This window comes from Methylophilus sp., from assembly GCF_052437885.1.
Taxonomy (GTDB): domain Bacteria; phylum Pseudomonadota; class Gammaproteobacteria; order Burkholderiales; family Methylophilaceae; genus Methylophilus.
On the sequence record NZ_JBQVPB010000015.1, the window covers coordinates 1 to 57671 of the forward strand.

Below are 57671 nucleotides of genomic sequence, written 5' to 3' on the forward strand. Positions count from 1 at the left end.
CCCTAGCGGCTTGCACACTGCGCAAGCCACCGCGGAACTCGAACAGACGCTGGCCGACCCCTCCCACGCTGACTGCGCTACTCGGCGCGTCAGATAGGGGCCCGTTAAAACCACACGCGCTCAGTTAAGGTGAGACTCGCCACATTTGTTCCCGCGCAAACATTGAAAGAAAACAAAGCAAAAAACCATAACGAAACAAAACCCACCAACAAACCAAATGAATTGGTTGGTTGGTGGGTTTTAGTCTTGGAAGTTAAATAAGGCACTAAGCGCCCTCAACGCAAAACCCTTAAACCAACGTTTCAACGTGGTGGTTTTAAACGGGCCCCTATCTGACGCGCCGAGTAGCGGAGTCAAAATAAGGAGGAAGGGAGCGACTGTTCGAGTTCCGCGGTGGCTTGCGTAGTGTGCAAGCCGCTAGGGCGAGTTTCGTGACCGCTTATTTTGATGAGCAACGCAGGAAGAAAGCGGAAGCTAGGGTGCCCTTTCCTTTGGTTACTTATCCTTTGGGCAAGCAAAGGAAAGTAACTCGCCTAGAGGCGAAATAAACTGCTGAATAGACCACTGAACCAGCCAAAGAATTACCTATTAAAACCTCACAGCAATTACCCTTTATTGCAACCGATACACCCTACCGCAAACCCATCACCCCAACTAGGCATGCCTCCTAGCCAATCTCCCCACCCCCCGCAACCACCCCAGCAAATCATCCACATAGGTATACAACACCGGGATCACCAACAGGCTCAACACCGTTGAAGTAATCAAACCACCTATCACCGTGATCGCCATCGGCGCCCTAAAGCTTGGGTCTGCACTCCAGCCTAAGGCGATAGGCATCATGCCTGCCGCCATCGCGATGGTGGTCATCACGATAGGTCGCGCCCGTTTATGGCAGCCATCAATAATGGCGTCAAAGCGGCTGATCCTGGATTGCTTGCGCGCCATGATGGTGTATTCCACCAGCAGGATAGAGTTTTTGGTCACCACCCCCATCAGCATCAGCAAGCCGATCACGCTAGGCATGGAGAAACTGTTGTGTGTCACCAGCAGCGCAAAAAACGCACCGCCCAGCGATAACGGCAAGGCCCCAAGGATAGTCACGGGTTGCAGGAAGTCGCCGAACAACAGCACCAGCACCACATAAATGCACATGATGCCTATGACCATGGCGCCGCCAAAACTGCTGAACAGCTCATTCATGCGTTTGGCATCGCCTGCTTCCAGTTGCTTGACGCTGGGTGGCAGGTTCTGCATGGCGGATAGCTGCTGCACTTCGCGCATGACTTCGCCTATCTGGCGCTTATTCAGCTCTATATCAAAGGTGACGTTGCGCATGCGGTCCATGCGGTCTATCTGCTGCGGCCCGCTACCCATGCGCACGGTGGCGACGGTTTCCAGGCTGACACTGCCGTTGCGGGCAGGCACGCGCAACTGCGCGATCTCCTGCAGGCTGCTGCGCACGCTAGGCCCCAGGCGCACTCGTATCGGCACCTGGCGTTGCGGCAGATTGAGCTTGGGCATGCTGTTGGAGAAATCACCTGAGGTGGCGACGCGGATCACCTGCGCGATCGCTTCTACGGTGACGCCTAGCTCGGCCGCTTTATCCATGTCGGGGATGATCTGCACTTCTGGCCGTTGCAGGCTGGCGCTGGAGGTGATATTGCCCAGACCGTTGATACTACGCAACTGGTGCGCCACCTGTTGGCTGGCGCTTAGCAATGCCACCGGGTCATCACTGGCCAGCGTGACTTGCAAGCGTTCACCAGACTCGCCGGAACCGACCGAGATACGTGCACCAGGCAGGTTTTTCAGGCGTTCGCGCAAATCTGCCTCTATCTCCGATTGCTTGAGTTTGCGCTCACTACGCTCGGTCAGGCTGATGATCAGGCTGCCTTTACGCACATCGGTAGTGCTTTCGGCAGCGTGCGGGCCGCCACCGCCAGTGCTGGCCGCACCCGCTGCGCTAAACACGGCTTTCACTTCAGGGTGTTGCCTGACGATACGTTCAGCCTCATCGACCAGTCTGCGCGTTTGCGCCAACGGAGTGCCTGGCTGCAATTCGATGTTGATCTTGGTCTGGCTACTGTCGGAAGAAGGCACAAAGCCTTTGGGCAGCAAGGGCATCAGACTCATGGAACCGACGATAAACAGCACAAAGCCCAGCACCACGGTTTTACGGTGACCTAAACACCAGCTCACCCAGCGCAGATAAATGCGCATGGTGCTTGAATCCTGCTCTTCTTTGATCGGGTGCGGTTTGAGCAGGTAAGCGGACATCATGGGCGTCAGCAGGCGCGCCACTATCAGTGAGCAGGTGATGGCGATGGCGGCCGTGATACCGAACTGTTTGAAAAACTTGCCGGGAATGCCGCTCATAAACGCAGTCGGCAGGAAGATAGCCACCAGCGTGAATGTGGTGGCTATCACGGCGAAACCGATCTCGTCGGCGGCTTCCATCGCCGCCTGGTACGGTGTTTTGCCCATGCGCAAATGGCGCACGATATTCTCTATCTCGACGATGGCGTCATCGACCAGGATGCCGACCACCAGTGCCAGCGCCAGCAGGGTCAGCAGGTTGAGCGAAAAGCCGAAGTACTGCATAAAGGCAAACGTAGGGATCATGGAGAGCGGCAAGGCCACCGAAGCGATGATGGTGGCGCGCCAGTCGCGCAAGAACCACCACACGACCAGCACCGCCAGTAAGGCGCCTTCGTACAACAACTGCATGGAGCCGTTGTAGTTATCCTCCACCGGCTTGACCATATTAAAAGCTTCGACGATCTTGACCTGCGGGTGCAGTTGTTCAAATTTGGCCAGTGCCTCGCGCACATGCTGGGCGACCGTGACTTCACTGGTGCCTTTGCTGCGCGTAATCTCAAAGCGGATGACTTCTTTGCCATCATAGCTGGCATAGGTGCTGCGCTCGGCATAAGTATCCAGCACCTTGGCCACTTGTGACAGTTTAATATGGCGGCCATCACTGATAGGAATATCCAGGTTGCGGACTTCATCTGCACTATGCAGCGCGCCCAGCGTGCGTACCGACTGGATATTGTCACCGATATCGCCACGGCCACCTGAGGCATCCTGTTGTACGCGCTTGAGCTGGGCCGACACATCACTGACATTCACCCCCAGCCCAGACATCAGGGTGGGGTCAAGATTGACCTGCACTTCGCGGTCTACACCGCCGGTACGGCTGATCTTGCCGACGCCGGTCACCGACAGCATGGCCTTGCTGATCTCGTTATCGACAAACCATGACAACTCGCCCTCGTCCATATTATCGGCCGAGACCACATAGGTAAGGATGGCGCTGCCAGTGGTGGTCAACTTGGAGACGGTAGGCGTGGTGACTGCCGCCGGCAGCTCCGAGCGGGCGCTGTCTACCGCATTGCGCACCAGGTTGAGCGCTTCTTCACTATTGGTATCTATGGTGAATTGCACGCTGATGCTGACGCCACCATCGGTAATGACGCTGGACATATGTTCAATGCCGCCTATGGTGGCGATCTTGTCTTCAAGTTTGCGGGCCACCTCGGTTTCAAGCTGTGGTGGCGCCGCGCCTTCCAGTGTGGCGCTGACCATGATCACCGGCAGTTCGATATCGGGAAAGTTCTGCTTGCCTAACTGGTTCAGCGACCTGAGACCCAGAAAGGTCAGCACCACAAACAGCAGGATAGCCGGAACCGGATTACGGATAGACCAGGCCGAAAAATTCATTACTTAAGCTCCGCTCTTGCCAGTGGTGACGACTTTCACAGTATCGCCGTCATTCAGGAAAGCGCCACCGCTGAGCACCAGCCTGGTGCCTGCTTCTATGCCACTCAATAGTTCGATCTGCTCTTCAAACGTGCGGCCGGTCTGCACTTTGCGCTGGGTGATCTGGCTCATGCCGTCAGCGTTGCTGGCGCCCAGCACAAACACATAGGCAAAACCATCGCGGTAAGTGACGGCACTGAGCGGGACAGACAGGCCACGCTGCTGACCAATATCTATTTTCCCCTGCACATACATGCCGGGTTTGGCGCTGTTTTTAGGGATATCGACATATACCAGGGCATTACGCGTGTTGTTATCCACCACCGGCGAGATCAGGCGCACTTTTCCGGCAACGCTTTTACCGCCCGGCAGATTCAGACTGACGGTTTGCCCGGTGTGCAAGGCTGCCTGCTGGTCAGCATTCACTTCGCCTCGCCATTCAATACGGCCCTGGCGTATCAGTTTGAACAATTCGGTGCCTGAGGACACCACATTGCCCAGGTTGGCTGAACGCTCAGAAACGACGCCATCATCCGGCGCCACCACTTTGGTCTGGCGGATGCGGATCTTCTGGTTCTCCAGCTCGGCCTCGGACAGCGCCAGATTGGCCCTGGCAGTTTGCAGGGCGATCACGTATTCATTGATCTTCTGCGCGGATAATGCGCCACTATCCTTGATCTCATTGGCACGGTCGGCATTGCTCTTGGCTTCAGCCAGGCCGGCTTTGTCTTTCTCTACGGTCGCCAGCTGCTTTTGCAAGTCGGCTTTTACCGTTTCATCCGCCAGCAGCACTAAAGGCTGGCCTTTGCTGACCTGTGCACCCACCTCCACCAGCACCTGCTGGATACGCAGGCCGGAGATCTCGGCGCTGACCTGCGCCTCCTGCCAGGGGTAGATACTGCCATTCAGCACCAGTGTCATCGGCCATTGCACAGCGGCCGGGCTGGTCGCTTCTACAGTCAAGGTGGCTTTAGCAGCCTCGGCTTTGACATTGGCACCGGCACGATCGCCGCGTTTTTCAGCCAGCTCGGCCTGGTGCAACGGGTGTTGAATAAACCATAAGCTCACCCCGACCAGGACGGCGGCAATGATCAGGAACTTTGCTTTTTTTGAGAGTCTTCTCGCCATGTTTATTTACCCTTTACTGTCGTTTTATTGCCTGGCGCGGTCTGTTGGCCCTGCTTAGCCTGCTGCTGCGATTCATACCAGTCACCACCAAAAGCCTTGTACAATGCGATCCACTGTAAAACCCGATTCTTTTGCTGGGTGACTACATTCAGTTCGGCATTGATCTTCTGGCGGCGCGCGTCTTCCAGTGACAGCAGATCGATACCGCCGGATTTCCAGTTCAGTTCAGCCGCCTGAAAATAGCGCGCATACTGTTGTGCGCTGGCCTGTTCGGATTGTGCTCGCCGGTTGGCACTGTCCAGATTGACCAGTGCCTGCTCTACCTCTTTCAATGCCTTGCGCACGTCTTGTTTGTACGTTGCCATCAGGCTGTCAAAATTGGCGCGCGATTCAGCCAGATCAGCGCGCAAGGTTCCACCATCAAAGATCGGCAATTTGAGCGAAGGCCCGTAAGACCAGGAGTCGGTACGTGTCACCGCGCCACCAAAACTGGTGCGGCGGTAACCTATAGACCCGCTCAATGTCAGGCTGGGGTAAAGCTGTGCCTTGGCTACGCCAACATTGGCGCTGGCTTCAGCCAGGTTGCGCTCATCTATCGCCAGGTCTGGCCTGCGCGTAAGCAGGTTGGCCGGTAGCGCATTCACCTCGAACACCGCCGGTTGCGGCATGCCTTTACTCTTGGCCAGCAAACTGCGCAACTCGGTTTCCGGCAGGTTGGTCAGCTCGACCATGGCTTTCACCAAACCATCACACTCGGCCTGCTGACCATCCAGTGTAGATTCGCTGGCGTGGGTGGCTGCCTCTGCCAGCGCCAGATCAGACGGGGCGGTGAAGCCAGCCCTGGCTGAAATGCCTGTCAAACGCGCGGTCTCCTTGCGCGAGTTGAAGGCGCCCTGCAAGGCTTGCACCGAAGCCTGGCAGGCACGGTAATTCACATAGTTATTGGCTACTTCTGCCGCGACCGTCAGGCGGGCATCGTGCCAGGCGATCTTTTTCGCTTCCAGCTGGGCTTTGGCCGCCTGCTTGGTGGCCTTGATCTTGCCGAACAGATCGACTTCCCAGCTGGCATCCAGCGAGATGGAATCGATTTCTATGGTGGTCGCCGGGAAAGCACCACCGCCCCCGCCACCTTTGCTGCGGTTCATGCTGCCGGTGCTGCTTAAATCAGGGATGCCTTGCGCCCTTGCCGACAGCACATTGGCTCGCGCGGTGCGAATATTGGCCAGAGCGATCTCCAGCGAGGGGCTTTCTTTTTGCGCCTGCGCCAGCAACTGGTCCAGCACCGGGTCCTTGAATTGTGCCCACCAGTTGGTCAATGTGGCCACATTGCCGTTGTGTGGCAATGGTGCCTGCCATTGCTCTACCGTCACCGGGTTGGGACGTATATATTCATCTATCACCGAGCAACCTGCCAGTGGCAAGATCAGCAGTAGCCAGTGACTATATTTACTTAACTGCATAGCCTGGCTCCATTCCCTGCAATCCATGCAAAAATAAATTCACTACAAATGCCAGGTGCGCTTCCGCATCCCAGTCTGGCTCCAGCACACCGAATAACGCTTTCTGCCGTGGCGAGGCGATCAGCAACTCGCAATACGACTCCGCCGCACGTTTGTAATCCTGGGTAGCCAATGGGTTTTTTGCGGCATAAAAACTGAAAATATCCGCCAGCATCTGGTGTATGCGCTCCGGCCCTACCGCTTTCATGGCGCGGGATAGCTCAGGCAAATGCGAGGCTTCGGCCACGCCTATTTTAAAGAACGACAACATGCGAGGCTCCAGCACGCGCTTGAGCATAAAGCGGCCTACATCGGTGAGCACCTGCTGTAGCGTCTGCTGAGAGAGGTTATCGATCTGCACCATGGCAGAGACATCTTTTTCGACCATGTGTTTGATAGCGGCGATCAGCAACGCATATTTATTTTCAAAGCGTTCATAAATCGTGCGTGTAGACACGCCGCAGGCCGCGGCGATGCGCCCTATGCTGGTCTGCGACACGCCTTCCAGCATGAAGATCTCCAGCGCCTGCTCCAGCAGCAGCGCATGGCGCTCTTGCTCAGTGCCGGCTTTGGGGCGACCGGCTTTCACTCTATGGGGTGAAATTTCCATATCGGGTAAAGAAATCAATGTCTGCCTGAAATAAAAATAAAACGTTTCTTTTTTATTTTATGACAATCCATAAAAGACGCAAGTGATTTCTTGTATCTAACAGGTTACGAATGCACCTGTTCAGTTGCGCCAGCATGCATGGCCTAACAGCCTGCTCTGCATGTTTGCTATACTCGCCACACTTTCATAGTTAAGACATATGCACGCATGGCGCTGAAATCCACCATTTATAAGATAGACCTCAATATCGCGGATATGGACAGGCATTATTACCAGCAGCATAACCTGACGCTGGCTAAACATCCTTCCGAAACCGACGAGCGTTTAATGGTCCGTTTGCTGGCATTCGTGCTCTACGCTGATGAGCACCTGCTGTTTGGCAATGGCTTGAGCGATGACGACGAGCCTGACCTGTGGCAAAAAGACCTGACCGGCGCGATTCAGCGCTGGATCTGTGTGGGCCTGCCGGAAGAACGCGAGATACGCAAAGCCTGTGGCAGAGCGAAACACGTGGTGCAGGTGCTGTATGGCGGCCGCACGGCTGATATGTGGTGGGCACAAAACAGCAAAGCCATGCTCAAGCTGGACAACGTGACTGTGCTCAATCTGCCGGACACCGAGCAGCTGGCCGCTGCCGCTGCACGCGGGCTTTCCATCAGCTTTAGCATACAGGATGAACAGATACTGGTGAGTTACGAGGGTGACAGTTTCGAGATCGCCGCCGTACGCCTGAAAGACATAGGCTAGCCTGCAGAATGATGCGCGTAAAAAAGCCGGCCACCGCCGGCTTTTTGTTTAAGGAAACAGGGTATGTTCGGCCGGCCAGACGCCGCGATAGCTTGCCTCCGGGTGTTTGCTGACCAGACTGAGTCGAATCTCGTTAAGCCTACGCAATGGCACCGAGACTATCATCAGGATATTGCCCTGTGCTATGGTGTTTTTATACGGTTTAATGCGGAAACTGGGTGCCGCGCTCGCCACAGCCGCGGCCCAGGCCGCACTGGCAAACGCGCCCAGCACCATGCAGTAGGGGATCACGCTCAGCGAGACTTCGCCGAACCACCACGGCACCATATAAGCCAGTATGCCGCCGAACAAGCCGAATATGGCACCGAATAAAAAACCGCCCATTGCGCTGTAAACCACATCAGACCTTTCCATGGCATCCGCCTTGGGCAGGTTGCCTAAATACTGTGGCTGGTCGGCAAGAAAGTGGATGTGATTCTCGTCTATTCTTTGCAGCAGCAACTCATTCATCAGTGTATGCGCGCTTTTGATATCAGGTAAAACAAAATAGAGCCTGCGTCTCATGGCATTCTCCTCGTCTAGTAGTGTTGAGCTACGTAATACTTGGAAAGAATATATTGATTTAAATTCAATTCTTTACATCTTGCATGCCTGCGCGTGCGACCTGCCATAAAAAAGCCAGCATGACTGCTGGCTCAGGTTGACGGCTACTGCGGTTTAACTACACCTTCTGGTAAACCTCACTGCCTTTTTTCACGAATTCGATCGCTTTTTCCTGCATGCCTTTGTGCAGCGCTTCTTTTTCATCTACGCCCATTTTGTCGGCGTAATCACGTACATCCTGCGTGATCTTCATGGAACAGAAGTGCGGGCCGCACATGGAACAGAAATGCGCCTGCTTGGCGCCTTCCTGCGGCAGGGTCTCGTCGTGGAATTCCTTGGCTTTTTCCGGGTCCAGGCCAAGGTTGAACTGGTCTTCCCAGCGGAACTCGAACCGTGCCTTGGATAAAGCGTTGTCGCGGATCTGCGCCCCCGGGTGGCCTTTGGCCAGGTCAGCGGCATGGGCGGCGATCTTGTAGGTGATGATGCCTACGCGCACGTCTTCCTTGTCCGGCAGGCCCAGATGTTCTTTAGGAGTCACGTAGCACAACATGGCACAGCCGTACCAGCCTATCATGGCGGCACCTATGCCCGAGGTGATGTGGTCATAGCCAGGCGCGATATCGGTGGTTAACGGGCCCAGGGTGTAGAACGGGGCTTCACCACAGTGCTCCAGTTGCAGGTCCATATTTTCCTTGATCAGGTGCATGGGCACATGGCCTGGGCCTTCTATCATGCATTGCACATCGTGCTTCCAGGCGATCTGCGTCAGTTCGCCCAGCGTTTTCAGCTCGGCAAATTGCGCCTGGTCGTTAGCATCATAAATAGAACCAGGGCGCAGGCCATCACCGAGTGAGAAACTCACATCGTATTGCTTCATGATCTGGCAGATGTCTTCAAAATGCTCATACAGAAAAGACTCTTTATGGTGCGCCAGACACCACTTGGCCATGATGGAACCACCGCGCGAGACGATACCTGTCATGCGTTTGGCCGTCATCGGGATATACGCCAAACGTACACCGGCGTGTATGGTGAAGTAATCCACGCCCTGCTCAGCCTGCTCTATCAGGGTGTCCCTGAAGATCTCCCAGGTCAGGTCTTCGGCCTTGCCATTGACCTTTTCCAGTGCCTGGTAGATAGGCACGGTACCGATAGGCACTGGTGAGTTACGTATGATCCACTCGCGGGTCTCGTGTATGTTTTTGCCGGTAGACAGATCCATCACGGTATCGCCGCCCCAGCGCGTGCCCCACACCATTTTTTCCACTTCTTCAGAAATAGAAGAGCCGAGTGCCGAGTTACCGATGTTGGCGTTGATCTTGACCAGGAAATTACGGCCTATGATCATGGGCTCGATTTCCGGGTGGTTGATGTTGGCCGGGATGATGGCACGGCCACGCGCCACTTCATCCCGCACGAATTCAGGCGTGATGACTTGGGGGATGCTGGCGCCATGATGCTGGCCAGGATGCTGGGTCTGCAACAATTCGCTCATGTTCTCACGGCGCTGGTTCTCGCGGATGGCGATGAACTCCATCTCCGGCGTGATGATGCCCTGGCGCGCATAGTGCATCTGGCTGACATTATGGCCGGCTTTCGCGCGCAGAGGGTTGCGGTGCAGGTTGAAACGCATGTCGGCCAATTCCGGGTCGACCAGGCGCTGGTGGCCAAAATCAGAGCTGGGGCCGTCCAGCTGCTCTACATCACCACGTTCCATGATCCATTGCGCACGCAAGGCTGGCAAACCGTTACGGATATCGATATCCACCGCCGGGTCGGTATACGGGCCAGAAGTGTCATACACCACCACTGGCGGGTTGCTGTCACCGCCAAAGCTCGAAGGCGTGTCACTGAGCGAGATCTCACGAAAAGGCACCTGTATATCGGCGCGTGAGCCTTGAACATAGATCTTGCGCGACTTGGCAAACGGTTTGCTGGTGGCTTCGTCCACTTTGGCATCAGCATTGACGAATCTGATGTTTTTAGACGGGGAATTCGGCGACTGGAGGTTTTTGTCTATGGCGTTCATTGGCATCCTTAAAAGAAAAGACGTAAGGATGCGGGACTTTGCATTCCCTACGGCGGTATCAACCGCATCAGGTTCGAAGGGTAATTCTCACTGCAAACCTTTAAAACGAAGGCATACAGACCCCTAGCAAGGAACGGATTGTGCGCGAAAACCACAGATAACGCAAGTTACGCTGCAATTGAGCTGCCGTATATTGACAGGTAGACAGGTCTGTCTATAATCACATTACCCGACAGCATAAAAAGACGGGACACCCTTAAACCAGAGCTCAGGAGAGAAACATGGAAGTCTTATTGATAGGCGCAGTCGCCTGTACTACCGCTTTAATCTTATCGGCATGGCTGATGACATTTGCCCGCTGGTTTCCCATACCCGGGATAGATGGCGGATTTCTGATCGATTACAAAACCATGATACGCGCTCATGTAGACTACGCCTTGATGGCGCTGTTTCAGCTGGGGTTCTTTGCCGCGTCTAAAACCGCCGGCATAGAGCTGCATCATTTTGCCTGTGTCTGTGTCGCGATCGGCGGCTTTACCAACCCGACCATTTTCACCATTGCCGCATTTGATCCCGACTTCTGGAGCAAAATGAAGTGGAAAGTGTTTTCTGCCATTAGTTTTGTGCTGACCACTATCGGCTTTATGACTATCTGCTACCAGCTGATCTGTCACGTGCTGTGTCACTGACCAGCCAGGTGCCAGCGCGTGAAAAACCCTGCCTGCGCAGGGTTTTTTTGTGATTGCCTGGCTGCTTAAATACCAATCAAGTCAATCAGTTAAACTCCGAATTAGGCTTTTAAAACCGCATTGTTCTCAATATAATCTGCCGCGGTCAGGCGCTAGAATATCGGTTGCAAATCAACTGTTTATATTGAAGGCATTCAGCGCATGGATTGGTACAGTATTTTCTTTTTCAGGGAAGGTTCGCCCACCACCCTGCTGTTTGGTACTTATAATCCATGGCTGGTGATCCTTTCAGCGCTGGTCGCTATCGGCAGCTCGGTGCTGGCCTTGCAGCTCACCCGCCTGTCACAAAAACAGACTTCACTGGTTTCGCAGAAATTTTCTATCCTTGCCAGCTCGGCGTCGCTGGGCGCAGGCATCTGGGCCATGCATTTTATCGGCATGCTGGCTTACGAAATCTGTACCAAGGTCACCTATAACCCTGAAGTCACCCTGATCTCCATGATGCCCGGCATCCTGGCGTCGTACTACGCGCTCAACCTGATGACGGAGAACCAGCTTGATTACGGCAAACTGATCAAAGGCGGGCTCTCGGTAGGCACCGGCATAGGTGCCATGCACTATACCGGCATGCTGGCCATGAAAATGGAGCCGGTGCTCAAATTCGACCTGGTCTGGGTACTGATCTCGGTGATCGTCGTCGTCAGCCTGGCGACCCTGGCATTATGGACTGGTATCTTTCTCAACCAGAAAGGCAAGCTACCGGCCAAAGTCAGCATAGTGCTGGGCGGCGTGCTGATGGGCAGTGCCATCACCGCCATGCATTACACCGGCATGGCTTCTGCGCGCTTTATCGGCCAGGCGCAACCCGGCTTCAACCCCGAAGACAACCAGTCCATCTCGCTGGCACTGGGCATCACGCTGGTCACCATACTGATAGGCATCATCGCGGCGGCGATCAATGTGCTGATCAGCTACCGTCAGGCGCTGACAACCATCCAGGTCAGTGAAACGCGCTTATCGACCATTTTGAACACTGCAGTGGACGGCATAGTCACCATCAACACCACCGGCCAGATCATCTCCTGCAATGAGGCGGTAGAACGGCTGTTCGGCTGGCGCAAAGCCGAGATGGAAGGCAAGAACATCTCCATGCTGATGCCGGAACCAGACCGTTCCAATCATTTGTATTACCTGAAGAATTACCAGTCCGGTAGCAAGGCGCAGATACTGGGCGAAGGCCGCGATCTGGAAGCGATTAAAAAGGATGGCACCCAGTTCCCCATCCGCCTGGCGATAGGCGAGGTGAAACTGCCGGGGGAAAAACTGTTTGTCGGCTTTATCACCGACCTCACCCAGCGCAAGGCGATCGAGCAGGCCATACGCGAAAAAGACCAGCAGATCCGCTCCATGATGAATAACATTCCGGGCGTGACTTTCCGCTGCAACCTGGACGACAACTGGAGCATGCGGCTGATCAGCGATGCGGTGCAGGAAATGACAGGCTGGAAAGCCGAAGATTACCTCAACGGCCAGGTGCATTTCTCGCAGCTGATCTTCCCCGACGATGCGCACCGTATACAGCCTATCGTAGAAGCTGCGGTCGCCAACCGCACCAACTACGCGATCGAATACCGTATCACCGACCGCAAAGGCAATGAAAAGTGGATCTCGGAATTCGCTTCTGCCATTTATAGCAACGACGGCGCGGCTGAAGCGCTGGATGGGGTCATGCTGGACGTGACGGAATCTAAACAGAAAAATGCCGAGTTTGAGGGGATTGCCAATGCCATCAATAACTCGACCAGCATGGCTGAATTCACCATAGACGGCTTTGTGCTGACGGCGAACCAGAGCTTTCTCGACCTGCTGGGTTACGAACTGCCGGATATCCTGGGGCGCCATCATTCCATTCTTTGCCCGCCTGAGTTCGTGACCACTGATCGCTACCGGCAAAAGTGGGTGTCACTCAAAAGTGGCGAGTTTGTGCATGGCGAGTTTTTGCGTTATGGCAAAAATGGCAAAAAGATCTGGATACATGCTTCTTACAGCCCGATACGCAATATGGATGGCAAGGTCATCAAAGTGCTGATGTTCATGATAGATATCAGCGAACGCAAGCAGATGGAACAGGATATGCTGCTGGCCAGAGACAAAGCCGAACAGGCGGCCAATGCCAAAAGCACCTTCCTCGCCAATATGAGCCATGAGATACGCACGCCCATGAACTCCATCATAGGCTTTAGCGAATTGCTGCTGGACACCGCCATGCAGCAGGAACAGCGCAATTATTTATCCACCATCAGCCAGTCGGCCAAGTCACTGCTGCATCTGCTGAATGATATTCTCGACAGCGCCAAGCTTGAAAAAGGCATGCTGGAACTGGAGATACTGGATTTCTCCATGCGCGAACTGGTCGACAGCGTGATCTCTTCACTGTGGCTGCAGGCGCGCAAAAAACAGCTGGAATTAAAACTCACCCTGGCGCCAGATGCAGCCGGTTATTTCAAAGGTGCCGAGCACCGCATACGCCAGGTGCTGACCAACCTGCTGGGCAACGCGGTCAAATTCACCGAAAGCGGTCATGTAGAATTAAAGGTATACCCCACCCAGCATGGCGAGATCCAGTTTGACATGATAGATACCGGCATAGGCATTGATGCCGACCGGCTGGGCAGCATATTCGCACCGTTCACCCAGGCCGATGCCACCATGAGCCGCCGCTTTGGCGGCACCGGCCTGGGCACCACCATCAGCAAACAGCTGGTCGAGCTGATGGGTGGCCGTATCACGGCTGCCAGCACCCTGGGCCAGGGCAGCTGCTTCAGTGTCATCCTGCCATTAGAGCAAGGCTCACAGAGCGAAAGCTTGGTTGACGTCAACCTGATACAGACTTTCCTGCCTTCGCTAAATATTCTGGCGGCAGATGATATAGAGCAGAACCGCAAACTGCTGACTATCATGCTGGAGAAACAGGGGCACCGGGTCACCCTTGCCACCAATGGCGAGGAAGTCGTCGCCGCGCTGAACACCCAGGCATTCGATATTATCCTTATGGATGTGCAGATGCCGGTGATGGATGGTCTGACCGCCAGTTTGCGCATACGTGAGATGGAGCGTGAAGCGGGCTGGGACAGGACGCCCATCATCGCCCTTACTGCCAGCGTGCTTGAACAGGACAGGCTGGCCGCCAAACAGGCCGATATGGATGGTTTCAGCTCGAAACCGATAGAAATGCCGCTGCTGCTGGCAGAAATGGCGCGCGTGCTGCATGGCGTCACGCCTGCACAGATGGCAGCAGTCGAGAAAGACAGCGTCGAGCCACAGGCTTTCAACCTGGATAAAGGCATTATTTTATGGGGTGACCAGCAGATCTACCTGGCCGAGGTCAGCCAATACCTGCTTGAAGTGCCGCAACATATAGGCGCTTTCAATACGGCGATAGAGTCGCATGACTATGCCGCATTCAATATGCTCGCGCATGCCAATAAAGGCGTGAGCGCCAATCTGGCCTTGCCCGGCCTGCAGTCAGTGTATGCCGAACTCGAACTGGTTAGCCAGGAGAACTGGCACACAGCCGCAGCGATCGTCGCCCAACTACAGATCGTCCTGGAAACAGCATCACAGGCGCTGCACCCTCTGCTCTATGCACAGCCAGGTGCCGCCATCACAGACACCGCCGTGGCTGAAGCGGCTTCAGGCACGGCAGTGACACAACTGCTGGAATGGTTGCAGGCACTGCGCACACTGACTGCCATGGCAGAACTGGATGACGCCCTGCTCAAGCAGCTGTTGCAGCATGCCCCTGCCGGATGGAAGGCCGCCTTGAACGACATCGCCATGTGCCTGAATGAATTTGACTTTGAACAAGCGGTGATTCATATTGACCAACTACTGGAGACCCAGACACAAGGGACCACTTCATGACGGATTACATCACCCAGCAAGCCAAGATCCTGATCGTCGACGATGAGCCGCTCAATCTGAAAGTACTCAAGCAAGTGCTGCAGGATGACTATCGTCTGAGCTTTGCCAAAAATGGCATGGATGCACTGGAGCTGGTCAAAAAAGAACGTCCGGGCCTGATCCTGCTGGACGTCATGATGCCAGGCATGACCGGCTTTGAGGTCTGTAGCCAGTTGAAGAGCGACCCTGACACCCATACTATCCCGGTCATTTTCGTCACTGCGCTGGCAGACGAGGCAGATGAATCACAAGGCTTCAAAGCCGGTGGTGTCGATTACATCAACAAGCCTATCTCGCCGGCGCTGGTGCGCGCCCGCGTCAAAACACATCTTTCACTGGTGCATATAGACGAATTAAAACGCACCCATTTGGAACTGATACAACGCCTGGGGCGCGCTGCCGAATTCAAAGACAATGAAACCGGCATGCATGTGATACGCATGAGCCATGTTTCGGGCAGGATAGCGCTGGAAATGGGCATGGATGCAGGCTTTGCCGAGCAACTGGTGCACGCTGCACCCATGCATGATATAGGCAAGATCGGCATCCCCGACCATGTATTACTCAAACCCGGCAAACTGGATGACGAAGAACTGTCTATCATGCGTTCCCATCCGCAGCTGGGCGCCGAGATCCTGGATAAATCCAGCTCCCCGCTGATAAAGCTGGCGTATACCGTGGCACTCTATCACCATGAAAAATGGGATGGCAGCGGTTATCCGTTCGGCATGAAAGGTGAGGAGATCCCGGTAGAGGCGCGCATAGTCGCGGTTGCCGATGTATTTGATGCGCTGTTGAGCAAACGCCCTTACAAGGAAGCCTGGCCAGTGGAAAAAGCGGTGGAAGAGATCAAATCCCAGGCCAACCGCCATTTTGACCCGCAAGTGGTTGCCGCCATGCTCAGCTGTCTGCCCGATCTGATCGCCATTAATGCAAAATGGCGCGAAGAATGATCTTCACGCCATTTTAAACTCTAAGCTTTAGCCTGTTAGCGGGCTGCCGGCAGCGACTAAGCCAATTTGTAACTTAAGTTAGTTTGTTTTTTAGCAGCTCGTTCACCTGGGCCGGGTTGGCCTTGCCTTTGGAAGCCTTCATACACTGACCCACCAGCGCATTAAACGCTTTCTCTTTGCCAGCTTTGTATTCCTCGACCATGGCCTGGTTGGCGGCCAGTACTTCATCGATAATCGCTTCTATCGCACCGCTGTCGGATACCTGCTTGAGGCCTTTGGCTGCGATGATCGCATCGACCTCACCCTCACCCGCCCACAAGCCTTCAAACACCTGTTTGGCAGCGTTGTTAGAGATAGTGTTATCGGCGATACGCTGCAACAGAGCCGCCAGTTGCGCTGCAGACACCGGGCTCTGCTCTATGGTTTTTTCATCGGCATTCAGCTTGGCTGACAATGCGCCCATCACCCAGTTGGCAGCCTGTTTGGCGTCGCCACCGGCCTGGACCACGGCCACAAAGTAATCGGCCACTGCCCGTGCGCTGGTCAGGTTGCTGGCGTCGTAGCTGGAGAGTTGGTACTCACTGGTAAAACGCGCCTGCAAGGCTTGCGGCAACTCCGGCATCTGCGCACGAACTCTGGCCTTGTCCGCCTCGGTCACTTCCAGCGGCAGCAGGTCAGGGTCGGGGAAATAGCGGTAATCGTTGGCTTCTTCCTTGGAGCGCATGGCGCGGGTCTCGCCGGTATCCGGGTTAAACAGGATAGTCGCCTGCTGGATAGTGCCGCCATCTTCCAGGGTCTCAATCTGCCAGCGGGTCTCGTACTCTATCGCCTGCAACATGAACTTGAAAGAATTGAGGTTTTTGATCTCGCGGCGGGTGCCTAATTTCTCAGTGCCTTTAGGGCGTACCGAGACGTTGACATCGCAACGGAAAGAACCTTCCTGCATATTGCCATCGCAGATGCCTATCCATTGCACCAGCTCATGCAGTTTTTTGGCATAAGCGACCGCTTCTGCCGCACTGCGCATATCCGGCTCAGTCACGATCTCCAGCAATGGCGTACCGGCACGGTTCAAATCGATGCCAGACATGCCTTGCACCGCATCATGCACGGATTTACCGGCATCTTCTTCCAGATGGGCGCGGGTGATGTTGATGACTTTTTCGTAAGCCTCGCTGTTTTTGCCTGCGGGCACCTGTATGGTGACCTTGCCTTTGCCTACTACCGGCAATTCAAACTGGCTGATCTGGTAGCCTTTGGGCAGGTCAGGGTAAAAGTAATTCTTGCGCGCGAAGATGCTGCGCGGGGCGATCTCGGCATCTATCGCCAGGCCGAATTTGATCGCGCATTCCACCGCCTGTTTATTCAGCACCGGCAACACGCCAGGCAAAGCGATGCTTACCTCGCAGGCCTGTGTGTTTGGCGCTGCGCCATAGGTGGTTGAAGCGCCACTGAACTGTTTGGAGTTTGTCTGTAACTGTACATGGGTTTCCAACCCGATCACGACTTCCCACTGCATTTAGATGTTCTCCAATGCGGCTGGCATTTGTGTATGCCAGTCTGTCACTTGTTGATAGGCATGGCCGACATCCAGCATGCGCGCCTCATCAAAATAATTACCTATGATCTGCAGACCCACCGGCAACGGTTTGCCGTCAGCACTCGGGGTAAAGCCTGCCGGCACACTCATGCCTGGCAAACCGGCCAGGTTGACGGCAATGGTATACAGGTCTTCCAGGTACATGGCGACCGGGTCACTGGTCTTCTCCCCGGCCTTAAAGGCTGTCGAAGGGGCAGCCGGGCCCATGATCACATCACACTGCTTGAATGCTTCAACGAAATCCTGCGCGATCAGGCGGCGTATCTGTTGCGCTTTCAGGTAATAGGCATCGTAATAACCGGCGCTCAGCACATAGGTGCCGATCAGGATACGGCGTTTGACCTCGGCGCCGAAACCTTCAGCGCGTGATTTCATATACATTTCCTGCAGGTCATTGTATTCGGCAGCGCGATGACCGTAGCGCACACCATCGTAGCGCGACAGGTTACTCGAGGCTTCGGCCGGAGCCAGCACATAGTAGACCGGGATAGACAGGTTGTTATTCGGCAGGCTGATATCAACAATGACCGCGCCCAGTTTTTTGTATTCGGCGATCGCGGTTTCAATCACCCTGGCGACTTCGGCACTCAGGCCTTCGGCAAAGTATTCTTTAGGCAGGCCTATGCGCAGCCCTTTGAGCGGCTGCTCGCCTGTCATGGCGGCCAGGCCACGGGTGTAATCTTCTTTCTCGCGGTTGACGCTGGTGGAGTCGCGCTCGTCGAAACCGGCCATCACGTTGAGCATCAGCGCACAGTCTTCTGCAGACTTGGCCATAGGGCCGGCCTGGTCCAGAGACGAGGCGAACGCGATCATGCCGTAGCGTGAGACCAGTCCATAAGTCGGTTTCAGGCCGGTAAAGCCACACAGTGAAGCCGGCTGGCGTATGGAACCGCCGGTATCGGTGCCGGTGGCTGCCGCACATAAGCGCGCTGCCACTGCCGCTGCCGAACCACCCGAGCTGCCGCCTGGCACGCGGTCGAAATCCCACGGGTTTTTCACGCCGCCAAAATAGCTGGTCTCGTTGGAAGAACCCATGGCGAATTCGTCCATATTGGTCTTGCCCAGGTTGACCGCACCGGCCGCATCGAACTGGCTGATGACATGTGCGTCATACGGCGCAATGAATTTTTCCAGCATTTTCGAGCTGCAAGTGGTGCGCCAGCCCTTGGCGCAAAAAATGTCTTTCTGCGCCAGCGGGATACCGGTCAGCGGCCCAAAGTCACCGGCGGCGATGCGCGCATCAGCGGCTTTGGCCTGGGCCAGGGTTTTTTCTTCATCCAGGGTGATAAAGGCATTGATGGCTGGGTTGAGCTGCGTCACGCGCTGCAGATAGGCTTGCGTGAGCTCGACACTGGAAACTTGCTTGCGGGCCAATTGTTGACCCAGCTGTTTGAGGCTACTGTTAATCATCATTAAAACCGTATGAGAGGGAGCGACTGGTTATTCGATCAGTGCTGACCGATGTTTTACTCAATGACCTTGGGCACAAGATATAAACCATCTTGCGTGGCCGGGGCGATAGACTGGAATAACTCACGCTGATTGGTTTGCGTGACCACGTCATCGCGCAGGCGCTGCGTCACATCCTGCGAGTGCGACATGGGGGCGATGCCGCTGGTATCCACCGCCTGCATTTGCTCGATCAGACCTAAAATGCCGGAAAGTTTGTTTAAAGTTTCTTGCGCTTCACTGTCACTGACTTCGATGCGAGCCAGATGAGCTATACGTTTGATGTCTTCAAGATTGAGTGCCATAGAGGTTAAGTCTTCAAGAATTCGAAATCACATCTTAATTTCATGTGCGTTTTGCGCTATTATACCTTGATTTTAAGCCACACTCGGCTGACAGTTCAAAAGTCGGAATTTTACAGGATAAAACATGTTCGGTGCACTCAACAGCTACTTCTCCAATGATCTCGCCATTGACCTTGGCACAGCCAACACGCTGATTTATGTGCGCGGCAAGGGTGTCGTGCTGGACGAACCGTCTGTAGTGGCGATTCGAACCGAAGGCGGACCAAACGGAAAAAAGGTGTTGCTGGCGGTAGGTTCTGATGCGAAAAGCATGCTGGGCCGTGCGCCAGCGAATATCCAGGCGATACGCCCGATGAAGGACGGCGTGATCGCCGACTTCACCATCACCGAGCAGATGCTCAAGTTTTTTATCCGTAAAGTTCACGAATCCCGCTGGTTCTCCCCTAGCCCACGCATCATCATCTGTGTGCCGGTAGGCTCTACCCAGGTTGAGCGCCGCGCCATCAAGGAATCAGCCGAGCGCGCCGGTGCCAAGCAGGTGTTTCTGATTGAAGAGCCTATGGCAGCGGCCATAGGCGCCGACATGCCAGTCGCAGAAGCCACCGGCTCTATGGTGGTGGATATCGGTGGTGGTACTACCGAAGTAGGCGTGATCTCGCTGGGCGGTATCGTTTATGCCAAATCCGAACGCGTAGGTGGCGACAAGTTCGACCAGGCCATCATAGACTACATACGCCGCAACTACGGCATGCAGATCTCCGAGCCGACAGCGGAAGCGATCAAGAAAAGAATAGGTTCCGCTTTCCCGGGTTCTGAAGTGCTGGAGATGGAAGTCACCGGCCGCAACCTGGCCGAAGGCCTGCCACGTAAATTCACGATTTCCAGCAACGAGATCCTGGAAGCACTGACTGAACCACTGAATTCCATCGTCGGTGCAGTAAAGTCTGCACTGGAACAGACCCCGCCGGAACTGGGTGCCGATATTGCTGAAAAAGGCATGGTATTGACCGGCGGCGGCGCATTGCTGCGCGACCTCGACCGCCTGCTGGTCGAAGAGACCGGCTTGCCTGTGATTGTGGCTGAAGACCCGCTCACTTGCGTGGCCCGTGGTTGTGGCCGCGCGCTGGAAGAAATGGACAAATTGGGCAATGTGTTTGCCAGTGAATAAGAAAAGGTCCGGCTGGCGCTACCCTCATTATGCTCAAAGGCATACACCAACAGCTTGATCCGCACGAATCCCCGGCCTTTTTTATCCAGGGGCCGCGGCCTTTTTCACGCCTGATGTTTTTTTGCGCCCTGTCGCTGGTCATGATGGCCATAGATGCGCGCTTCGAGTACCTGAGCCAGGTGCGCCAATGGTTCAGCGCCGCGCTGCACCCGCTGGAGATCGTCGCCAGCGCCCCGAATGAGTGGGGGCGCAATATCAACACCTACTTCACCTCGCATAACCAGCTGATCCAGGAAAACTTCAAGCTGAAACAGCAAGGCCTGATCGACAGTGCCGCGCTGCAACGGCTGGCCACGGTGGATGCCGAGAATGTGCATCTGCGCACCCTGCTGGCCGGTGATGCGCCTATCATCCCCAAAGCCACCCTGGGTGAAGTCATGCATATGGGGCGCGACCCGTTCAGCAATATCATCACCCTTAACCGCGGCAGCCGCCACGACATCACGCCCGGGCAGGCGGTGGTCGATGAACAGGGCGTAGTCGGCCAGATCACCCGCGTTTACCCGTTCACCAGTGAAGTCACGCTGATCACCGACAAAAAGTTGTCTATCCCTATCCAGATCGAACGCAACCAGTTGCGCGCGATCGCCTTTGGCGAGGGCAAACGCAACACGCTGGACATCCCCTACCTGCCGACCAGCGTCGATATCAAGGTCGGCGATAAACTGGTGACTTCAGGCATAGACGGCGTCTACCCTGCCGGTCTGGCGGTCGCCATCGTGACGCAGATCAAGCAAAGCCAGGATTCGCCATTTGCCAAGATCGTCAGCCGCCCTATCGCCGGGGTCAACAACCATAAACACGTATTGATCTTGAAGATCCCGGAATCGCCGGCCATCAACCCGGTGACTGACAACAAGCCGGTATTGCCGCGCAATAACGCCCAGCACCTGGATCAATCAGTGGTCGATGTGCTGCAAAAAAACAATGCCGCTGTGGACCCGCATCCCGTGACTGAGATCCCCAGCCTGGAAACCTCAGACAGCGAAGCAGCAGCCACGCCACTGGCAGCACCGCCAGCAGGCACCTCACCGGCCGGCACGCCTGGCAACCCGACCACGACCACACCGGAGCGTCCATGAAGCCGGTTAAATTCAGTACTTTCTTTTTTACGCTGCTGGTCGGGCTGGTGTTCCAGCTCTATCCGTGGTCTAACTCCGGCGTCATTATCCGTCCTGATTTCCTGCTGGTGATCGCGCTTTACTGGCTGTTGCAGGCGCCTTACCACTGCAATATCGGCTGGGTCTGGTTTGCCGGGCTACTGGTAGACCTGGCCACCGGCAGCCTGCTGGGGCAGCACGCGCTGACGTTTTCGATCACCGCTTTTCTCGGCCTGATCTACCAGCGCCGCCTGGTGCTGTTCAATCGCTGGCAGCTCTATCTTTACCTGATCTTCCTGTTTGGCATGCAACGCCTGCTGATCATGTTGCTCAAGCTGTTTGCCGGCGGCGAATTGCCGGACTGGACGTATGGCCTGCCTATCATCTCCGACCTTATCCTTTGGCAAATCATGATCATGTGGTTTGGCGAACTGTCGCGCCCGAAAAAGCTGTAAGCGCATGGGGTACAGCACCGAACTCAAGAACCATCAGAACGAACAGCACAAGTTCAGGGTACGCCTGGTTTTTCTGGTATTAGTGGTGATCGCCGCGTTTTCGGCGCTGGCCGGGCGTTTCTATTTCTTGCAGATCTACCGCTACGACTACTACCAGACGCTGGCTGAGAACAACCGCATCTCTATCGTGCCCATCACGCCCAACCGCGGACTGATCTCTGACCGCAACGGCATCATCCTGGCGCATAACTTTTTTGTCTACACGCTGGAGATCACGCCGTCTAAAACCGATGACCTGCAGGATACGATAGAAGAACTGGGTCAGCTGGTCGAGATCTCACCCACCGATTTAAAGCGCTTTAAAAAGCTGCGCGGGCAAAGCCACACTTTTGAGAGCATCCCTATCCGCACCCATCTCAATGAGTACGAAGCAGCCAAGTTCGCGGTCAACCGCTTCCGCTTTCCCGGTGTAGAACTGAAGTCACGCCTGTTCCGCCACTATCCTTATGGCACGCTGGGTACGCATGCCATCGGCTATATCAGCCGCATCAACGAGAACGACCTCAGGCAACTGAAAGAGAATAACCAGCTGTCGAACTACAAAGGCACCGAGCACATCGGTAAAGCCGGGGTAGAACAGGCTTATGAAGAGCAGCTGCATGGCATCACCGGTTTCCAGCAGGTGGAGATCGATGCCGATGGCCGTGCCGTGCGTGTGCTTTCCAGTGCGTCACCGACCTCGGGCAATAACATCGTGCTGTCTATGGACGCCAAGCTGCAGGAGATCGCCGAACACGAATTCGCCGGCAGACGCGGTGCCCTGGTCGCCATCCAGCCTAAAACCGGCGAGGTGCTGGCCATGGCCAGCATGCCTTCATTTGACGCCAACCTGTTTGTCGATGGCATTGATTACGATAACTGGAACCTGCTGAATAATTCGCTGGATAAACCACTGATCAACCGCAGCCTGAAAGGCATTTACCCGCCAGGCTCTACTTTCAAACCGTTCGTCGCCCTGGCCGGCCTGGAGTCAGGCAAACGCCAGCCGCCTTTTGCCATCAGCGACCCCGGCTATTTCATGCTGCCTAACAGCCGTCACCGCTACCGTGACTGGAAGCCTTCCGGCCACGGCGCGGTAGATATGCGCAGAGCGATCACCGTGTCTTGCGACACCTTTTTTTATGGCCTGGCGATGGAGCTGGGCATAGACAGGCTGACCGATTTTGTCCGGCATTTTGGCTTTGGCGAAAAAACCCATATCGATATCCAGGGCGAATTATCCGGCTTGCTGCCTACCCCGGCCTGGAAGAAAAAGCGTTTTAAACAACCCTGGTATATGGGCGAGACCGTGATCGTCGGTATCGGCCAGGGCTATACCCTGGTCACCCCCATGCAGCTCGCGCGCGCGACTGCCATGCTGGCAAACAGCGGCAAATCCATACGGCCGCACCTGGTGAATGCCATCGTCAACTCCAAGACCAACCAGGTCAGCCTGTTGCCACACGAGATCGCCGACCAGTTGAATTTAAGCGCCAACAACCTGGAGATCGTCAAACAGGGCATGATGGATGTGACACAGCCTGGCGGTACTGCAGCGGCGATAGGTGCCAATGCCGGCTACCTGATCGCGGCCAAAACGGGTACCGCGCAAGTGGTGGGCATCAAGCAGAACGAGAAATACAACGAAAAGCTGATTAACGAGCGCCACCGCGACCATGCCTGGTTTATTGCATATGCCCCCGCTGACGACCCCAAGATCGCCGTGGCGGTGATCGTTGAAAACGGCAGCCATGGCGGCTCGACCGCCGGCCCGATCGCGCGCAAGGTGATGGATTATTATTTGCTGGGCAAAGTGCCGGTAGACCCGGCTGCGGCCGCGGCGCCTGAAGCCACGGTGCCGAATGCGCCAGAAGTAGAAGAGGAGCCACATGATTAGACAATTGATCGTACGCTTTATACGGCACATAGATTCTATCCTGCTGGCCACCGTGCTCATGGTGCTGGTGGTGGCGCTGATGGTGTTGTACAGCGCCGCTGGCCAGTCGCTGACCAAGGTGAATGCACAGATCATCAACATCATCATCATGATGGCAGTGATGCTGCTGGTGGCGAACACCCAGCCGCTATTGATAGAACGTATCGCGTTTCCGGTGTATATCTTCGGCCTGACCCTGTTGCTGGCGGTGGCGCTGATAGGTGATATCAGCCACGGCGCACGGCGCTGGCTGAACCTGGGCGTGACCAAGATACAGCCTTCGGAGCTGATGAAACTGGCAGTGCCCATCATGCTGTCATGGTATTTCTCCAAACGCGAAACCATGTTGCGCACCGCTGATTATCTGGTGGCCGGTGTGATCTTGCTGGTGCCGGTATTACTGATCGCCAAACAGCCTGACCTGGGCACCGCCACCCTGGTGTTTGCCTCCGGCTTTTTCGTCATCTTTCTGGCCGGGCTGAGCTGGAAATTCATTTTTGGCAGCGCGATCGCGTTCGGCGCGGCACTACCTATCCTGTGGTCCATGCTGCATGACTACCAGCGACGCCGGGTCGAGATCCTGATAGACCCCAGCCAGGACCCGCTGGGCGCCGGTTACCATATCATACAGGCCACCATCGCGATCGGCTCCGGCGGCATGACCGGCAAAGGCTGGCTGAACGGCACCCAGTCACAACTGGACTTTGTGCCTGAACGCACCACAGACTTTATTTTTGCCGTATTTGCCGAAGAGTTCGGCCTGGTCGGCTGCTGCCTGTTATTGCTGCTGTTCATTATTATCATAGGCCGCGCTTTTATCATTGCCTCGCAAGCCAAAAATACTTTTTCGCGCCTGCTGGCGGGTAGCATCGCTGCCACCTTCTTCACTTATTGTTTTGTGAATATGGGCATGGTCAGCGGTATTTTGCCGGTGGTCGGCATTCCGCTGCCATTGGTCAGCTACGGCGGCACCTCGCTGCTGACACTGGGCCTGAGCCTGGGTCTGTTAATGAGCGTGCAATCGCATAAACGCCTGGTGGCTACAGATTAGTAGCGACCAATCAGTGGCGACTGATTAGTGCTGTCATTTGTGAGGATAGAATGTCTTTCAATTTAAACCTGCCGGTAATTCTGCTACTGACCAGCCTGCTGGCCGCCTGTAGCAGCAGTATGCCGCCACGCCAGACCTCGCCTGCACAACCACCTGCCAGCAAATCCACGCCAGATCAGCGGCCAAGCGCCAAACCGCAGGCATCTGCGCCTTCGGCACCGACCATCATGGGGCCGCGCGTCATCAATATAGACCCCAAACCTGAGTTCGAAGGCAATGCCACCGATGGCATAGACCCGAATATCCCGCTGGAAACCACAGTCACGCCCAGGCTGGACCCTATCGTCAAGTCCACCACCAAACCTTATATCGTCAATGGCGAGACGATCTCGCCCATGACTGCCATCAGCGCACCGTTCAGCCAGACCGGCCATGCTTCGTGGTATGGCAAAAAATTCCATGGCCGCAAGACCGCCAGCGGCGAAGTCTATGATATGTTCAAGCTTTCTGCCGCGCACAAGACCCTACCTCTGCCCAGCTATGCGCGCGTGACCAACCTCAGCAACGGTAAATCGTTGATCGTCAGGGTGAATGACCGCGGTCCGTTCGGGCGTCCGCGCATCATTGATTTATCGTACGCGGCGGCCAAACAGCTGGATATCATACGCCACGGCTCCAGCCAGGTTGAGATCTCGCTGATAGACACCACACAATCTGCACCGGCAGCGCCGCCGGCCGCCAGTGAGACCGTGCAAGTAACGAGGGAGATCGTCCAGTCTGTGTCCGCAGGCGTGCCTGCCTCTACCAGCGCAGCTTCACCTGCAAGCACGCCGACGCCTGCAAGCACTTCCGCCGCAGCAAACACTAGCGCCAGCGGGCTGGAAGCCAATGGCATTTATATACAAGTAGGGGCTTTTGGCCAGGAAGAAAATGCCGACCGCTTGCAGAAACGCATCTCCAACAGCATGCCCGAGACACAAACCCTGCTCAACAAAGTGTATAATGGCAAGTTGTTCCAGGTCGTACTGGGGCCGTATCCAGATCACGCTTTGGCCGCACAGGCTGCCAGCCAGATGCGTGACCAACTGCAGTTACCTGCACTGATCTTATCCCGGTAATTGTTTATCCAGGTAATTGTTTTTTTCGCGCCAGGTTTTCCTGCGTGAAATTTGTTTCCCGTTTAGGGTTTTTTCTCATTGACTGTTTTTCTCGTTAAGTGACTAACCATGTGGCGCTCTTGCATTGCACTTCTACTTTCTTTACCTATCATCACGCTGGCGGCTGAAACCGTCACCCTGAATGTCCCTTCACCGACGCTGGCTGCTAAAGCATTTGTCCTGCGTGACGCCAATACCGGCGGGTTACTGGCTGCCAGTAACCCGGATATGCCGGTGGAGCCGGCCTCACTGACCAAGGTGATGACTGCTTACCTGGCGTTTGAAGCGGTCAAGCAAAAGCGTCTTTCATTGACGCAGACCTTGCCGGTCAGCCATAAAGCCTGGAAGGTCGAAGGCTCTAAAATGTTTATCGACACCACCATGACGGTCACGGTAGACGAGCTGTTGCATGGCCTGATCATACAGTCCGGCAATGATGCCGCCATCACGCTGGCAGAAGGCATTGCCGGCAGCGAAGAGCTGTTCGCCACGCTGATGAACAAGAAAGCGGTGGCGCTGGGCATGAAGAACAGCCATTTTATCAACTCGACCGGCTTGCCTGACCCTACCCACACGACCACGGCGCGTGACCTGTCTATCCTGGCCAACGCCCTGATCCGTGATTATCCGCAAGACTATGCGCGCCTGTATTCGCAAAAGTCTTATACCTATAACAAGATCACCCAGCCTAACCGTAACCGCCTGCTGTTTCTGGACCCTAGCGTGGATGGCATGAAAACCGGCCATACCGAATCTGCCGGCTACTGCCTGATCTCGTCTGCCAAGCGTAACGATTTCCGTTTGATCTCTGTGGTATTGGGCACGACTTCAGACAACGTGCGCGCGGCCGAAAGCCAGAAACTGCTGAACTTCGGTTTCCAGTTCTTTGAATCAAAACTGATTTATCCGGCCGCTAAAGCCATCACCCGCCAGAAAGTCTGGAAAGGCACAGAGAGCGAAGTCGATCTGACCGTGGCCAAGCCTGTCTACCTGACCCTGCCACAAGGTGAATATGCCAATATGAAAGCCAATGTTCGCATTGCCAAGCCACTGGAAGCGCCGTTGAAAGCAAACCAGGCAGTCGGCAAGATCGAATTCACCCTGAATAACCAGGTGGTACACAGCGTGCCACTGGTGACCATACAGGCCGTCGAAGCCAGCAATATTTTTTCACGCATGATAGACCAAGTGCGTTTGTACTTGCAGTAACAGCGTATGCAACAGGTGAGCCTATGAGTGAGCAAGATCAGAATACGCCAGAACAGACCCCTGGCACAGAGGAAACCCTGATTGAGTTTCCTACCGACTTTCCTATCAAGGTGATGGGCGAAACACATGCTGACTTTATCGCTGAAATCACGCGTGTGATACAAGCGCATTTGCCCGAGTTTGGCGACCACCTGATCGAATTCCGTGGCAGCAGCACTGGCAAATACCAGAGCCTGACCTGCCTGGTCTACGTCACTTCCAAACCGCAACTGGACGATATCTATCGCAGCCTGACCTCGCACCCTATGGTCAAGGTCGTGCTGTAGTCCTCCCTGCACATCCCATGCCTGCCCTGGAAATTCGCCAGCTGGGCCTGACTGATTATGCAGTCACCCTGGCCGAGATGCAGGCCTATACCGCACAGCGCGATGCCGGTTCTGCCGACCAGCTGTGGGTGACCGAACACCCGCCGGTATATACCCTGGGCCTCAACCGCCGCGGAGTGCGCCTGCCGGATAACGACATTCCGCTGGTGAATGTAGACCGTGGCGGCAAGATCACTTACCACGGCCCCGGCCAGCTGATCATCTATTGTTTGATAGATCTGGCACGACATCACTTGAATGTACGGCAACTCGTCACCATCTTGGAAAACAGCCTGATAGAATGCCTGGCAGGCCAGGGCGTGGCTGCTGAAGCACGCGCTGATGCGCCTGGGGTCTATGTGGCCGGTAAAAAAATCGCCTCATTAGGATTACGCCTTAAAAATCAGTGCTGTTATCATGGCTTAAGTTTAAATATAAACATGGACCTGCAGCCATTTGCCGACATAGACCCGTGTGGCTATGCCGGAATGCAGATGACGCAAACCACAGCATTGAATATTCCGTTAACCATGGCTGACATAGCCGCTGAGTTAACCCAGAGACTGAAAGAGAAACTGGCGTATGTCAGATAAATGCCAAACTGAACGCCCGGCTAAAAAGGTCGCTGGCGTCAAAGAGATAGACGCCGCGAAAACCTCGCGCATCCCGATCAAGATCGTGCCCATGCCGGTGTTGCGCAAGCCGGAATGGATACGCATGAAAGTGCCGGATTCGGCCCGCTTTCAGGAGATCAAGCAGGTGTTGCGCGACAATAACCTGCATACCGTGTGTGAAGAAGCCAGCTGCCCCAATATAGGCGAATGCTTTAGTGGCGGCACTGCGACCTTTATGATACTGGGCGATATCTGCACCCGCCGCTGTCCGTTCTGCGATGTGGCGCACGGCAAACCGCTACCGCCAGACGCCAATGAGCCGGAAAACCTGGCACGCACCATTGCGCAGATGAAATTGCGCTATGTGGTCGTCACCTCGGTAGACCGCGATGACCTGCCTGATGGCGGTGCCCAGCATTTTGTCGATTGCATACGCGCTATCCGCGCCCAATCACCCGCTATCAAAATCGAGATCCTGGTGCCGGATTTCCGTGGTCGCCTGGATATCTCGCTCAAGATACTGCGTGAAGCACCACCCGATGTCATGAATCACAACCTGGAAACCGTACCGCGCTTGTATAAACAGGCGCGCCCCGGCTCTGACTACCAGCACTCCCTCAACCTGCTCAAGCAATTCAGCGAGATGTACCCGCATGTGCCTGCCAAATCAGGCCTCATGCTGGGTCTGGGTGAAACCGACGAAGAGATCATAGAAGTGATGCGTGACCTGCGTGCGCACAATGTCAGCATGCTGACGCTGGGGCAATATCTGCAACCCAGTGTGCATCACCTGCCTGTGCTACGCTATGTCACGCCGGATACGTTTGCCTGGTTTAAACAACAGGCTGACGCCATGGGCTTTGATAACGCCGCCAGCGGCCCCATGGTACGCAGCAGCTACCATGCTGACCAGCAGGCGCACGGCGTCATCGCGCAACAAGCATAATGAAAAGCAGCGCTGGACTTATCGCCTGAAAACCCCAGCCCAAGATTTGCATAGGAGCAATATATGGTTCCACATTTAACCACCGCCCTGAGCGGCCCCTTGGTCAGCCTGGAAAAGCGCATGCTGGAAGCCATGCCAGACATAGAGCACTGGTTCCGAGGCCAGTGGCAGGAAGTCGCCGCGCCATTTTATGCCAGTGTAGACTTACGCAATGCCGGCTTTAAACTGGCACCTGTGGATACCAATCTGTTTCCCGGCGGTTTTAATAACCTCAATCCTGAGTTCCTTAGTCTTGCGGTGCAGGCAGCCCAGGTGGCGGTGGAAAAGATCTGTCCTGACGCGCGCCGTTTATTGCTGATCCCGGAAAACCATACCCGTAACACCTACTACCTGCGCAATGTGGTCGAACTTTGCCATATCCTGAAAGCAGCTGGCATGGAGGTACGCGTAGGCAGCCTCTCGCCCGAGATCACCGAAGTCGCCAGGCTGGAGACCCACGATGGCCTGCCACTGATCCTGGAACCGCTGGTGCGTGAGAAGAACCGCCTCAAACTGCAGGCGGTCACTTTTGAAGGTGTGGATTACCCGGCTTTTGACAGCTGTGCCATCCTGCTCAATAACGATTTATCTGGCGGTGTGCCCGAGCTGCTGCAGAACCTGGAGCAGAACCTGATCCCGCCGCTGCACGCAGGCTGGTTCGTACGCCGCAAATCGCAACACTTTGCCGCTTATGACAAAGTGGTGGCCAGTTTTGCCAAGCTACTGGATATAGACCCCTGGTTGCTCAACCCGTATTTTGATACGGCCAGCGGCATTGATTTCCATGCCCGCGTCGGTGAAGACCAGCTGGCTGACAAAGTCGATGCCATGCTGAAAAAAATCGCGGCCAAGTACGCCGAATACGGCATAGAGCACGCGCCTTTCGTCATCGTTAAAGCCGATGCAGGCACCTACGGCATGGGTATCATGAGCGTGAAATCGGCCGACGAAGTGCGCGACCTCAACCGCAAGACACGCAACAAAATGTCGGTGATCAAAGAAGGTGTAGAAGTCTCCGAAGTGATGATACAGGAAGGCGTCTACACCTTTGAGAACATCAATGACGCGGTGGCCGAGCCGGTGGTGTATATGATGGATCACTTTGTGATCGGCGGTTTTTACCGCGTGCACACCAGCCGCGGAGTGGATGAGAACCTCAATGCACCCGGCATGCAGTTTGTGCCGCTGGCCTTTGAAAAGCCCTGTACCCTGCCCGACTGTGCTGGCGCGCCGGATGCGCCGCCTAACCGCTTCTACGCTTATGGTGTGGTGGCGCGCCTGGCATTGCTGGCGGCCGGCATGGAATTACAGGAAAATGACCCGCTGAACGCATAATCGACTCTAAGGCGCATGATGAAACTGCTGTTTATACTAGACCCGCTGCATACACTGACCGCCTATAAAGACACCAGCCTCGCCATCATGCGCGCCGCACAGGCACGCGGGCACCAGCTCTATGTGTGCGAGCAGCATGACTGGCACTTGCAGCGCGAACTCGCCCTGGTCGATGCGCAAACTTTTGAGTTCACAGACAAAGGCTGCACTTCCCAAGACTGGTTTAGCGGCGATAAAACCACGCATACGCCCACGGTTTTTGACGCCGTGCTCATGCGCAAAGACCCGCCGTTTGATAATGAATACCTGTACAGCACCTACCTGCTGGAACTGGCGCAGCAACAAGGTGCGACCATAGTCAACGACCCGGCGGCTATCAGGGGCTGGAACGAAAAACTGGCTGTCACCCGCTTTGCACAATTCACACCGCCGTTTATCGTCACCAGCCAGCGCGAAAAAATACTGGCTTTTCTGGCGCAACATGGCGACATCATCGTCAAACCACTGGATGGCATGGGCGGCAGCGGTATTTTCCGCCTGCGTAAAGATGACCCGAATATTTTTTCCATCCTGGAAACACTGACCCGCTTTGAAACCCAGACCATCATGGTGCAACGCTATATCCCGGAAATCACCCTGGGCGACAAACGTATCCTGATCATCAATGGCGAACCGCTGCCCTATGCACTCGCGCGCATCCCCAAAACCGGTGAAACGCGGGGCAACCTGGCTGCCGGCGGCAAAGGCGTCGCCCAACCGCTGAGTGCGCGTGACCGTCAAATTGCGCAAACAGTGGGCAAAACCCTCAAGCAACACGGCCTGTTTCTGGTGGGGCTGGATGTGATAGGCGATTATCTGACCGAAGTGAATGTCACCAGCCCGACCGGCATGGTAGAGATAGCCGCGCAATCGCGTGACTGGGCAGCACCGTGCGACCCGGCCGCGCTGATGGTAGAGGCGCTGGAAACATCGCTGAAAAAATAAAAAGTCATTCTGTTTTTTAACTGCCGCGCATAGCGCGGCTCCCGGCCTGACAGACTGCACGCCGGTGGCGCCAGACTTTTTACTGGCGCTTTTGTGCGCACCTGCACCGCACCCATACGCCAGATGGCACCTTAAGCGCAGCGTTAAAACACAAATTCCTGCAATCGACTAACGTTTTGTTTATCAAGTTTGCTAATATGGTTTAAACGGTTTAATTAAGCCGGTTATATCATGGTTGGCTGTGGCAGGAGTTTAGGGCATGCGTGTGCTAGTGCTGGGTTCTGGGGTGATAGGGGTAACAAGCGCTTATTATCTGGCGTTGAAAGGCTACGCTGTCACCGTCATAGACCGCCAGCCGGCAGTTGGGCTGGAAACCAGTTTTGCCAATGCCGGCCAGATCTCCCCTGGCTACGCTGCCCCCTGGGCTGGCCCTGGCGTACCTTACAAAGCACTGAAATGGCTGTTCCAGCGGCATGCGCCACTCAGGCTGCGACCTGATTTCAGCCACTGGCAAGCGCAATGGATGGCGCAATTTCTCAGCAACTGCTCCAGCGAACGCTACACCCTCAATAAATCCCGCATGGTGCGCCTGGCCGAATATAGCCGTGATTGCCTGCGCCAGTTGCGTGCGGATACAGCTATCCGCTATGAAGAGCGCACACTAGGCACCTTGCAGGTTTTCCGCACGCAAAAACAACTGGATGTAGAAGCCAAGGATATTGCGGTGCTCAGCCATATGGGCGTGCCTTTTCAGCATGTGGACCCGGATGGCTGCGCCCGCATTGAACCAGCTTTGAGTCAGGTCAAAGACCAGTTGCTGGGCGGCCTGTATTTGCCTGACGATGAGACCGGCGATTGCCAGCTGTTCACCGCACGCCTCGCGGCTCTGGCGCAAACCCTGGGCGTGCAATTCAGGCAGAGCGTGAGCATCACGCGCCTGCTCACGCAAAACGGCCAGCTGCAGGCGGTGGAGATCAATGGTGCGCAGGGGATAGAAACGCTGGCGGCAGACCATTATGTGGTCGCCCTTGGTAGTTATTCACGCGAACTGATGCAAGGCCTGGGCCTGAATCTGCCGGTCTACCCGGTAAAAGGTTATTCACTGACCGTGCCTGTGATCAACAGTGATGCCGCACCCGTTTCTACCGTGATGGATGAAACCTACAAAGTCGCCATCACGCGCTTTGACCAGCGCATACGGGTAGGCGGCATGGCTGAACTGGCAGGTTTTGACCTGACGCTCAACCCGCACCGCCGTGCGACCCTGGAAAAAGTGTTCACCGGGCTATTCCCGCAAGCGGGGGACCTGACACAGTCCAGTTTCTGGACCGGCTTGCGCCCGATGACGCCAGATGGCACCCCTATCATAGGGCAGGCTGATAGCCGCCTGCCAAATGTATGGCTGAACACCGGCCATGGCACACTGGGCTGGACCATGGCTTGCGGTTCAGGCCAGGTATTGGCTGATCTGGTCGCCGGCGAGAAACCGGCGATAGAAACCCAGGACTTGCAATATTCACGCTATCAAAAACGATAGCCCGGCTTTGCCCAGACGGGTCAGAACCGTGCATCAGGAGCGCTGAACCAGCGCATCCCCTGCCGCACGACAGCCAGTGCCTTACTGTTTTAATTTCTGGCAGGACGGCGGTAGCTGTGCAGGTTTCAGGCCTTCGCCGTTGGTGCAACTCCAGCTGATACGTCCCTGATTATCCAGCGATGGTATAAACACCAGGGCGCCGTGCCGGTTGCTGACAGTCAGCTCCATATTCGCCGGGTTCAGTTGCAGGGCACTACCATCAGCCTGGGATGGAGCGATCCCGGCGTCCTCCAGTGAAGTCGGTGTCTTCTGATTGACCAGGTAATATTCACTCAGGCTTTGCCGCGCGCCTTGCGACTGCAACACTGTCAGCTCCAGTTTGGCCTTTACCGTGTAATCATGATAGGCAGGAATAGCCACGGCCGCGATCAGGCCTGTCACATAAATCATCAGCAGCAGCGCAAAACCGCCACCCAGTCGTCCGGCGTACGGAATGAATACGGCGATCAGATAGGCAAAAACATTACGTCGGGGGACCTGGTCTTCAGGGTTCAATATGCGTGTCGCACGTTTGGTCAGCCATGGGTAGCCGGCGATCAGTTCGTGGAAAGACATCCAGAAACCGGCACCATGTTTTGCCTGCTGCAGATAGGCATTCAGATCCAGTTTCTGCCAGCGCTCAACCCCGGCCGACAGTACCACCAGTGCGCGCGCTGCACCTTCGGGAGAGTTACTGCATGCCAGGCCATGACGGTCACAAGTACTTTCACGCGCACGTGAATAGGCTGCCCCTAGCAGTGGCAACCATAACGCAGGCCAGCGTAGCAGATGCCCGAAATCCAGATGTTTCATGCGTAAATGGCCAAGTTCGTGGCCGATATAAAAGCGCACCCCATCCGTATGTTGCTCCATGGCATCAACGACATCAGACATCAGCACCACATATTGGGTACCGAGAAACTGGGTAGCGAATGCATTAAGCCCGCCATTGCCATTCAGTATGTATGCCTGCGGCCGTATGATGAGCTGTAGACGCGCACAACAATCATTGAATTGCGCATACAGATCAGGGAACTGGGTTTCAGAAAGCTCTACACCATTGCCTTTGATATGCGCGATCAAAGCTGACTGGGCAAATAAATAGGCAATGTATCCTAGCGCCAAGATGATTAATGCAACGCCGAAGGTGCCAACAATCAAGGCAATCCAGATCAGAATGCCTAGCACCAGAGTGATAGCGCCTAAGCTACGTTCGCGCGGGTAAACAAGTTCGTTCATTTCTTTTTCCTTTTTATATACGAATCACTTTTTAAATTTAAGCAGCGCTTTGACTCTTCCGTATGTCACGGATGCGCAAGCATGTTGCAACGATGGGCTGAGTTTTTGAGATATGTCCTTTTTAAGAGTTATTCAACGATCACTAACAATCCTGTGCTTTTGATGCATCCCTGTGTCAGGTCAAGCAAACAGAGATCGCATGGCATTTGCCCGCTTTGACTTTACTTAACAAGAGATGTGAATTTAACCGAGTTAACTGTTTTTTGCCAGATGGGCGCGGTGGAACCTGCAATTAAATGACAGCTGAATCGATATTCCCGTTTAGATATAACGATGCTAGAATCCCTGATTATTTAAGGGGTAAGACAAATCAGCACTATTACGTGCATCGATATTCCCAATTGGGAATATCGATAGATTTTCTTAAGACAGCAAGTACTGAAACGAGAGGACGACCTAAAGTGGCGGTTTCACATAACAAAAAAATGGCAGGCATCATCGCTTGCCTGCTGGGGGGCACCAGTGTGCAGGCACTGGCAGAAGACAACAGCAATAACAGCAATGTATTCACCCTGGGTGAGATCGCGGTAACCGGTAACCGCGACTCAGAAAACCCGTTGGGTACCGCCACGCTTGATCGTGAGCAACTGTGGGATTTTGGCAAGAACGGGGTCGCTGATGCACTCAACCTGATCCCCGGCGTCGCGACTACCATGGTTGCCGGGCAGGGCCGACGCAACGAGTCCGACATCAGCCTGCGCGGTCTGGACCGCACGCGGGTGCCGCTGACCATAGATGGCATACGCCTGTTTCTGCCGGCGGACAATCGTATAGACTTCAGTCGCTTCCTCACCGCTGACCTGTCTGAGATCCAGGTTGCAAAAGGCTATGTCTCAGTCATCAACGGCCCGGATGGCATGGGTGGTGCCATCAACCTGGTGACGCGCAAGCCGGTCAAAAACTTCGAAGGCGAGGTACGTTATTCCGCGCTGCTGGGTGGCGATGGCCAGTACGACGGCGATATCTGGTATGCCAACCTCGGCGGCAAGCAGGAGAAGTTTTACTGGCAAGCCAGCCTGCAGCAACGCGACATTGATGGCTGGCGCCTGTCTCGGGATTACAAATCAGATCTGCCTGCCACTGCTCCCAATTACCAGGGCAGCGGCCTGCGCAATTTCTCGGATTCCAGCGACTGGCGTGGCAGCCTCAAGCTCGGGTTCACGCCCAACGAGACAGACGAGTACTCATTCAACTACTCCAAGCAAAGTGGTGAAAAGCGTAGAGCGCCGCCAGTGCGCGGCAATGATGATGTGCAGAGCAGCGGTGTTAACACGCGTCTGTGGGACTGGCCGGTATGGGATACTTCCAGCCTTTACTTTTTGTCCAACACCCAACTGGGCGCCAAAAACTATCTGAAAACGCGGGCTTATTACAACACCTTTAACAACAGGCTGGATTTCTACACCGTGGCAGCCGGTGGTGGCAACCGCCTGGGCACGCTGGCGAACTCCAGCACCTATGATGACAACGCCAAGGGATTCAGTGTCGAATTTGGCACCACCTTTATTCCACGGCAAACCCTGAAAACCTCCTTGCACTACCGCCGTGATGAACACATAGAGATGAACAGCAACCAGGGCAATGCAGTCAACACCAACAACAACCCGCCTGAACCAAAGCAAAAAACGGTTGAAGATATCTGGTCGTTAGCGCTGGAAGACACCTGGCATGTCTCATCCACCATAGACCTGATAGCCGGGATCAGCCGCGACATGCGCGGCTCCAAGCAAGCGGAGGAATTCAATGTGCCAGCCCCTGGCCAGCCAGCAGCCCTGTTCAACCTGCCGGTGAAAGACACCAATGCGAATAACTACCAGGCGGCGGCGATCTGGCGTTACCAGCCTGGCGGCAAAGCGCATTTTTCGGCATCAGACCGGGTACGCTTCTCTACCATCTTTGAGCGTTTCAGTGGGCGTTTTGGCACTGCAGCCTCTAACCCTGGGCTAGACCCGGAACGCTCGCGCAATTATGAGCTGGGCATAGAGGATAATCTGGCGCCGGGCGTGCGCGGCACAGCCGCGATCTTTCATAACAAGATCAAGGATTATATCCAGGCCGTGCCGAATGCCGTGTTTGTTCCTGGCCCGGGTGGTGGCTTTGTCAACCAGAACCAGAACGTAGGTGTAGCCACCATCAAAGGGCTGGAGCTCGGTATCGTCGCCTCGGTCATGCCTACACTGGAAGTGGGCGGTAACTATGCATGGATAGATGCCGAGATATCCCCCCCGCCAGGCACAGTGACTGCGTATCCTTATCTGGCGACGCCCAAAAACAAGGGTTTCCTTTATGCAAAATGGACGCCCACCAGCCATTGGAATATCGTACCCAGTTATGAAGTTGCTGATAATCGCTGGTCACAGCAGATCATCGGGTTGCCGGGGCCTGGGTTTGTGAGAACCGGCTCTTACAACTTACTCAACCTCAAAGTCGATTACCGGGTAGTGAATGACTGGGTAGTGTCTTTTGCCGCCAATAATCTGCTGGACAAGAATTATGAATTATCGGCCGGCTATCCTTCGCAGGGTCGTAACTTCCTGGTGTCTACCCGTTACCAGTTCTAATTACCTTTGCCGCCCACACCGCCTGCCTGCACTGGTTTTGCACAAGCGGCAGGCGGTTCTAACAGTGGGCTATGCATGTTAAGCAGGAGTCATTTTATGTACTGTCGCCGCAAGCTTGTTGGCCTGTTGTGTGGATCATTGTTAGTCAGCGCCTGGCTGTTCAGTCTGCCAGCCCAAGCCACCGAAAAAGTGGTGATCATGACCAGCTATCCGCAAGAAATGATTTCGCAATTTGAAGCGGCATTTGAAAAGCAGTTTCCACAGTACCGGCTGGAAGTATTGTGGAAACAATCGAACGACGCCCTGCCCTACCTCATCCGGCATCAGGGCGAAGTGGATGTTTACTGGACGCCTTCACGGCAGAATTTTGTGCAGTTAAAGCAGCAAGGTTTATTGCAGACACTGGAGCCGGCCTGGATCAAATCACCTGCCAGTTTGCATGGCACTATGCTGAATGACCCGCAGGCTTATTATGCGGCGACGGAGATCGCCGGCCTGGGCATGGTCATCGCGCCTGCGGCATTTACACAAGCCAAACTTGCCGCCCCCAAGGACTGGCAAGACCTGACGCCAGCAACTTTGCAGGGCCAGATCGCATTTCCCTTACCTGCTAAGATCGGGTTTGCCGGGGGGCTGATTGATGCCATGTTAAAAGAAAAGTCCTGGCCTGAGGGCTGGGCTATGCTGACTAAAATCACCCTGAATGCGCGTTTTATAGAAAACGGCGCTACGTTTATCACCGATGAAGTCGCTGCCGGCCGTGCCATGGTCGGTATTACCATGGACTTTTTTGCGGCATCCGCGATCGCCAAAGGTGCACCCCTGCAATATATCTATCCGCCAGTGGTCGCTTATTCGCCTGCGCATGTGGCTATCCTTAAACATGCACCTCACCTGGCAGCAGCGCGCGATTTTGCAAAATTTACCTTATCGCCTGCCGGGCAACAATTACTGTTTACGCCTGATATTCGTAAATTGCCGGTAGCCCCTGCTGCCTATGCGCAGCGTCCTCAGGGTTACTTCAACCCTTACGCCGCAACAGCAGGCAAAGGTGAAAAAGTGCGCGACGTGGTAGAGCAAAACCTGTTGAATGCCTATTTCGAGGCCACGCTCGCCAAACATCAAAGCTTGCTGCAATCATTGTTTGTGAACCTGGCCTTTGCCAGACATTTGCACCGTGATACTGCGAAAATCAATGACATTGAACAACAGTTGTTGCAGCCGCTATTAGCCGAACAGCAACTGTTTACTGCCGAGAATTATCAGCGGTTTCAATCTGACCAGGCCAGCGAAAAAGAGCCGCTGATCAAACAATGGGCTGAGCTTGCCAAGACCCGCTATCTGTCTGTCGCTAATACATTACAGACATTGCTGGTCACACCGTAATGATGATTTGCAGAACATGCGGCTGATACTATGTGTATTCCTGCTGGCATGCGCATGCAGTGTAGCGGCGCAAGAGTCAGCGCTGACCACGCCTGTTCGTTCAGCGGATGCTTACACAAAACCTTACCCGGGCTTAACTGACCCACTCGCCCTCAAGGCGTTTCAGGATGGACGTACCTTATTTCGCCAGGTCTGGACTATACAAGGTGGCGAAGACCAGCGCTTTTCAGGGCTAGGGCCGCTGTATAGCCGTTTCTCCTGCGTCGCCTGTCATCCGGGCAATGGCCGCGGTTTTGCGCCGGACGGCCCAGCTCAAGCCATGAAAACCATGCTGGTACGATTGAGCGTACAAGACCCGCTACAGGGTAGTTTGCCGCACCCGGTGTACGGCGAGCAGCTGAATGAATTCGGTATCCCCGGCGTGGCTGGCGAAGGCCGCGCGCACATCAGTTATGCAACGATCACCGTCACACTGGGCGACGGCGAAACCGTGCAGTTACGGCAACCGGCACTGAGTTTTAGCGAGCTGGCTTATGGCCCGCTAGATCATGTGATGACTTCGGCACGCATAGCCCCCGCGGTATTTGGATTGGGCTTGCTGGATAATATTGCCGATGCTGAGATCCTGCGCCAGGCACAACAGCGCAAGCCCAAGGGCATTGCCGGGCGGCCGAATATGGTGTGGGATATTGCGCAGCAGAAAACGGTGATTGGCAAGTTTGGCTGGAAGGCGAATGTGCCTAATCTGCGCCAGCAGATCGCCAGTGCTTTTCATGGTGACCTTGGCATTACCTCCAGCCTGTTTGCCATAGAAAATTGCACACCACAACAAACTGACTGCCTTGCAATACCAACAAAAATCATGCCTGAGCTATCAGACCAGCAACTGGATGACATTCAGTTTTACCTGGCCGCCCTGGCAGTGCCGCAAGCGGAAGCGCCTGGCCAGGCGTTGCAACGCGGTGCCGCCTTATTCAGGCAGGCACAATGTTTAGCATGCCACTCTGACCAATTACGCACCGGGCAAAGCGCCAGTATCGCGCTGCTAAACCAGCGCAGCATTAGCCCTTATACCGATCTATTGCTGCATGATATGGGCGAAGGGCTGGCCGACCACAGGCCAGACTTTGCCGCCAATGGCCGCGAATGGCGCACGCCACCCTTGTGGGGTATAGGCCTGGCGAAGCAAGTGCATCCTGAGGCAGGATTTCTGCATGATGGCCGGGCGCGGAGCTTGCAGGAAGCGATCTTGTGGCACGATGGTGAGGGCAAGACGGCTAAACAGCGATATATGACTTTCAGCAAAGAGGAACGGGCATTACTGCTACTGTTTCTTGAGTCGCTCTAAAGCAGCAGCGGTCACATCAGCACAAAGTCTTTAGGCACTGGCAATGCCGGAATATCTGTATCGCCTAATGCTTCCTTGGTTTCAATTTCTATCACATCCGCCAGGGCACTGATAGGCAATGCATTCGCACCCATGGCAAATGGCTCTTCCAGCTCGTTACCGAGCGCATCCAGACCAAAGAAGGTGTAGGCAGCCAGCGCGGTGACAAAAGGCGTCGCCCAGCCCAGCGTGTTTGCAAAACAGAATGGCAGCAGAAAACAGAACGTGTAGGCGGTCCTGTGCAACAGCAGGGTATAGCCGAACGGGATAGGCGTATTTTGTATGCGTTCGCAAGAGGCCTGCACCTGCGCCAGTTTCTGTACCAGTTCATCGAGCATGTTGAACTGTATGGTATCGATGCGATCGCTATGCAATGCCTGTATCAACACACACTCCATGGCGCGCAATATCGCTTCGGCCGGGTTTCTGCTGTTTGAATACTCATGAAACACCGCTTCTGGCAGATAAGCGTGGATCTTGTGTTGCGGGTTGCTGGGCCTGAGTTGCACCAGCAACGCCTGGGCATAGGCGATATTACATTCGAGCAGGATACGGCGCGGGGATTGCGTAGTGTCTTGGTCACCATCCAGCACCTTGCTAGTACGGGCCAGGCTGCGCGCAGTCAGCACGAATTCGCCCCAGATCTTGCGTGCCTCCCACCAGCGTTCGTAACAGGCGTTATTCCTGAATGCCAGAAAGATGGATAAGGTGATGCCCAGTAACGCAAACGGGCCGCCATCGAACTTGGGCAACCAGCCTGGCTTGAAGGTATAAATGGAGACGATGACGGTGGAGAGCGTAGCCACGAATATCAGCAGTGGCATGATACGCAACACGATAGAACCTTTAATGATAAAAAACAGCTCTAGCAAATGCGGTCTGGGTCTGACGATCAAATGGTTTCTCCTGCGGATCGAACTATTGTTGTGATGTATACTCGATGGTTTAAGTGTATCTGCCAGCAGCCTGTTTGCATTTGCAAAAGAAACAGGGAAATCGGCTGGTTTAACGCTTTTTATAACCTGTCACCTTCATAACCGTCAGCGAGTAAATGATGATGTTGAAATGGAAAGATGTGCTCAAATTTGCCAGAGAAGGTAACCCAGAGCCAAGTCATACAGTAGTTAAATCACCACGCGAATGGCGTGACATTCTTGATGAAGACGTGTTCACCATCACGCGGCTGAGCGCCACCGAACGGCCGTTTTCATCCGAAATGTGTGAAGCGTTCACGCCAGGCCGTTATGCCTGTGCCTGTTGCGAGCAGCCATTGTTCGATTCCGGGCAAAAATTCGAATCTTCATCCGGCTGGCCTTCGTTTGACCAGCCACTGACGCCTGATGCGATCGCCTATATTGAAGATGGCAGCCATGGCATGCAGCGCATAGAAGTGAAATGTAATGTCTGTGATGCGCATCTGGGCCATGTGTTTCCCGATGGCAAAACTGAAAGCGGCTTGCGTTATTGCATCAACGGCAAGGCGACTACGTTTATTAGCGCTTAAGCGAGCAAGTTTATCCGCGCTAAAGCGACTATGTTTACCTGCGCTAAAGCGACTACGTTTATCCGCGCTAAAGCGACTACGTTCATCAGCACTTAAGCTTTATGCGCGTAAAAAAATACCCCCTGTGGACGGCTGTCCGCAGGGGGTATTTCACATCTGCTACTTATTTAACTAGATTTATTTAGCTAGATTTACTTTCCCAGTCTTCTGCCAAAGCTCACCGCGTAAGCCGTCGGGCGCGCCAGCAGGATAGGGTCCTGGCTGGCCTCTATGCCTTCGGTTAATTGCAGCGGATTAAACATCAGTGTTTTTTCTTTGGCTTTGCTATCTGCCACTACTGATTTCAGCGTCAATGTGCCTAATTCCACTGTTTTGCGGCTTTCTGGCCACTGTATGGTGGCATTATTCACTTCGTCGCCCTGCTCGGCGATTTGCAGCAACAGCTTGTACTGCACGCTGTGTTTTTTTACCCGCTCGGCGATATCGGTCATCAGGTAATCTGGCGCTGCTGCGTCGGTCGCTTCCTTGCTCAGGTACTGCGCACCGGCCACCGGGATGATCTGGTAACGGCCGTAGACACTCTGCCCGGCCGCATTGGTGAATTTAAACGCATTCACGCCAAAAAATGGCTGGGCGGCAAAACTGACTGGCGCTGGCTTGGGTGTGGTCACAAATTTCAAGGCTGCCGGGTGTGTGCCTAAAAACTGTTCCACCGGGCTGGGTTTGGCCGTGCTGTTCTGTGAATCACGCACGGCATTGAGCAAGCCTAAAAAATCCTCAGGTGTGGCCGCCGGAAAGTTATTTATCGAGATGCTGACTATATCGGTCGCCAGGCCATCTTCGAGTTGAAAACGGATGGCGATGCCTTTTGGGAAAGCATTGCCGTTGGCATCCGGGATGTTAGGCACGCCAGTGGCATCAGAAAACCTGACCAGCACCGGGCTATCTGCCTTCTGCAGATGTGCCGCCTTGCTGATGCTGGCCGCTTGCGCTGCAGGCTTGAATGTCCCTTCCAGCATCACCCCTTTGGCGTGGTTGGAACGAAAGCCGGCGTGCGGCCCGCCAGATAGCGTGGTCAAGGTATCGACCAGTTGCTCAGTGACCGGCTTGGCCTGGTCTGCTGTTTTATCGTCGGCCACAGCGGGATGAGCAGTAATAAAAGAAGCGGCTGCTAATGCGCTGATGAGTATTTTTATTTTCATGATGATGTCCCTTTCAATCTGTGAGGTAAAAAAAAATGTGTTTTATCGATCTTGCAAAATTAAATAGTGCACTATGTTTATGACATAAAAAATATAAAAACAACCCCAACTACTTATGCAACCATTTTTATCCTGCATGCTGGATCAAATGGTTGCGTAATACCTTCATACGGTCACGCAATGACACCAGTTCTTCGACCGGGCAACCCATGGCACATAGCATCTCATCCATAAGATCGGATGTCTGTAGCCGCAAAGCACGCCCGGCATCGGTCAGGCAGATAATGACCTGCCGCTCATCCTTACTAGACCGCACCCGTTGTAACAACTCGGCCGCCTCCAGCCGTTTTAACAATGGCGTTAAAGTGGCCGAATCAAGAAACAGCTGCTCGCCTATATCACTGACGCTGCGCTGATCGCTCTCCCACAACACCAGCATCACCAGATACTGCGAGTAAGTTAAACCCAGTTTTTTCAGCAATGGCCGGTAAGCCTTGTTAATGGCCAGCGACAGTGAATACACGGCAAAACATAATTGCTCATTTAAGATCGGGGTCTTGCTCTTGGTGGTGCCAGTCATGCAGCGATTATATATAGCGCGCTATTTAATAGCAATAAAAATTAATGGCTTATTTATTAAACAATCTGATGATGGCTTTCACCACGAAATTACCTTTGTTATGCATTCTGAGTTTGCTCATTTTGTGCTCCTTTAAACATGAGTCACATATTAGAACGAATGCATCATTGAATAAAATTGAATGTTTTTATCAGGCTGATAAGGGAAATTGATAGAAGCGGCATACTGCAGACGCGCGGTGTCTGGGCTGGGGCTGGGGCTGGGGCTAGCGCAACGTTGACCAGGCAACAGACTTAACGTGGTGGATTAAAGCCATCCAGCGGGTTGACGGCAAATGACAGGTCATCACCGATATCGATATCGATCTCGTTCTGGCCTTCCCAGCGTTCCAGCCAGATAGCGAAATCTTTTTCCGGCATAGGCTTACCTATGAAATAGCCCTGCCCTTCATCACAGCCCAGTTTGGCTAACTGGCCCAGCACTTCTTCGTTCTCAATGCCTTCAGCCACCACAGTCAGGCCCAGGTTATGCGCCAGGTCTATGGTCGATTTGACTATGCTGGCATCACCGGTATTTTTATCCATAAACATCACGAACGAGCGATCGATCTTGAGCTCTTGCACTGGCAGTTGACGCAAATAAGCCAGCGAGGAATAGCCGGTACCGAAGTCATCAATGGCCAGGTGCAAGCCCATGGCTGCCAGCTTCCTGACTACCGTTTCGGCGCGTTCCGGGTCCTGCATCAGGCTACCCTCGGTGATTTCCAGTTTGAGGGCTTTTGCATCCAGCCGGTGCGTCTTCAGCAGGTCAGCGATCTGCTCCGGCAGTTCCATATTATTCAGATCGCGGGTGGACAGATTCACCGCCAGGCTCATGTGCAAGCCCTGGCTTTTGTAATCAGCCAGCACCTGGCAGGCACGCAGCAGCATCCAGTTGGTGATCTCGCTGATGATGCCGGTCTGCTCGGCAAACGGGATGAACTGGTCAGGGAAGATCATGCCTTTTTCAGGATGCACCCAGCGGATAAGTGCTTCGCCACCCAGCGTCTTGCGGGTTTTCACATCGATCTTGGGCTGGATGTAAAGTAATAGCTGACTCTTATGGATCGCTTCTTTTAAATCGGAGATCAGGGTCAGCGTTTCCGACTGGTCGATCTCAAGCGCCGTGTTGTAGACTATCCATTCTGCCTTTTTGACTTTGGATTCATGCAGGGCGGTTTCGGCATGATTGAGCAAGGCTTCTTCACTCACGCCATGGTCAGGATACAGCGCAATACCCATGGCGATGCGCACATCTATCGCTTGCCCTTGCACGTTGACCGGCGCATCGAAAATACGATTGATCTTGTCGGCATACTGCGTGGCTTTGGCCTGGTCTGCGTATTGCAGCAGTATGGCAAACTCATCGCCGGACAAACGGGCGACCACATCATGCTCAGACAGGATATTTTCTTTTAACACCTGGCCGACATGGCGCAACAAGTCATCACCGAAATCCCGGCCCAGCGTTTTATTAATCGGTTTGAAACGGTGGATGTTGATCACCAGCACACTGAATTTCTGCTGCGTTTCTGCATGCCGCGTGATCGCCTGCTGCATGCCTTGCATAAATGCCAGCCGGTTAGAAAGCCCGCTCAGCTCATCATTGAACGCCAGGCGCTGTATGCGTAGCGTACGTTGCAACACCGCCTCGCGCATGCTGTTAAGTGCTTTACCCAGATAGCCGACTTCATCGCTGCTATTGATATCTATCTCTTTTGCATAATCACCCATGGCGATCTCGTCGGCATTTTTCACCAGCTCGGCGATAGGCTCGGTGATTTTGCGCGAAACATACCAGATCAGTGCGGCAAAAATCAGCACGCCCATAAAAGTGAGCACCACCATGCTTTGAAAAAGCTGGCTCAACTCCCGCGTAAACGGCGCGACCGAGCCTTGCAGCACCACCAGCAGCACTTCGTCTTTGGTTTCATGCAGGGAGCGTATCTTGAGGTGGTAGGTCTGGCCGCGTAAATCGACTTTGTGCAGTGACAGTTTTTGCTTGTAAATATCAGAGATGGTTTTGACCAGCACGTTAGAGAGCTGGCTGGTGCTGGTGCCACTCATCAGTTTCCAGTCATGTTGCGCTGTTTTTTGCAAAAAGGTGACATCGAGATGCGTCAGCTGCTTGATCTGGTCTGCCAGCCGGCCATCGACGGCAAAGCCCATGACGATCCAGCCTATCACATCGGGTGCTTTTACCGGCACGGTGATCAGTTGATACGGCTTGCCATCGACGATATCAAACTTGAGGGTACCGTTCTGGTTCTGCAAAACGGCTTCGCGCGCGTCTACATCAAATTTACTATCGGCCGTGCCTATCACCAGGTCTTCACTATTGCTGATGTAATAAGCGACCTGGGCGTGTATGCGCCCCTGATAACTTTCCAGCGCGGACTTGATGGTTTCGGCATCGTTACTGGCAACCGCATCGCGGAAGGCGAAGTCAGCGGCCAGCACTTGCGTGGCTTGTTTCAGGCTTTGGGTGTTGTGTTGCAGCAGGTTAACGAACACGCGCTCACCGACGTTGATCTGCTCCTCGGCGAGTTCGTTCGCATGTTTACCCAGCGCGTACTTCAGCGGTATGAGGCCAGCCAGTTGAATAGCGACAACAACGGAGAGAAATGTAAACGCTATTCGAGAGCGAATATGTTTGAACTTGATCATGCAGTCTTATTTTTATGGAATCGACACTTTAACCTCAGTAGCCCCATCAACTTTTACCTTTTGCTCGGTAGCCGGCTTGTTCACCCCTGGCGACCATACCTGATAAGTATATTGGCCTTCGCTCAATTTGAGCATAGCCCGGCCTTTATCATCCGTTTTAGCAAAAAATGGTGTATCTACTATGTATATGTACCCTAACATAGAATCGTGAATGTTGCACCCCAAGGTCACCACACCGGCCTGCTCGAACGGCAGCGGATTGGTAGGCACACCTGAATACAATTTTAATTCAAATTTCTTGGCTGGGGAGAAAGAGTACACATGATGCCGGAATGAGTCTTCGTTAGGGAAACTAATATTGGTCCCGGTCTGTACCACGGTGATCTTGGGGTTGAACATTTTGTTTTTTTGTACGATCTTGCCGGTCGCATTCGGGTTACTGGCCGGGGTCTTGCCATCATAAAAAGCGACAACGGCGTCAGTCACCGCATTGCCCGCGGCATCGGTCACACTCACAGTCACCGTGTCTGCATGGGCCACACTCACTATGGTCGCTGCCAATACCAGCCACACTGTACGTACGATCGCAGCCAGCATCATATTTCCTTTATTCATTTTAATTGGTGACCACATCATGCTTCATCGGTGCCAGTATCCTCAGCAACTCGTTCTTTTCTCTGGTGCCTATGCCATTCGCATCTATGCGCTCGCGTAACACATCGACCAGAAGCTCGAACTCTGCCGTGGTGATATGCAGATCTGCATGCGATTTCTTCATGGTTTCGCCTTCGTAAACGCAATCACCACCGGTTTTGATGCAGAGGAAATTCGTCAGGCTTTCCTTTAAGGTCTTCATCTTAACATCTTCAAAGGAGCGCTTGGTGCGTGGGTCCTTGCTGACGATATCCAGGGTCTGGTTCGAGATACGGCTCAATATGGGCAAGCCGCCTATCCGCTGGAACAAGCTGGCTTCTGGCTTGGGCTGCAGGGCACATCCGGCACATAACAATACCAGCATGGCAATCACAAAACTACGCATAGGTTATCTCCATTACTCTTTTGGCCAATGCTCGCATCATACAACTGCGCCGCGTGAAGCATATGGCAAAAAAAACTGTATTCCAGTGTTTTTTCACGCAATTATATTTATCGCGCCAGTTGGATAATGCAGCTATAAACGAATCAAGCGAGGTCTTTATGCATCAGCTAAAATTTATTGCCACTGTGCTATCCGTCGCACTGGCATTCTTTGCACCATGTTCACTGGTGCATGCCGGCGATCGCTTACTGGCGACCGGGGGCGTGACACAGGTTGAAGGCTCGGCTGGCGGTGGATTGATGCCCTGGGCAGTGATCAGCGGTTATGGCACAGACAAACAAGTCGGCGGCTCTGCGTTTTATACACATGCTGAAACCAAAGCCGATTACAAATTAAATTCAGCCGGCATTTCATTAGGCTTTATGAACCGCGTTGAAGTCAGTGCCGCCCAAACCAGGTTCGGCCTGGGCAAAACGGTACGCGGTGAAGAAATCCGCCTGAATACGCTAGGTGTGAAATTGCGCCTGATGGGCGATGCGATTTATGACCAGGACACCTGGCTGCCGCAGCTCTCGGTAGGTGCTCAATACAAATATAACGAAGACTTTGACTTTATCCCCAAAGCACTGGGTGCCAAAGACCGTAGCGGTGTCGATTACTACCTGGCCGCCAGCAAATTGTTTCTGGGTGCGGCTAACGGCTACAACCTGCTAGTGAATGCCAACTTGCATGCCACTAAAGCCAACCAGTTCGGCCTGCTGGGTTTTGGCGGTGACAGACGTGACAGTTACCGCATCTATCCTGCCGTTTCTGCGGCAGTGATGTTGTCTGACAGCTTTTTGGTAGGCACCGAGTTGCGCTTTAAACCGGATAACCTTTCCGGCGCAGAAGAGAAAAAAGCCCAGGATATATTTCTGACCTGGTTTCCGCATAAAAATGTTTCGGTGACCGGGGCTTATATAGACCTGGGCACTATAGCCACCAAAGAGAACCAGACCGGCTGGTATTTATCCGGGCAGATCAATTACTGATATCAGCCGTGAAGGCTAACTGATATTCCAGCACTGAAGGCTGGGCAGAAATGACAACGGGCGCTGATAGCGCCCGTTTTTCGTAGCAAGGAACAATTACTTGTTCATTACGTACATAGTTACTTCAAAGCCGAAACGCATTTCGGTAGCAGCTGGTTTTGTCCACATGATTGATTTCCTTTTCGCTAGTTTGTTAGATAGTTTTGTTAAATCATTGCGCTTTAGCATTTGCTATCACGTGTGACCATATTAAAACTGCGCACCAAACTTGTCGTGCTTAAACTGCGCGACTGGCTATCATGATTTTCATGAGACTGGGCTAAGCAGCGTTCCCGCCACGCAATTCTTTGATCTTGCGCAATAACTTGCGCATGCCTTTACGGCCTATGGTGCGTTTTAAACGCACCTTGAAATCATATAAATAAAACGGCAGTAAGGTGCCGATATTCAGGCTGTGCCCGGACAGACCCAGATACAGTGTCAGAAACTGCTTGCGCCCCTCCCAGTGCAATTTCTGGATGGCACGGGTCAGATCGGCGATGCGTTCACTATACGGAGTAGCCGTCGCATAGGCATGCAGGCGCGCGGTATCGATCAGCGAGAATGTCAGGCGTTCATCCTGCTGGCTGACCAGGATATTACCGCCGGAGAAATCCCTGAAATAAATGCCGGAAGCATGCATATGCAGACAGAACAGTGCAAACGCCTGATACAGGTTTTGCGCAGCCACACCATGAAAGCTTTGCTCGCCCTGGCTGAAAGCGATAAATGCCTGGGCGATAGTAAAGTCGTGCGTGACATATTCACAAATAAAGAAATTCTGCTTCAGGCTGCTGTCGTCTACGCGCTCGAAAAAGGCTAGCGGCATGGCAGTGCCTACGCCACGGCGCAACAGCTCCATGGCGCCGTTCCAGCTGCGTTTGGCCTTGCTGGGCTTAAAGCGGTCCAGCACCGTCTTGTGCCAGTGCATCCTCACCGGCTGTTTGACGGTGACTTTTTTGTTTGCCGACCGCGGGTCAGCGATCGGCCAGATCGCATTGCGCGCATGGCGTAGCGCCTGTTCTTTGGCTGGTGCTCTGAGGGTACCGGGGTGCCAGGCATACCACAGCTGCGCCGCCTGCTCACTGCTTTCAGCCAGTATCATGCCGCGCCAGTCGGCTTCCTGCACCGGGTAATACTGCAGGCCCTGAATATGGGCGTGGATGATGGTCTGCGACAGTTTGGGGGCAGCGGTATGTAATTCCACGGTCTCGATCGCATCCCACATCAGGTAGACCGGCGTTTCGCTGATCAAGGCCGGTTGTGCAATAGACTGCCCATTGCGATTGATACACTCCACCTTGCGCAGGCTGGATTCCGCATACACCTGGTTCAAGATGGCGCAGTGGCCATTGATGGCCCACACCACATGGATCAGTTTCTGATGCTTGCGCAGCTGGTGGATCTCCAGACCATTGCCAGTGGCCAATGGGCCGATATAGTGCGCGCCATTCAGCCAGCGCGCGATGGTTCTCAGGGCCGAGAAACTCGGGTTGCGCTGGTATTCATGCAGATTGCCATCGGCCGACTGGTAATAGGCCACCCGCTCCAGTGCCGGGTAGCGCGCCTCATCCAGGCCGTCATTGATCACCCCTTCACGGTGGCAGATCATGGCGCCCCAGTTGGCCTGCTGCAAGGCACCAGAGGCTGCCAGCAGGGTGAAATAGCGCGTGACATAATCTGCCTGCTTTTGTGCGCCATCGGGCAAATGGCGCTGGATGCGGTAAATGGCCCAGAATGCCACCGGCGAAACCAGGCTGGCAACGCCAAAATCCGCGCCTATCTTTTGCAGCAAGCGGGCTTTTTTGATCAGGTTGAATTTTAAGCAACGGGTCCAGCGGAACTGGAAAATACGGTGATCCGGCTGCTCGGGCTCTATCACGCGCTCTACGAACAGGTTATTGCTATGCACATCCGGCAGCAGGTGTTCTGCCTGCAATTTTTTGAAGGCGCTGATGTTATACAGCGGCTCAAAGTCCTGGATATTCGGGCCGACCACTTTGACACCGTATTGCCTGGCCAGCCTATGCGCGATCTGCCACGCCTGCAAAAAGCCCGGCCACTGATAGCCTGACCAGCGTTTGCGGTTGATGGTATTGCCGATCTCAAGGCTGGCGATCTGCGTAGCATATTGCTGCAAGAATTGTTCAACGAACTGCTGCCACCTGGCCTGCACTTGCGCATCCAGCATATGGCGGGCAATCGCAAACGGCTGCACCAGGTGCACATCCACCAGCAGGCTGGCATCCAGCAGACGCTGCAACAACCTGACCTGGTGCACAGTCATCTCATCATCGCCTATATCCAGCCGCACCCGGCCCAGCCCCAGGGCTGCCAGTTGTGCCAGCACATAATCATCGGTTTCCGGCTGCTCGCTGGTGGCGACACAGATGCCTATGAAATGGGTGGGGATCACATGATCTGCAACCGGCAAATGGCTGTTTTTAAGCCGCAGGCCGCCCTTGAAGATATAGGCCAGCCCATCTTGCACTACCTGCCGGGTCAACATGCTGGGCAAAGGAGAACGTTTTACAGCCACTTGTTACTCCGGCAAGCGATAACGCTGCTCTTTATAAAGCAAGGCCGGCAACAAGGCATTGGCTAAAGCCTGTTCGGCCAATGTCTGCCCGTCCGCTGGCGCGGCGGTATTTTGCAGTTTCTTGCTTTGTGGATCGTAATGGCCGAATGCCGGGGCTTTGCCTTCGCGCAACACGACCACCTCATTCTGCTCAATCGTGGGGCCCAGTTGCTGCATCCAGCCGTAATTAGAGTTGTATTGCATCATGGCACGACCGCGATAATCGGCGCTGATGTTAGACAGATCATGGCCTGTCATCGGGTGCTGGGCGGCGATACCCATCAATGACAATACGGTGACTGGCAGATCGATCTGGCTGGCGATAGCATCCACCGCTTTTGCCTCAACCGCACCGCCCAAAATCAGCGCCGGGATATGGAAATGCTCTATAGGCACCAGCGTATCACCACGCACCCGGATATCGTGGTCGGCCACGATCAGGAACACAGTGTCGTTCCAGTACGGGCTGGCCTTGGCTTTCTTGAAAAACTCGCCTATGGCATAGTCGGCATATTTCACCGCATTGTTGTCGGTCGCTTTCGGCTGTTCATACAGTGTGATGCGGCCATCGGGGAATTCAAACGGCGCATGGTTGGAAGAGCTGAATGCCAGGGTGAAGAATGGCTTGCCGCTGGCATGATGTGCCAGCAATTGCTCATGGGTCTTATTCAGAAGATCTTCATCCGAAGCGCCCCAGCTGGCAACGAATACCGGCTGCTTGAAATCCGGCTGGTCAGTGATCTGCTGAAAGCCATTGCCCATGAAAAAACTGCGCATATTGTCAAAATGAGACTCGCCACCATAGATGAATTCGGTGTGATAGCCTTGTTTGCCCAGCAGGGAAGCCAGGGTGAAAAAATTGCCCTGGCTTAAACCGAGCTTGACCGTACTATCGGCAGGCGTGGGTTGAAAACCTGTCACCACAGCCTCAATACCGCGCACAGAGCGCGTGCCGGTCGCAAACAGATGCGTGAACCAGATGCCTTCGGACTTGAGTTGTTCCAGATTGGGTGTCACCGGCTTGCCGCCCAGTGATTCAACAAACCCGGCACCCAGGCTTTCCTGCAGCAAGATGACCAGGTTCAATGGTTTATCGCGTTTCACCGAAGGCACCAGTGTGGTCAGGGTGGGGATATCGCCGTCTTTGGCGCCGGTGAGGGCAAATATTTTTTCGCGCGGCAACTTGCCATACATCTCGCTCGATTTAGCCTCGTGCTGCAAGCTATAAGCGGCATAAAACACCGAATAGGTGGAGTTCAGGATCAGGCTGTTGACCATGCTGTCTTGCGTGATGGCAAACAGGGCCGGGTTAGCCGGCCGGTGCGTGAGTGTAGAGCGAATGGCAAACGCCGTCAGCACCAGAATAAAGGGCCACACCAGCCATACCGCCCAGTTAGACCATTTTGCCTCTGCCTCACGCCAGGGTTTGAGCAGTTTGTAGACCAGCACTAACGCCAGCAGGGCCATGCCCAGGCCAAAAAACAGTTCTAGCTTGAAGCCCTGCCATAGCATGCCGAACACTTCATGCGGATATTTGAGGTACTCAACAAAGATACGGTTGGGGCGCACATCGTATTCGAGTATAAAACCAGGGGTGGCTGCTTCGAGAAACACCAGCAGCACCAGTGAAAGCAACACCCAGCAGAAAGTGAATGCACGCCAGACATGAAAGCGTTTGCGCGTGGCAAGCACAGGCGCCAGTAATATAGGGATGATAGCCAGCAAGCCTAACTGTATCAGGTCCACCCGCACGCCCTGCAGCAGAATCTGGCACAGCTCGCCGGTGGCGAGTACGCGCTCCCACTTCCAGCCCACCAGCCCCAGGCGGGTCAGGGAGAGAAACACCAGCCCGCTTAAAAACATCACGATCAGCGGCGCAAAAGGCCCAAACCAGTGACCTATGGTCCAGAGCTTGGAGTGTGAAGGAGGCTTACCGAAATAACTTGATCGCATGTTTTGCTTAATCAGAATTGATTCAAGCGTGTCATTATAACGGGTTATTGCGCAATGTTATTGCCGCACACCTGGGGAAAAAAGCCGGTGCTTGAAAATAAACACTGCTTCAAATCAAGGACCATCTGCCACTGGCGTCTTTTTACGCAGATCCAGGTAGACAGCTGATAACAATACGATAGGGATGACAAAGCCGACCAGCAAAGGGATCAGATCCACCAGCATATCGACTATGCCGGTCTGGCTGGTAAACGCGCTCCACAACTTTGCCAGTAGCGGGATCACGGTAAACAACAAGGTCGGCACCAGAAACCAGATGGTACTGGTCGCACCGCGTTTGGCAAGCCGTGCCGAGACATAAGAAACGATAGCTACCACCACAGCGGCACCCGCGCCCCATACAGCACCGGCAATGACAGTGATCCAGGTGCCCACCTGGTATAACAACAAACAAATAATGGCGGTCAGGACCAGCTTGCGATTGATTGCCAGTGACATAAATATTGCCTCCTTGATTCTGAACTTTCTCTGACATCGCAGCTACGCATAAGTTGGCGAAACGACTTAAACAGCCTGCAGGCCAATCTGTGCGGCGATGGATAGTGCAGCAACAGTGTCGCTCTGACCCGCTCGCCGCACTATGAAAACATGGGTGGCGACAAGCCTGTTAATTGATCTTGGACCACACAGCCAAGGCTTCAATATCCTGGTATATGGCGGCCTCGGGGCTTACATCCAGTACGCCTTTATCTATCATCATCACCGCCTGATGGCAGCCTTCCCTTTTATTGCCTTTGCCTATCCAGTCCTTGATGATGCCTTCGCCTTCTTTGCGCACGATCACGGAATAATCCCTGAGCACTGCATCCCTGGCGATAACGCCGCCTGAAGCCTCTGCGGCCTCCATTTTTTTCGCGATGTATTTGGTGGAGGCGGCGTAGTATTTGCTATTACGCTCCTGCCAGATGTTGACATACTCTCTGGGTGTTTCCAGACGGCCTAGCAGTGCCAGGCACTCTATGCCTATACGGCCCACCACAAAATTGGCGGCGCCGACAAAGGCAGATGCGACATTCCTGGATTCTGACTCTAGTGCCAAACCCTCATCTGCTTGCGCAGCACTGCTTAAAAAGCTGACTAACAGAACGGCCAGAAAAGGGTGTGGTGTTTTCATCATGTGGTGTTCAAGGAGTGGTTTTGTTGCGGTATAAGCGCCGCAAGGCTTTGCCGGAAAACAGCAACAAAAACCAGATTATCGCCAAACCACTGATTAAAAACAACAGTGCGGGTATGGGCACCAGGGCAGTGGTTTGCGGTTTCAGCGCCCAGCCATTTTTTAAATGAGCCGGCAGTGGGTTGGGCGTGACTGGAATGATCTTCCACTGGCTGCGATCAGCCGGGGCCTGCTGCTGATATTGCGCGAAGCTATAGACGGGTGCCAGGCCGTCAGCACGGCTGGAGGGCAGTTGCGGGATGCGTACAAAATAAATCGCTTCAAGTTGATCTGCCAGGTTGTGCATGTCACCGGCCAGGGTCTCAGTGGTGCCGGTATGGGCGATGTGTAGCAGGTCGTTGCCTATCGCATCAAACGCCACGGCGGGAAACAGGCGCGTCATTTCGGTGTCGAGATAATCGTAAATCGCGCGGCCTTTAGTCAGGCTGCGCTCCTGCGCGGCGATATACCAATAGGCGGCGCTGGCTTTAAGCACACTCTCGCCGCCGCTTTGCGGCACTTTCCAGCCCAGGTTGCGCAACACATCGACACTGATACCTGCGCAGTTGTTAGTGGCATGGTCATAGATAAAATCATTGCGGTAAAAATGCTGGTAAACGCGGTTGCTGGAGGCCTGGATAGTGGCCGGAATGGTCGCCTGGGAGAAGACGGCCACCAGCATATAGGAAGGCCGGTAAAACGCCTGCCCGCTGTTAAGGTCAGCCATGTATTTATCAAAAGGCGTCACTCCGGCAATAATGCCTTTCTCGCTATTGGTCGCCAGATTGTAGTAGTTGTTGACCAGCCAGTGGTGGTAACTGCCATCGGCAGCGACTACGCCGGTGGCTAGCGCAAAATGCCCGCCGTGCGCTTCGTCGTCGTCACCTTGCGCGCCGTTCAATAACACCCCTAATACGGCTTTACCTGCCAGTGACGGCTGAGTGCCCGCTGTTTTCTGCCACAGCAAACGACTCTGGTGCGGGCTGCGGGCGCCGCCATGCTCAAATTGCACCAGTTGTTTGAGTGATTCACCGGCTTGCAATGGTTGCGCAGTGGCCTGCAGGTCAAGCCGGAAATCCTCAGGCCAGATCGTGCGTGCAACAATGGTGGGGCCTTGCTGCTCGCCCCGTATGCTCAGCGCACGTTGTGCGAAAAAACCCTGGCTATCCTGGTTCCAGTATGAAAGATTAGTCGGTATCTTGGGCACGATCTCAAACGCGGATTCCTGACCATCTGCCAGGCGCAATTGCTTTGCGCCAGCGACTAAATGCGTATTTGCCCATTGCCGGGTGGCGCCGGTCCACACCAGCCCTGGCAGGGCATGCACATTTAACGAGGCGACATCATCCGCACCGCGCTTGCCGGCAGCAAAGCCGGTGACAGGCTGGCCGGCTTGCGGCACTGCGACTGTCTCGCCTTTAAAATACCATAGGGCTTGTGCCAGGCCTTGGCAATCCGGGCAAGGCGCTTGCACTGTCACAAACTGCTCGCTGGCATATTGCCCCAGCGGCTGTTTCACCACCTCACCTGCCTGTGCCATCCTCTCTCCGGCCTGCGCCATTAGCATCTGCGAGCACCCCAGCAACCACCAGCCAAATGACCGCATGTGCATCCCTACTGTGCGCCAAACCAGCGTTTGACATAGGCCATGCTACTCAACAAGTATTCGGGCTGCCGCCAGCATAAATAGGCCGCCACCAGCAGGTTCAGGCCTGCAGTCGTCGCAAACAATTGCGGGATACTGAAACCATAACCGAATAACATGAGCGAGAAGCCGGCAGAAACCACCATGAATAATGCATTCATAATATTGTTAGCGGCGATGACACGCGATTGGTAACGGGCCTCTACTCGTGATTGCAGCAGCACATATAAAGGCACGATATAGAGGCCACCGCTCACACCCAGCAATGCCACATCCAGCAGCATGCGCCAGTAATCCAGCTGACTGATGGCTTGCAAAGTCCAGTCAGGGTGCGCCAGAAATTGTTGCTGGATACTGCCTGCGGTAGCGGCAAAATCCCAGGCAAACAGTGACATGCCGACAGCGCCTAGCATGACCAGGCCCAGCTCCTGTTTGCCTTTGGAGAGTTTTTCACACCAGACAGAACCTATACCCACGCCTACCGAAAAAATGGACAGCAACGCAATAAAGTCGCGCTCGCTGCCATGCAGGCCGTCTTTTGCCAGATTGGGGAATTGTGCCAGCAAGGTGGCGCCAAAAAACCAGAACCATGAAATAGCAACGATACCTACCCACAAGGTTTGTTGCGCCCAGAAGATGCGCACATTGTTAATGGTCTCGCTGACAGGGTTCCAGTTGATCTTCATTTCCGGCACTGGCGCCGGTGATAGCGGAATACTGCGGCTGATATGAAAACCGGAAACGGCGATCAGCAGTATGCTTAAACTGGTGGAGAATTCATGCTGTGGCAAACTGCCCAACCAGGCGCCTGATACCTGCCCCAGCAAAATGGCCACAAAGCTGCCCATCTCCACCAGGCCGTTGCCTGCGGTCAACTCATGCGGCTGCAGATGTTGTGGCAGGTAAGAATATTTCACCGGCCCGAACACGGTGGAATGCAAGCCCATCAGAAACAGGGCAAGGGCGAGCATGCCCAGACTATGTAGCAGGAAACCGGCGCCGGCTAATAGCATGATGGCGATCTCCAGCAACTTGACCATGCGTATGATCTGCGATTTTTCATACTTGTCCGCCAACTGCCCGGCTGAGGCCGAAAACAGGAAAAATGGCAGAATAAACAACCCGGGCAGCAAAGTGACCAGGGTGCCGCCATCCAGGGTCGTCAGGCTGGCAGTATTGAAGGCAACCTGCGTGATGAATGCCGTTTTAAATACATTGTCATTGAATGCGCCCAAGCCCTGGGTCCAGAAAAAGGGGCGAAAGCGCGGCTGGGTAAGTAGGGAGAATGGATTATGCATAGTGTTCAGCTTGAATGGCGTTCGAAGAGTGGTCTGGTTTCGAAAACTTGAGTTGAAAATGTCTGCCCGTTAATGCTGAGCAAACGCTTGAGTGCAAAATCGTATAATAAAGGGTTGGTCTGTTTTAAACTGACTAAAAATGACTGATGCTCGCTGGCCAGCCAGCCGTTGGCGATCAGGGTATTGATATTGGTGAGCGGCATGATACCGGGCAATGGGTAATCCGAACCATTCACCAGACGGGCGTGCCAGTCCTGGCGGGCGATCAGCGTGGGTAACACCCAGGCGTGGTTGATCAGGGTAGTGGCCGAAATATCGCCATGCAGCAAAGGCTGGTAATCGGGGGTGTCCATCATGCGGGTGAATAGGTCAAAGCTTTTGACCACCCGGCCACCATGGTCCAGGTCTTCATCGGCCCCGTCACTGGCACAATGCGCGAGCACGACTTTGACCCCCTGATCAAGGGCCTGCCGCATGCGTAGCGGATTACCATAGGTCTGCTCACCGCCAGCCACGGCGCTTTCTTTGCCGGTATGCGTAATGATGGGCAATTGCATGGCCGCCAGTTTTTTATAGAACGGCAAGCATTTGCCTGAGGCGGGGTCTATACCCATGCCTGATGGCAGCCATTTAATGGCACGCGCGCCGCCGGCATAAGCCTGATCCAGGGCGTCCAGCGCATCAGGTCTGTAAGGGTGTATGCTAGCCACCCACTCGAACCGGTCGGGCTGCTGGCTGGCGATGTGTGCCGCATAGGTATTCGACACATGAAAGATCGAATTTTCCTTGAGGACCTGCCCGGCACCATCGCGGTACCAGTCAAACGCAAACAACATCAATTTGACGCCAGCCGGCATGGCCGCCACCAGCTGTGTCA

At 54.4% G+C, this 57671-nt stretch carries 46 protein-coding genes and 1 riboswitch (1 of these 47 running past the window's edge); of the genes, 22 read left to right on the plus strand and 24 right to left on the minus strand.

The window, feature by feature from the left end; genetic code table 11:
- Positions 1-654: 654 nt before the first annotated feature.
- From ACT6RZ_RS13320 to ACT6RZ_RS13335, 4 genes are read right to left on the minus strand one after another with little or no spacing between them, the layout of a single operon-like run.
- On the minus strand, positions 655-3726 hold the full coding sequence (locus ACT6RZ_RS13320; protein ID WP_444702582.1) for an efflux RND transporter permease subunit: 3072 nt from the start codon (positions 3724-3726) through the stop codon (positions 655-657).
- 3 nt (positions 3727-3729) lie between these two features.
- Positions 3730-4893: an efflux RND transporter periplasmic adaptor subunit gene (locus ACT6RZ_RS13325; RefSeq protein ID WP_444702583.1), complete on the minus strand. Its 1164-nt coding sequence runs from the start codon at positions 4891-4893 to the stop codon at positions 3730-3732.
- A 2-nt stretch (positions 4894-4895) separates the two neighbouring features.
- Positions 4896-6353, minus strand: a complete 1458-nt coding sequence (locus tag ACT6RZ_RS13330) for an efflux transporter outer membrane subunit (RefSeq protein WP_444702584.1) — start codon at positions 6351-6353, stop codon at positions 4896-4898.
- Positions 6340-7002, minus strand: coding sequence for a TetR/AcrR family transcriptional regulator (locus tag ACT6RZ_RS13335; protein ID WP_444702585.1), 663 nt, complete (start codon positions 7000-7002; stop codon positions 6340-6342). Before ACT6RZ_RS13335 ends, ACT6RZ_RS13330 begins: the two co-directional genes overlap by 14 nt.
- A gap of 207 nt (positions 7003-7209) precedes the next feature.
- Between ACT6RZ_RS13335 and ACT6RZ_RS13340 the strand changes: the two genes are divergently transcribed.
- Positions 7210-7749 (plus strand): YaeQ family protein, encoded by a 540-nt coding sequence (locus ACT6RZ_RS13340; RefSeq protein ID WP_444702586.1) that lies wholly within the window; start codon positions 7210-7212, stop codon positions 7747-7749.
- A gap of 48 nt (positions 7750-7797) precedes the next feature.
- Here the strand turns inward: ACT6RZ_RS13340 and ACT6RZ_RS13345 are convergent, their stop codons facing one another.
- Both ACT6RZ_RS13345 and thiC read right to left on the minus strand, forming a co-directional pair.
- Entirely contained in the window at positions 7798-8313 is a 516-nt protein-coding gene (locus ACT6RZ_RS13345; RefSeq protein WP_444702587.1) for a hypothetical protein, read from the minus strand.
- A gap of 157 nt (positions 8314-8470) precedes the next feature.
- Positions 8471-10381 carry a phosphomethylpyrimidine synthase ThiC gene (gene thiC, locus ACT6RZ_RS13350; RefSeq protein WP_444702588.1) on the minus strand — a complete coding sequence of 637 codons (1911 nt, stop codon included), beginning with the start codon at positions 10379-10381 and terminating at the stop codon, positions 8471-8473.
- Positions 10382-10407: 26 nt separating this feature from the next.
- A riboswitch (TPP riboswitch) is annotated at positions 10408-10516 on the minus strand.
- A gap of 146 nt (positions 10517-10662) precedes the next feature.
- Here thiC and ACT6RZ_RS13355 point away from each other — a divergent pair.
- The 3 genes from ACT6RZ_RS13355 to ACT6RZ_RS13365 all read left to right on the plus strand — a co-directional run bounded on the left by ACT6RZ_RS13355 (position 10663) and on the right by ACT6RZ_RS13365 (position 15986).
- Positions 10663-11070, plus strand: coding sequence for a hypothetical protein (locus ACT6RZ_RS13355; protein ID WP_444702589.1), 408 nt, complete (start codon positions 10663-10665; stop codon positions 11068-11070).
- Positions 11071-11271: 201 nt separating this feature from the next.
- The gene (locus tag ACT6RZ_RS13360; RefSeq protein WP_444702590.1) at positions 11272-14994 is read left to right on the plus strand and encodes a PAS domain S-box protein; all 3723 of its coding nucleotides are present in this window, start codon (positions 11272-11274) and stop codon (positions 14992-14994) included.
- On the plus strand, positions 14991-15986 hold the full coding sequence (locus tag ACT6RZ_RS13365; RefSeq protein WP_444702591.1) for an HD domain-containing phosphohydrolase: 996 nt from the start codon (positions 14991-14993) through the stop codon (positions 15984-15986). The genes ACT6RZ_RS13360 and ACT6RZ_RS13365 overlap by 4 nt, the downstream gene beginning before the upstream one ends.
- Positions 15987-16059: 73 nt before the next feature.
- On the opposite strand, the gene gatB is transcribed toward ACT6RZ_RS13365, so the two are convergent.
- From gatB to gatC, 3 genes are read right to left on the minus strand one after another with little or no spacing between them, the layout of a single operon-like run.
- On the minus strand, positions 16060-17505 hold the full coding sequence (gene gatB / locus ACT6RZ_RS13370; RefSeq protein ID WP_444702592.1) for an Asp-tRNA(Asn)/Glu-tRNA(Gln) amidotransferase subunit GatB: 1446 nt from the start codon (positions 17503-17505) through the stop codon (positions 16060-16062).
- The gene (gene gatA / locus ACT6RZ_RS13375) at positions 17506-18996 is read right to left on the minus strand and encodes an Asp-tRNA(Asn)/Glu-tRNA(Gln) amidotransferase subunit GatA (protein WP_444702593.1); all 1491 of its coding nucleotides are present in this window, start codon (positions 18994-18996) and stop codon (positions 17506-17508) included.
- Positions 18997-19052: 56 nt separating this feature from the next.
- The gene (gatC, locus tag ACT6RZ_RS13380; RefSeq protein ID WP_444702594.1) at positions 19053-19340 is read right to left on the minus strand and encodes an Asp-tRNA(Asn)/Glu-tRNA(Gln) amidotransferase subunit GatC; all 288 of its coding nucleotides are present in this window, start codon (positions 19338-19340) and stop codon (positions 19053-19055) included.
- 124 nt (positions 19341-19464) lie between these two features.
- Between gatC and ACT6RZ_RS13385 the strand changes: the two genes are divergently transcribed.
- The 13 genes from ACT6RZ_RS13385 to ACT6RZ_RS13445 all read left to right on the plus strand — a co-directional run bounded on the left by ACT6RZ_RS13385 (position 19465) and on the right by ACT6RZ_RS13445 (position 33335).
- Entirely contained in the window at positions 19465-20508 is a 1044-nt protein-coding gene (locus ACT6RZ_RS13385; RefSeq protein ID WP_055830500.1) for a rod shape-determining protein, read from the plus strand.
- A 29-nt stretch (positions 20509-20537) separates the two neighbouring features.
- Complete coding sequence (gene mreC / locus ACT6RZ_RS13390) at positions 20538-21650, plus strand: rod shape-determining protein MreC (protein WP_444702595.1); 1113 nt, start codon at positions 20538-20540, stop codon at positions 21648-21650.
- Positions 21647-22123, plus strand: coding sequence for a rod shape-determining protein MreD (mreD, locus tag ACT6RZ_RS13395; RefSeq protein ID WP_379058545.1), 477 nt, complete (start codon positions 21647-21649; stop codon positions 22121-22123). Before mreC ends, mreD begins: the two co-directional genes overlap by 4 nt.
- A gap of 4 nt (positions 22124-22127) precedes the next feature.
- Positions 22128-24059, plus strand: coding sequence for a penicillin-binding protein 2 (gene mrdA / locus ACT6RZ_RS13400; RefSeq protein ID WP_444702596.1), 1932 nt, complete (start codon positions 22128-22130; stop codon positions 24057-24059).
- The gene (gene rodA / locus ACT6RZ_RS13405; RefSeq protein WP_444702597.1) at positions 24052-25149 is read left to right on the plus strand and encodes a rod shape-determining protein RodA; all 1098 of its coding nucleotides are present in this window, start codon (positions 24052-24054) and stop codon (positions 25147-25149) included. Before mrdA ends, rodA begins: the two co-directional genes overlap by 8 nt.
- A gap of 50 nt (positions 25150-25199) precedes the next feature.
- Positions 25200-26267: a septal ring lytic transglycosylase RlpA family protein gene (locus ACT6RZ_RS13410; RefSeq protein ID WP_444702598.1), complete on the plus strand. Its 1068-nt coding sequence runs from the start codon at positions 25200-25202 to the stop codon at positions 26265-26267.
- A 150-nt stretch (positions 26268-26417) separates the two neighbouring features.
- Positions 26418-27515 carry a D-alanyl-D-alanine carboxypeptidase family protein gene (locus tag ACT6RZ_RS13415; protein ID WP_444702633.1) on the plus strand — a complete coding sequence of 366 codons (1098 nt, stop codon included), beginning with the start codon at positions 26418-26420 and terminating at the stop codon, positions 27513-27515.
- 23 nt (positions 27516-27538) lie between these two features.
- Positions 27539-27841: an HP0495 family protein gene (locus tag ACT6RZ_RS13420; RefSeq protein ID WP_444702599.1), complete on the plus strand. Its 303-nt coding sequence runs from the start codon at positions 27539-27541 to the stop codon at positions 27839-27841.
- A gap of 17 nt (positions 27842-27858) precedes the next feature.
- Positions 27859-28473, plus strand: a complete 615-nt coding sequence (gene lipB, locus ACT6RZ_RS13425) for a lipoyl(octanoyl) transferase LipB (protein WP_444702600.1) — start codon at positions 27859-27861, stop codon at positions 28471-28473.
- A complete protein-coding gene (lipA, locus tag ACT6RZ_RS13430) occupies positions 28463-29440 on the plus strand; it encodes a lipoyl synthase (RefSeq protein WP_444702601.1) in 978 nt (325 codons plus the stop codon). The genes lipB and lipA overlap by 11 nt, the downstream gene beginning before the upstream one ends.
- A 63-nt stretch (positions 29441-29503) precedes the next feature.
- Positions 29504-30814, plus strand: coding sequence for a glutamate--cysteine ligase (gene gshA, locus ACT6RZ_RS13435; RefSeq protein WP_444702602.1), 1311 nt, complete (start codon positions 29504-29506; stop codon positions 30812-30814).
- 18 nt (positions 30815-30832) lie between these two features.
- Positions 30833-31798: a glutathione synthase gene (gene gshB / locus ACT6RZ_RS13440; RefSeq protein WP_444702603.1), complete on the plus strand. Its 966-nt coding sequence runs from the start codon at positions 30833-30835 to the stop codon at positions 31796-31798.
- 259 nt (positions 31799-32057) lie between these two features.
- Entirely contained in the window at positions 32058-33335 is a 1278-nt protein-coding gene (locus ACT6RZ_RS13445) for a D-amino acid dehydrogenase (RefSeq protein WP_444702604.1), read from the plus strand.
- 81 nt (positions 33336-33416) lie between these two features.
- Here the strand turns inward: ACT6RZ_RS13445 and ACT6RZ_RS13450 are convergent, their stop codons facing one another.
- On the minus strand, positions 33417-34613 hold the full coding sequence (locus tag ACT6RZ_RS13450; protein ID WP_444702605.1) for a M48 family metalloprotease: 1197 nt from the start codon (positions 34611-34613) through the stop codon (positions 33417-33419).
- 461 nt (positions 34614-35074) lie between these two features.
- Here ACT6RZ_RS13450 and ACT6RZ_RS13455 point away from each other — a divergent pair, with 461 nt between their 5' ends.
- From ACT6RZ_RS13455 to ACT6RZ_RS13465, 3 genes are all read left to right on the plus strand, one after another.
- A complete protein-coding gene (locus ACT6RZ_RS13455; RefSeq protein ID WP_444702606.1) occupies positions 35075-37234 on the plus strand; it encodes a TonB-dependent receptor plug domain-containing protein in 2160 nt (719 codons plus the stop codon).
- Between the two features lie 96 nt (positions 37235-37330).
- Positions 37331-38620, plus strand: coding sequence for an ABC transporter substrate-binding protein (locus ACT6RZ_RS13460; RefSeq protein WP_444702607.1), 1290 nt, complete (start codon positions 37331-37333; stop codon positions 38618-38620).
- 16 nt (positions 38621-38636) lie between these two features.
- A complete protein-coding gene (locus tag ACT6RZ_RS13465; protein WP_444702608.1) occupies positions 38637-39968 on the plus strand; it encodes a di-heme oxidoreductase family protein in 1332 nt (443 codons plus the stop codon).
- A gap of 11 nt (positions 39969-39979) precedes the next feature.
- Here the strand turns inward: ACT6RZ_RS13465 and ACT6RZ_RS13470 are convergent, their stop codons facing one another.
- Complete coding sequence (locus ACT6RZ_RS13470) at positions 39980-40903, minus strand: bestrophin family protein (RefSeq protein WP_444702609.1); 924 nt, start codon at positions 40901-40903, stop codon at positions 39980-39982.
- 158 nt (positions 40904-41061) lie between these two features.
- Between ACT6RZ_RS13470 and msrB the strand changes: the two genes are divergently transcribed.
- Complete coding sequence (gene msrB, locus ACT6RZ_RS13475) at positions 41062-41511, plus strand: peptide-methionine (R)-S-oxide reductase MsrB (protein ID WP_444702610.1); 450 nt, start codon at positions 41062-41064, stop codon at positions 41509-41511.
- A gap of 191 nt (positions 41512-41702) precedes the next feature.
- Here msrB and ACT6RZ_RS13480 read toward each other — a convergent pair whose 3' ends face one another.
- From ACT6RZ_RS13480 to ACT6RZ_RS13500, 5 genes are all read right to left on the minus strand, one after another.
- On the minus strand, positions 41703-42713 hold the full coding sequence (locus ACT6RZ_RS13480; RefSeq protein WP_444702611.1) for a catalase family peroxidase: 1011 nt from the start codon (positions 42711-42713) through the stop codon (positions 41703-41705).
- 127 nt (positions 42714-42840) lie between these two features.
- Positions 42841-43293 carry a MarR family winged helix-turn-helix transcriptional regulator gene (locus tag ACT6RZ_RS13485; protein WP_444702612.1) on the minus strand — a complete coding sequence of 151 codons (453 nt, stop codon included), beginning with the start codon at positions 43291-43293 and terminating at the stop codon, positions 42841-42843.
- Positions 43294-43586: 293 nt separating this feature from the next.
- On the minus strand, positions 43587-45998 hold the full coding sequence (locus ACT6RZ_RS13490; protein ID WP_444702613.1) for an EAL domain-containing protein: 2412 nt from the start codon (positions 45996-45998) through the stop codon (positions 43587-43589).
- A gap of 12 nt (positions 45999-46010) precedes the next feature.
- A complete protein-coding gene (locus ACT6RZ_RS13495) occupies positions 46011-46613 on the minus strand; it encodes a methylamine utilization protein (protein ID WP_444702614.1) in 603 nt (200 codons plus the stop codon).
- A 1-nt stretch (position 46614) separates the two neighbouring features.
- Positions 46615-47037: a group I truncated hemoglobin gene (locus ACT6RZ_RS13500; protein WP_444702615.1), complete on the minus strand. Its 423-nt coding sequence runs from the start codon at positions 47035-47037 to the stop codon at positions 46615-46617.
- 158 nt (positions 47038-47195) lie between these two features.
- On the opposite strand from ACT6RZ_RS13500, the gene ACT6RZ_RS13505 reads away from it, so the two are divergent.
- Positions 47196-48068 (plus strand): DUF3034 family protein, encoded by an 873-nt coding sequence (locus tag ACT6RZ_RS13505; protein ID WP_444702616.1) that lies wholly within the window; start codon positions 47196-47198, stop codon positions 48066-48068.
- A gap of 96 nt (positions 48069-48164) precedes the next feature.
- Here ACT6RZ_RS13505 and pqqA read toward each other — a convergent pair whose 3' ends face one another.
- From pqqA to ACT6RZ_RS13545, 8 genes are all read right to left on the minus strand, one after another.
- Positions 48165-48236, minus strand: a complete 72-nt coding sequence (gene pqqA / locus ACT6RZ_RS13510; RefSeq protein ID WP_081624291.1) for a pyrroloquinoline quinone precursor peptide PqqA — start codon at positions 48234-48236, stop codon at positions 48165-48167.
- Positions 48237-48387: 151 nt separating this feature from the next.
- Positions 48388-50646, minus strand: coding sequence for a lipopolysaccharide kinase InaA family protein (locus ACT6RZ_RS13515; RefSeq protein ID WP_444702617.1), 2259 nt, complete (start codon positions 50644-50646; stop codon positions 48388-48390).
- Between the two features lie 3 nt (positions 50647-50649).
- Complete coding sequence (locus ACT6RZ_RS13520; protein WP_444702618.1) at positions 50650-52638, minus strand: LTA synthase family protein; 1989 nt, start codon at positions 52636-52638, stop codon at positions 50650-50652.
- A gap of 114 nt (positions 52639-52752) precedes the next feature.
- Entirely contained in the window at positions 52753-53136 is a 384-nt protein-coding gene (locus tag ACT6RZ_RS13525) for a hypothetical protein (RefSeq protein ID WP_444702619.1), read from the minus strand.
- Positions 53137-53305: 169 nt separating this feature from the next.
- Positions 53306-53815 (minus strand): hypothetical protein, encoded by a 510-nt coding sequence (locus ACT6RZ_RS13530; RefSeq protein ID WP_444702620.1) that lies wholly within the window; start codon positions 53813-53815, stop codon positions 53306-53308.
- 7 nt (positions 53816-53822) lie between these two features.
- Positions 53823-55457, minus strand: a complete 1635-nt coding sequence (locus ACT6RZ_RS13535) for a hypothetical protein (protein ID WP_444702621.1) — start codon at positions 55455-55457, stop codon at positions 53823-53825.
- 8 nt (positions 55458-55465) lie between these two features.
- On the minus strand, positions 55466-56794 hold the full coding sequence (locus ACT6RZ_RS13540; protein WP_444702622.1) for an MFS transporter: 1329 nt from the start codon (positions 56792-56794) through the stop codon (positions 55466-55468).
- A 5-nt stretch (positions 56795-56799) separates the two neighbouring features.
- Positions 56800-57671: the 3' portion of an amidohydrolase family protein gene (locus ACT6RZ_RS13545; RefSeq protein WP_444702623.1), read on the minus strand. Its footprint extends 352 nt past the window's final position; the window shows 872 of its 1224 coding nt (coding positions 353-1224); its start codon lies off the right edge, out of view — the gene reads right to left on this strand; it ends in the stop codon at positions 56800-56802.

Excerpts from the sequence above, each read along its gene's own strand:
- ACT6RZ_RS13320 (WP_444702582.1), bottom strand. The coding sequence starts at position 3,726 with ATGAATTTTTCGGCCTGGTCTATCCGTAATCCGGTTCCGGCTATCCTG.
- ACT6RZ_RS13325 (WP_444702583.1), bottom strand. The coding sequence starts at position 4,893 with ATGGCGAGAAGACTCTCAAAAAAAGCAAAGTTCCTGATCATTGCCGCC.
- ACT6RZ_RS13330 (WP_444702584.1), bottom strand. The coding sequence starts at position 6,353 with ATGCAGTTAAGTAAATATAGTCACTGGCTACTGCTGATCTTGCCACTG.
- ACT6RZ_RS13335 (WP_444702585.1), bottom strand. The coding sequence starts at position 7,002 with ATGGAAATTTCACCCCATAGAGTGAAAGCCGGTCGCCCCAAAGCCGGC.
- ACT6RZ_RS13340 (WP_444702586.1), top strand. The coding sequence starts at position 7,210 with ATGGCGCTGAAATCCACCATTTATAAGATAGACCTCAATATCGCGGAT.
- ACT6RZ_RS13345 (WP_444702587.1), bottom strand. The coding sequence starts at position 8,313 with ATGAGACGCAGGCTCTATTTTGTTTTACCTGATATCAAAAGCGCGCAT.
- thiC (WP_444702588.1), bottom strand. The coding sequence starts at position 10,381 with ATGAACGCCATAGACAAAAACCTCCAGTCGCCGAATTCCCCGTCTAAA.
- ACT6RZ_RS13355 (WP_444702589.1), top strand. The coding sequence starts at position 10,663 with ATGGAAGTCTTATTGATAGGCGCAGTCGCCTGTACTACCGCTTTAATC.
- ACT6RZ_RS13360 (WP_444702590.1), top strand. The coding sequence starts at position 11,272 with ATGGATTGGTACAGTATTTTCTTTTTCAGGGAAGGTTCGCCCACCACC.
- ACT6RZ_RS13365 (WP_444702591.1), top strand. The coding sequence starts at position 14,991 with ATGACGGATTACATCACCCAGCAAGCCAAGATCCTGATCGTCGACGAT.
- gatB (WP_444702592.1), bottom strand. The coding sequence starts at position 17,505 with ATGCAGTGGGAAGTCGTGATCGGGTTGGAAACCCATGTACAGTTACAG.
- gatA (WP_444702593.1), bottom strand. The coding sequence starts at position 18,996 with ATGATTAACAGTAGCCTCAAACAGCTGGGTCAACAATTGGCCCGCAAG.
- gatC (WP_444702594.1), bottom strand. The coding sequence starts at position 19,340 with ATGGCACTCAATCTTGAAGACATCAAACGTATAGCTCATCTGGCTCGC.
- ACT6RZ_RS13385 (WP_055830500.1), top strand. The coding sequence starts at position 19,465 with ATGTTCGGTGCACTCAACAGCTACTTCTCCAATGATCTCGCCATTGAC.
- mreC (WP_444702595.1), top strand. The coding sequence starts at position 20,538 with ATGCTCAAAGGCATACACCAACAGCTTGATCCGCACGAATCCCCGGCC.
- mreD (WP_379058545.1), top strand. The coding sequence starts at position 21,647 with ATGAAGCCGGTTAAATTCAGTACTTTCTTTTTTACGCTGCTGGTCGGG.
- mrdA (WP_444702596.1), top strand. The coding sequence starts at position 22,128 with ATGGGGTACAGCACCGAACTCAAGAACCATCAGAACGAACAGCACAAG.
- rodA (WP_444702597.1), top strand. The coding sequence starts at position 24,052 with ATGATTAGACAATTGATCGTACGCTTTATACGGCACATAGATTCTATC.
- ACT6RZ_RS13410 (WP_444702598.1), top strand. The coding sequence starts at position 25,200 with ATGTCTTTCAATTTAAACCTGCCGGTAATTCTGCTACTGACCAGCCTG.
- ACT6RZ_RS13420 (WP_444702599.1), top strand. The coding sequence starts at position 27,539 with ATGAGTGAGCAAGATCAGAATACGCCAGAACAGACCCCTGGCACAGAG.
- lipB (WP_444702600.1), top strand. The coding sequence starts at position 27,859 with ATGCCTGCCCTGGAAATTCGCCAGCTGGGCCTGACTGATTATGCAGTC.
- lipA (WP_444702601.1), top strand. The coding sequence starts at position 28,463 with ATGTCAGATAAATGCCAAACTGAACGCCCGGCTAAAAAGGTCGCTGGC.
- gshA (WP_444702602.1), top strand. The coding sequence starts at position 29,504 with ATGGTTCCACATTTAACCACCGCCCTGAGCGGCCCCTTGGTCAGCCTG.
- gshB (WP_444702603.1), top strand. The coding sequence starts at position 30,833 with ATGAAACTGCTGTTTATACTAGACCCGCTGCATACACTGACCGCCTAT.
- ACT6RZ_RS13445 (WP_444702604.1), top strand. The coding sequence starts at position 32,058 with ATGCGTGTGCTAGTGCTGGGTTCTGGGGTGATAGGGGTAACAAGCGCT.
- ACT6RZ_RS13450 (WP_444702605.1), bottom strand. The coding sequence starts at position 34,613 with ATGAACGAACTTGTTTACCCGCGCGAACGTAGCTTAGGCGCTATCACT.
- ACT6RZ_RS13460 (WP_444702607.1), top strand. The coding sequence starts at position 37,331 with ATGTACTGTCGCCGCAAGCTTGTTGGCCTGTTGTGTGGATCATTGTTA.
- ACT6RZ_RS13465 (WP_444702608.1), top strand. The coding sequence starts at position 38,637 with ATGCGGCTGATACTATGTGTATTCCTGCTGGCATGCGCATGCAGTGTA.
- msrB (WP_444702610.1), top strand. The coding sequence starts at position 41,062 with ATGATGTTGAAATGGAAAGATGTGCTCAAATTTGCCAGAGAAGGTAAC.
- ACT6RZ_RS13480 (WP_444702611.1), bottom strand. The coding sequence starts at position 42,713 with ATGAAAATAAAAATACTCATCAGCGCATTAGCAGCCGCTTCTTTTATT.
- ACT6RZ_RS13485 (WP_444702612.1), bottom strand. The coding sequence starts at position 43,293 with ATGACTGGCACCACCAAGAGCAAGACCCCGATCTTAAATGAGCAATTA.
- ACT6RZ_RS13490 (WP_444702613.1), bottom strand. The coding sequence starts at position 45,998 with ATGATCAAGTTCAAACATATTCGCTCTCGAATAGCGTTTACATTTCTC.
- ACT6RZ_RS13495 (WP_444702614.1), bottom strand. The coding sequence starts at position 46,613 with ATGAATAAAGGAAATATGATGCTGGCTGCGATCGTACGTACAGTGTGG.
- ACT6RZ_RS13500 (WP_444702615.1), bottom strand. The coding sequence starts at position 47,037 with ATGCGTAGTTTTGTGATTGCCATGCTGGTATTGTTATGTGCCGGATGT.
- ACT6RZ_RS13505 (WP_444702616.1), top strand. The coding sequence starts at position 47,196 with ATGCATCAGCTAAAATTTATTGCCACTGTGCTATCCGTCGCACTGGCA.
- ACT6RZ_RS13520 (WP_444702618.1), bottom strand. The coding sequence starts at position 52,638 with ATGCGATCAAGTTATTTCGGTAAGCCTCCTTCACACTCCAAGCTCTGG.
- ACT6RZ_RS13525 (WP_444702619.1), bottom strand. The coding sequence starts at position 53,136 with ATGTCACTGGCAATCAATCGCAAGCTGGTCCTGACCGCCATTATTTGT.
- ACT6RZ_RS13530 (WP_444702620.1), bottom strand. The coding sequence starts at position 53,815 with ATGATGAAAACACCACACCCTTTTCTGGCCGTTCTGTTAGTCAGCTTT.
- ACT6RZ_RS13535 (WP_444702621.1), bottom strand. The coding sequence starts at position 55,457 with ATGCGGTCATTTGGCTGGTGGTTGCTGGGGTGCTCGCAGATGCTAATG.
- ACT6RZ_RS13540 (WP_444702622.1), bottom strand. The coding sequence starts at position 56,794 with ATGCATAATCCATTCTCCCTACTTACCCAGCCGCGCTTTCGCCCCTTT.